This window comes from Stenotrophomonas maltophilia (assembly GCF_900186865.1).
GTDB classification, from domain to species: Bacteria; Pseudomonadota; Gammaproteobacteria; order Xanthomonadales; family Xanthomonadaceae; genus Stenotrophomonas; species Stenotrophomonas maltophilia.
The window spans coordinates 3,272,576-3,328,079 of the sequence record NZ_LT906480.1 but is presented as its reverse complement, the minus strand read 5'-3'; the positions used below and the strand labels follow the sequence as shown (position 1 = coordinate 3,328,079).

Here is a 55,504-nt window from a genome sequence, read left to right as displayed (position 1 = left end):
ACCTGCGCTTTGTCGGCCTTGGCAACTACATCGATCTGCTGCAGACACCGATGTTCTGGAAGTCGCTGTGGAATACCACTTACTTCGTGTTGATCGGTGTGCCCTTGTCGATCGGCGTGTCGCTGGGCGCGGCAATGCTGCTGAATGCGCCGGCCGCACGCTTCAAGGCGTTGTTCCGCACCGCGCTGTTCGCGCCGGTGGTGACCACGCTGGTGGCGGTGGCGGTGATCTGGCGCTACCTGTTCCATACCAGCTACGGCCTGGTGAACTACGGCCTGGGCCATCTGGGCATCAGCCCGATCGACTGGCTGGGCGATCCCAACTGGGCGATGCCGACCATCATGCTGTTCGCGGTGTGGAAGAACTTCGGCTACAACATGGTGATCTTCCTGGCCGGCCTGCAGGCGATCCCGCATGACCTGTACGAGGCCGCGCGCATCGACGGTGCCTCGCGCTGGAAGCAGTTCCTGCACATCACCCTGCCGATGCTCGGCCCGGTGCTGCTGGTGGTCGGCGTGATTACCGTGTCCGGCTACTTCCAGCTGTTCGCCGAACCCTACGTGATGACCCGCGGCGACCCACTGCAGAGCACCGTCAGCGTGCTGTATTTCATGTTCGAGGAAGGCTTCAAGTGGTGGAACCTGGGACGCGCCTCCGCCGTGGCGTTCCTGCTGTTCCTGATCATCCTGGCGGTGACCACCGTGATGCTGCGTTTCGGCCGCAAGAGGCAGTTGGTATGAGTCGTGAAATCGGCCAGTCGCGCTGGTACCCGTGGTTGATCAATGGTGCGTTGCTGGTGCTGGCCCTGGTCAGCCTGGCACCGCTGTTGTGGATGCTCTCGGTCTCGTTCATGCCGCAGGGCGAGGCCAGCCATTTCCCGCCGCCGCTGCTGCCTTCCAGCATCACCACGCACAACTACCATGAGCTGTTCGCGCGCACTGGCATGGGTGGCAACTTCGCCAACAGCCTGCTGGTGTCGCTCGGCATCACGGTCGGTTCGCTGCTGCTCAACACCATGGCCGGCTACGCCTTCGCCAAGCTCAACTTCGTCGGCCGCGAGCGCCTGTTCCAGGTACTGATGGCGGCGCTGGTGATTCCGGCGCAGGTGGCGATGCTGCCGCTGTTCCTGCTGATGAAGCAGCTGGGCCTGGTCAACAGCTTCGGTGGCGTGATCGTGCCAGCGCTGGCCAGCGTGTTCGGCATCTTCCTGGTACGCCAGTACGCGCGTTCCATCCCGGACGAACTGCTGGAAGCGGCGCGCATCGACGGGGCAGGGGAGCTGCGCATCTTCTTCCAGATCGTGCTGCCGATGCTCAAGCCGGTGCTGGTGACCTTGGCGATCTTCACCTTCATGGGCGCATGGAACGATTTCATGTGGCCATTGATCGTGCTGACCGACCAGGAGCACTACACTTTGCCGGTGGCACTGGCCACCCTCTCGCGCGAGCACATCATGGACGTGGAAATGATGATGGCTGGCGCGGTGGTCACCGTGGTCCCGGTGCTGGCGCTGTTCCTGGTGCTGCAGCGGTACTACATCCAAGGTCTGTTGCTGGGGAGCGTCAAGGGATGAAGCGAGCGATCGCCGTTGGACTGGGCCTGTTGTGGACTTCCCTGGCGATCGCCGCACCTCCGGCGCTGCCGGCACCGAAGGTGCTGGACGACTTCGACGACATCGCAGCCTGGACGCTGGTGCTGTCCGACCAGGTCAGCGGTTCGCTGCGCCCGGTCAGTGGTGCCGGTGGTGGCCGCGCGCTGTGCCTGGACTATGACTTCCACGATGTCTCCGGCTACGTCGGCATCCGCCGCGCGCTGAACATCGAATACCCGGTCAATTACCGCTTCGGATTCCAGCTGCGTGGCGAATCGCCGGGCAACGACCTGCAGTTCAAGTTGATCGATGCCAGCGGCGACAACGTCTGGTGGGTCAACCGGCCCGGCTACAGCTTCCCCAAGGCGTGGACGCCGGTCGAGTACCGCCGCCGCCAGATCGACAAGGCGTGGGGTCCGTCGCCCGAGAAGGAGATGGCACGAAGCGCCGCCGTCGAGTTCACGATCTACAGCAAGGTCGGTGGCCGCGGCACGGTGTGCTTCGACAAGCTGACCCTGCAGGGCCTGCCGCCGCAGGATGATTCGGCGTTGGTGCCATCAGTGATTGCCGATACGGCCACCGCGCTGCAGGACCGCATGATCGACGGCAAGAGCGACACGTTCTGGATCAGCGGTGGCGTCAAGCAGCAGACCATCAGCCTGGACCTGCACAAGAGCCGCGAGATCGGCGGTGTAGTGATCGATTGGCTGCCGAACCTGGAAGCCAATCGCTACACCGTGCGGACGTCCGAGGATGGCCGGGACTGGCGCACTGTGCGCGAGGTGACCGGCGGTGCGGGGGGGCGCGATTGGCTGGCGCTGCCGGATACCGACGCGCGCTACGTGCGTTTCGATCTGCGCGATGGCCCGAACTGGCGCTATGGCATCCGTGACATCGCACTCAAGCCGCTGGCCTTCGCCGCCACGCCCAATGCCTTCTTGTCCTCGGTGGCCGCCGATCTGCCGCGCGGCTCGTTGCCGCGTGCCTATGTGGGCGAACAGCCGTACTGGACCCTGCTCGGCCTCGATGGTGGCCAGGAGCAGGCGCTGATCAGCGAGGATGGCGCGCTGGAGCCGGCCAAGGGCAGCTTCAGCATCGAGCCGTTCATTCGCCTGGATGGCAAGCTGCTGGACTGGTCGAAGGTCGCCATCACCCAGTCGCTGCAGGATCACTACCTGCCGATCGCCACCGTCGACTGGGTGCATGAGAAGGCCGGGCTTTCGGTGACCAGTTTCGTGCAGGGCACGCCCGAGCGCGCGCAGCTGATCGGCCGCTACCGGCTGAGCAATCCGGACAAGGTCGCCCACGAGTACACCCTGGCGTTGGCAATCCGTCCGTGGCAGGTCAACCCGCCCACCCAGTTCCTCAACACCGTCGGTGGCTTCAGCCGCATCGATGCACTGGATGTGGGCGAACAGCTGGTTCGGGTCAACGGTGAGCCGCGCATCTATCCGCTGCAGGCGCCGGATGCGCGCTTTGCCAGTACGTTCGATGGCAAGCTCGATGCGATGCATCTGGAAAGCGGCAAGTACCCGGCCACGACCGCAGTGAAGGACAGCACCGGCATGGCGTCGGGTGCGCTGATGTACACGATCAAGCTCGAGCCCGGCCAGAGCCGCGAAGTGGCGGTGGTGCTGCCGCAGACCGGTGGCTGGGCGCCGCAGGCGCTGGACGTGGCCAAGGCGCAGGCGCAGGTGGCCGATCAATGGCGGCAGAAGCTGGGCGTGGTCTCGCTGCAGGTGCCGGCTGCGGGCCAGGCACTGGTCGATACCCTGCGCACGGCCGTCGCGCACATGCTGATCTCGCGGGTTGGCCCACGCCTTCAGCCGGGCACGCGCTCGTACGCGCGCAGCTGGATCCGCGATGGCGCGATGATTTCCGAGGGCCTGCTGCGCATGGGGCGCAGCGATGCCGTGCGTGACTACATCAACTGGTATGCGCCGTACCAGTTCGAGAACGGCAAGGTGCCGTGCTGCGTCGACGCGCGCGGCAGCGACCCGGTACCGGAGAACGACAGCCATGGCGAACTGATCTACAGCATTGCCGAGTATGGACGCTACACCGGCGACAGCACGTTCACCGAGCTGATGTGGCCGCACGTGCAGGGCGCCTACAACTACATGGAGCAGCTGCGCGCCAGCGAGCGCACCGAGGAGAACCGCGCACGCAATCCTGCCTTCTACGGGATGATGCCGGCCTCGATCAGCCACGAAGGCTATTCGGCCAAGCCGATGCATTCGTACTGGGATAATTTCTGGGCGTTGCGCGGCTACAAGGACGCGGCATCGCTGGCGGCCCAGCTGGGCAAGGTCGAGGCGATGCAGATCGCCGGATCGCGTGACCAGTTCCGTGATGACCTGCAGGCCTCGCTGCTGTCGGCGATGCAGCAGCACGACATCGACTACCTGCCGGGCTCGGCCGAGCTGGGCGATTTCGATGCGACCTCGACCACCATCGCGCTGGCGCCGGGCGGCGAGCAGGGCCGACTGCCGCAGCAGGCACTGGAGGCGACCTTCGAGCGCTACTGGAAGGAGTTCGTGGCCCGCCGTGACGGCAAGCGTGAGTGGAAGGACTACACCCCGTACGAGTGGCGCAACGTGGCGGCGTTCGTACGCCTGGGCTGGCGTGACCGTGCCTGGCAGGCCACCGAGTTCTTCTTCAGGGACCGTGCGCCGCAGGCCTGGAACCAGTGGGCCGAGGTGGTCTCGCGCACGCCGCGCAAGCCGTTCTTCGTCGGTGACCTGCCGCACGCCTGGGTAGCCTCGGACTTCGTGCGCTCGGCCTTGGACATGTTCGCGTACAGCCGTGACATGGACGATGCGCTGGTGCTGGCCGCCGGCATTCCGAGCGCCTGGCTGCAAGGCGAGGGCATCGCCGTGCAGGGCCTGCGCACGCCGCAGGGCCAGCTCAACTACCGCCTGCAGCGCAGCGACAAGCAGCTGGTGCTGGAGGTGCAGCCGGGCCTGGTGCCACCGCTCGGTGGCGTGGTGTTGCCGTGGCCGTACGCCGGTGATCCGGGCGAGGCGACCATCAACGGCGAAGCGGCCGAATGGGTCAACAAGGAACTGCACGTGCACCAGCTGCCGGCGCGGGTCGAGATCGATGTACCGATCGCGGTGCGCCGCGCCGAGCGCAAGGGGCAGTAACGATGAAGCAGCAGGGGGCAAGAGTGCGCACGATCGTGCGCGCCCTGGGGCTGGCCATTGCATTGGCACTGCCGGGCGCCGCGATGGCGGCCGATCCAGCCGCCGGGGCAGCGGCTGATGTCGCCACCGCGCCAGGCATGAGCATGGTCACCTTCAATCTGCATCATGACCGCGAGGACTGGCCACGCCGGCGCCGCACCATCCTGGCCGAACTCAAGCGCCTGCAGCCGGATGCGGTTGCCCTGCAGGAGGTGATCCAACGCCGCAACGTGCGAAACCAGGCGCAATGGCTGGCCAGCCAACTTGGCTACAAGTACGTGTTCGTGTCCACCGATGCGGTCGGCGCGCCCAAGCGCTACGGCAATGCGCTTCTGACCCGGCGGCCGATCCTTTCCCAGGGGGATCATCTGCTGCAGCCCTTGGACGACTACCGCACCGTGGCCCACCTGCGCATCGACGTCGATGGCACGCCGGTAAACGTCTACGCCACGCATCTGAACGAGCGCAGTGATGAGAGCGGACAACGCATCCGTCGCAGCCAGGTCGAGGACCTGCTGCGCTTCATCAGCGCGACGTCGGCGGGCGCGCCGGTGGTGATCGCAGGTGACTTCAATGCACTGGTGGATGCCGGCGATCTGAGCGAGCTGCGCAGCCACTACGGCGACAGTTACGGCAGCGTGCACGTCAACACCGATCTGTCCGGGGTCAGTACGCTCAACCGCCACTATTACCAGGCGCCGTCGCGGATCGACCACATCTTCTTCCAGCAGGACGAGATGGTCGCGCGCGAGGCGAAGATCCTGTTCGACCAGCCCGACGACAGCGGTCGCTGGGCCTCGGACCACTACGGCGTGTGGACCCGCCTGCAGTTCGCGCCGAAACCCTGACGGGACACGCTTGGGTAGGTGCCAACCTTGGTTGGCACGGGCGTGTCCGCGTGCACTCGATCAACGGCGCCAACCAAGGTTGGCCTCTACCAGTGCGCTGTGCGTGCATCAGGTGGGTGCCAACCTTGGTTGGCACGGTTCGGCCCGAAGCACAAACAAAAACGGCGGGGATCATTGATCCCCGCCGGTTCGTTTTCACGCTATCAAGGAGCGATCAGTTCGCCGGCGGCGTGCGCTTGGCGGCCTCGTCGTCTTCTTCATCAGCCTTGGCTTCTGCAGCCTGGGCTGCAGCGTCGGCATGGCCATCGGCGACCGGATCGATCGACGGCGTCACCACCGCATCAGCGCTCGGGGCGGCGGCTTCGATCGGTGCGGCTTCGACCGCCACCGGAGCGACCGGCTGTTCCACGATCGGCGCAGTCTCGACGATCGGCGTGGCTTCAACGGCCGGGGCGGCCTCCACCACCGGGGCACTCTCACTGGCCACCGGCTTGGTTTCAACCACCGGGGTTGCTTCAACCACCTGCGGCTTCGATTCCACGACCGGCGCGGCCTCGACTGCGACCGGCTTCGCTTCGATCACCGGAGCGGCTTCAACCACCGCGGCCGTTTCAGCCACAACCGACTTTGCTTCGATGGCCGGCGCAGCAGCGTCCACCACCGGAGTGGCGTTGGCGACCGGTGCGGCAGCGGCGACCGGCTGGACCGGGGTCGCGGCGTCGATGGCATCGAGCATGCTGGTCTGCACCGGCGAGGACACCGCTTCGGTCTTCGCAGCTTCGACCGGTGCCTGCACTTCAGCCACGACCGGGGCGGCGGCTTCGACCACAGCGCTGCTCACCACGGCAACCGGCGCGGCGACAACAGCGGCGGCAGCACGGGCTGGCTTCTCGGCTTCGACAGCGACCGGCTCGGCTTCGTCATCGAAGTCGAACTCCGGCTGCGAACGCGTGGGCTGCACAGCCGCGACCGGCGCAGTGCCGGCAGTGCTGTCGATGTTCGGCTCGGCGCCGTCGGCGTCATCACCGTCATCACCCTCGTCCTGGTCATCACCCAGGGCGTCGCTGCCGGCGGCGTTTTCGGCGCCACCGCGGCGACGACGACGGCCACCACGACGGCCACGGCGACGGCGGGTTGCGCCTTCGCCAGCCTGCTCGCCATTGGCGTCGGTTGCAGCCTCTTCACCGGCAACTGCAACCACGTCGGTCGCACTGGCCGCATTGGCAGCGGTGTCGACCGGTGCGGCCGCTTCCACCGGGGCGACCGGGGCGACAGGCGCGGTGGCTTCCTGCGCGTTCACCCCATTGGCGGCGACGGCCGTAGCGGCTACGGCTGCAGCTGCGGTCACGGCTTCGGCAGGTGCTTCGGCGGCATTGCGCTGCGGCTTCTCGGCCGGCTTGTCACCGTCCTGCTGCTGCGGGCGCGGCTGCTTGGGCTGCTTCAGCTTCGGTTGCTGGTTCTGGTTCTGGCCCTGCTGCTCGTTGCGCGGCTTGTTCTGCTGCTGCGGCGGCTGCTGGCCATCCTTGTGCTGCGGCTCCTTCTGCTTGCCCTGCTGCGGCTGCTGCTGCGCATTGCCATTGTTGCCGTTGCGGCCGTCCTTGCGCTGCTCGCCGCGGTCCTTGCGGTTGCCGCCGTCCTTCTGCTGCTGCGCGTTGCCATTGCCACGATTGTCGTCGCGACGGTCCTTGCGGTCCTTGTTGCGATCCTTGTTGCGGTCCTTGCGACCGCCGTCCTGCTGCTGGCGTGCAGCCGGGGCGGCCGGTGCCGGCGCGGGCGCCGGTTCGCCACCGAACACGCGCTTGAGCCAACCGATCACGCCGCCCGCCGGGGCCGGCGCAACAGGCGCTGCAGCGACCGGGGCCGGAGCGGCCGCGACCGGCTCCACTTCCTCGCGCACCGGGGCCGGGGAAGTGTGCTTGACCTGGGTCACCGCCGGCGGCGGGATGTTCAGCTGGCCCTTGGTCAGCGCGTGCACCGGCAGCTTGCGCGGGGTGCCGCGCTGGTAGCTGGGCTTGCTGCTTTCTTCACCCAGCTCGTTCTCGCGCAGGCGGGTCACGGTGTAGTGCGGGGTGTGCAGCTGCTCGTCGGCGACGATCACGATCGGCGCCTCGTGGCGCTGTTCGATCTCGCGCAGGGCGCTGCGCTTCTCGTTCAGCAGGTAATTGGCGATCTCCACCGGGGCCTGCACCAGCACCTGCCCGGTGTTATCCTTCATCGCATGCTCTTCAGCCACGCGGATGATCGACAGCGACAGCGACTCGACGCTGCGCATGCGGCCGTGGCCGTCACAACGCGGGCAGACGATCTGGCTGGATTCACCCAGGCTCGGGCGCAGGCGCTGGCGGCTCATTTCCAGCAGGCCGAAGCGCGAGATGCGGCCCACCTGCACGCGCGCGCGGTCGTACTTCAGCGCGTTGGCGAGGCGGTTCTCGACTTCGCGCTGGTGCTTGTTGGAGGCCATGTCGATGAAGTCGATCACCACCAGGCCGCCCAGGTCACGCAGGCGCAGCTGGCGGGCCACTTCCTCGGCCGCTTCCAGGTTGGTCTGGAACGCGGTGTCCTCGATGTCGCTGCCCTTGGTGGCGCGCGAGGAGTTCACGTCGACGGCGGTCAGCGCTTCAGTCTGGTCGACCACGATCGAGCCGCCCGACGGCAGGCGCACGTTGCGCTCGTAGGCGCCTTCGATCTGCGATTCGATCTGGAAGCGGTTGAACAGCGGAATGTCGTCCTTGTAGTGCTTGAGCTTGCGCAGGGTCTGCGGCATCACCTGCTGCATGAATTCGCGGGCGTGCTCGTACATCTCCTCGGTGTCCACCAGGATCTCGCCGATGTCGGCGCGCAGGTAGTCACGCAGGGCGCGCACGATCAGGCGCGATTCCTGGTAGATCAGGAACGGGGCGGGCTTGCTCAGTGCCGCTTCGGCAATGGCGCGCCAGACATTGAGCAGGTAGTCCAGGTCCCACTGCAGCTCTTCCGCATCGCGGCCGACGCCGGCGGTACGGATGATCACGCCCATGTCGTCGGGGATGTTCAGCTTGTCCAGGGCGTCCTTCAGCGCGGCCCGGTCTTCGCCCTCGATGCGGCGCGACACACCGCCGGCGCTGGGCGAGTTCGGCATCAGCACCATGTAGCGGCCGGCCAGCGAAATGAACGTGGTCAGGGCGGCGCCCTTGTTGCCACGCTCTTCCTTGTCGACCTGGACGACGATCTCCTGGCCTTCCTTCAGCAGCTCGCGGATGCCGGCCTTGTTGTGGTCGACACCGGCCTGGAAGTAGTCGCGGGAGATTTCCTTCAGCGGCAGGAAGCCATGGCGGCCACCGCCGTACTCGACGAAGGCCGCTTCCAGCGAGGGCTCGATGCGGAAGATCCGGCCCTTGTAGATGTTGGACTTCTTCTGTTCCTTCGACGGCTGTTCGATGTCGATGTCATACAACGACTGGCCATCCACGATGGCAACACGCAGCTCTTCAGCCTGCGTGGCGTTGATCAGCATTCGCTTCATTGTTGCGTTCCTCGCAAGCGGCTACCGCGCGGAACGCCATGGGGTTTCGCCTCTGGACACGGCTCGCCGCCCATTCGCGCAAGCGCGGGGAGGGCGGCTTGGGTTTCCAGCGCTACGACACCACGGCAGGCCGCGGGAGCGCTTCACTCTTATGGTTTTTGGGTGTTGCAGGGCCGCAGGCAGCTGTCAGCCAGGCTGGAGCGCCACGCGGGACATGTTCAGCACGGTTGCGTGTCAGGCATCCGGCGATGGCCGGGAAGGCCGGTGAGCCGCTAACATGGCCGCCCCGCGGGCGGTGGTCGCGCACTGTGCCGGATTCGTCGGAAGCTGGGCTTCTGGCCCTGAGTAACTTCCAACGAAATCAATCCCTTATCTCGCCCCCCGAGTGTAACAGAATAAACAGCCTGATGACCGCCCAAGACCCCACCAAGCCCGCTGGCGACAAGCCTTCCGTGCGCATGATCACCGTTCCCGCCGACCGCGCCGGCCAGCGCCTGGACAACTTCCTGCTCGGCCAGCTGAAGGGCGCCCCGCGCAGCCTGGTCTACAAGCTGGTGCGCAGTGGCCAGGTACGGGTGAACGGCGGCCGCGCCAAGGCCGAGCGCAAGCTGGAGGCGGGCGACGAAGTGCGCGTGCCGCCGGTTCGTCTCACCGAAGAGGGAGACAAGGTGGGTCCCCCGGAGGCATTCATGCGCCGGCTGGAGCAGGCCATCGTGTTCGAGGACGCGCGCCTGCTGGCCCTGAACAAGCCCACCGGCGTGGCCAGCCACGGCGGCAGCGGCATCAGCTTCGGCGCCATCGAGACCCTGCGCGCGCTGCGCCCGGGGCAGACCCTGGAGCTGGTCCACCGGCTGGATCGAGACACCTCGGGCCTGCTGATCGTGGCCAAGAAGCGCTCGGCGCTGAGCGAACTGCAGGCGCTGCTGCGTGAAGACCACGGTGCCGGCATCCGCAAGCGCTACCTGACCCTGCTGGCCGGACGCATGCCCGACGGGGTGATGACGGTCGATGCGCCGCTGCATGTCGGCCTGCGCCAGGGCGGCGAGCGCCATGTGCAGGTCAACGCGATCGGCAAGGAATCGATCAGCCACTTCCGGGTGCTGGAGCGCCGCGGCGGCCATTCCTATTGCGAAGTGCGCATCGAGACCGGCCGTACCCACCAGATCCGCGTGCATGCCCAGCACCTGGGTCATCCGGTGGCCGGCGACGACAAATACGGCGATCCGGCGGTCAACAAGCGGCTTCGTGAGCAGATCGGGCTGAAGCGTCTGTTCCTGCACGCGGCCTCGCTGGAGTTCGCGCTGGACGATGGCAAGAGCCCGTATGTGCTGAACGCGCCGCTGGCCGATGAGCTGGTCGAGGCGCTGGATCGCCTGCGCTGACGGCAGTTCGGCGGCGCCGGGCGCTTGGTCGGCGCCATTCGCAGCGCTCAGACACCCGCGCCTCTTCGCCCTCGCCGGACCTGCGGTGCTCGGCTCGCTACAAGGCGGACCCGGACATCCGCAGCGTAGGCCCATACCCGCACGCAGCCTTTGTAGACTCGAGTCGTACTCGACTCACGCACGCAGCGCGCGCTTCGCTCTTCAATCTTTTCATCGCGCGGCTGGCGTGCACGGAAGAATGACGGGGCACGGGCGGGGCCGGCTTGCAGGGGTGTCTGCGGCATGGATGCCGCGGACAAGCCCCCATGGACGGGTTCACGGCGTCCCTGCAAGCCGGCCCCGCCCGTGACCTCTCGATACTGCGGAACGTGCCAGCCGCGAGGGGGCTCAGCCCGTTGGCCGGGAACCCCTCACCACTTGAACAGCACCAGGCTGATCGCCAGGGTGCCCATGCCGGCCACCAGGCCATATACCGTCTCGTGGCCCTTGGCATAGCGCTTGGCTGCCGGCAGCAGCTCGTCCAGCGCCAGGAACACCATCACGCCGGCGATCAGTCCGAACACCCAGCCGAAGGTGGCGTGCGACAGTGATCCGGACAGCAGGCAGTAGCCAAGTGCCGCGCCGACCGGTTCGGCCAGTCCCGACAGCAGGCTGGCGCTGAACGCATAGAACTTGTTCTGGGTGGCGAAGTACACCGGCACCGCGATCGCGATGCCCTCGGGAATGTTGTGGATGGCGATGGCGAAGGCCAGCGGCATGCCCACCGACGGGCTTTCCAGCGTAGCGAAGAAGGTCGCCAGGCCTTCCGGGAAATTGTGCGCGGTGATCGCCACCGAGGTCAGCAGCGCGACCCGCTTCAGGTACTCGCGACTGTTTTCGCGGAACGCAGGGTCCTGCTTGTCCAGGCTGTCATGCGGATTGGGAATGAAGTGGTCGATCAGCACGATCACGATCACGCCGGCCAGGAAGGCCAACGTGCCGTAGGTGAAGCCGGTGCGCTCGCCATAGGCCAGGGCGAACGATGCGATGGACTTGTTGAGGATTTCCGATAGCGACACGTAGACCATCGCGCCGCCGGCGAAGGCCAGGCCGAACGCCAGCAGGCGCGGATTGGGGCGGCGCGAGAACAGCACCAGCAGGCTGCCGATGGCAGTGGCCAGGCCGGCCGCGAGGGTGACCGCCAGTGCGATCCAGACATTTTCGGGGGGAATCTGCAGCATGTACCGACGCGGTCCTGGTCAACAGACAGCCGCCCCGGATGAGCCCGGGGCGGGGAGGGCGAGGCGGGCGTCGGCTGGCCTCGTCGGGGCGCGCGCGATCAGCCGCCGCGGCGCAGGCGTTCTTCGATGGCGAAGCACTGATCGGGCTTCGGCTGCGGCGGGTTGAAGCTGACCGGCACCTGGATGGTGGCCGGCACGGCAGCGCCCTTGCGGGTGGCGGCCTTGAACTGCCAGCCCTGAACGGCCGTTTTGGCCAGTTCGTCCAGCTGCGGGTTGCCGGCGCCGGTCAACAGGGCGACCTCGCTTGGCTTGCCGTCGGTGCCGATGGTCACCTTGAAGGTGCTGGTGCCGCCTACGCCCATGCAGGCCAGTTCAAGCGGGTACTGCGGTGGCGGCGTCTTCACCGCGGCCACTTCGGTCGGCGGCGGCGGCGGTGGTGCCGGCGGTTCCGACGGGCCACAACCGGCCAGGCCGGTCGCAGCAATCAGGGACAGGCTCAGCAAGCGTACGTTCATGGCAGTTGCTCCGTCAGGGCCGAAGTCTTCGCAGCGCAGATGAAGTCGTTCTCGCTCAGGCCGCCCACGTCGTGGGTGGAAAAGCGCACCACAGCGCGGTCGTAGTGCACGCCCAGGTCCGGATGGTGGTCCTCGCGGTGGGCAATCCAGGCCAGCGCGTTCACGAAGGCCATGGTGGCGTAGTAATCCTTGAAGCGGAAGGTGCGCGTCAGGGCCTGTCCGCCCTCGCTCAGCTCCCAGCCGGGAATCTGCGGCAGCAGTTCGGCCAGGCGGGCTTCACCGAGCTTGTGGTCGCTGCCTTTGCGCGGCACGCAACGGGCCTGGGCCAGTGGAATCAGGTCGGCCATGGGAATCTCCACCTCGTGTTGACTGAACAATGCGCCGGACGGTGTATAAATCGAATGAGCGGCTGACGCTTACTTGGCTAGAATAGCCTGATGATCCAGATCTCCGACACTGCCCAGACCCATTTCCGCAAGCTGATCGAACGCGAGGGCGTGCCCGGCATGGGTGTGCGCTTGAGCGCGGTCGATCCCGGCACCCCGCGCGCCGACGCCCGGCTGGAGTTCGCCGAACCGACCGACCTGCTCGGCGACGAGTGGGCGGTGGACTGCGACGGTTTCACGCTCTATGTTGATGCTGGCAGCGTCGGTTGGCTCGATGGCGCCGAGATCGACATCGTCGCCGGCAGTGCCGGTACCCAGCAGCTGACCATCAAGGCACCGCGCATCAAGGGCGAAGCGCCCGGCGATGCCGCCTCGCTGGTCGAGCGCGTGCACTGGGTGGTGGAAAACGAAATCAATCCGCAGCTGGCCTCGCATGGCGGCAAGGTGGCCGTGCAGGAAGTTTCGGCCGAAGGCGTGGTGCTGCTGCGCTTCGGTGGCGGTTGCCAGGGTTGCGGCATGGCCGACGTGACCCTCAAGCAGGGCATTGAAAAGACCCTGATGGGCCGCGTGCCGGGCGTGACCGCCGTGCGCGACGCGACCGACCACGACAGTGGCCACGCGCCGTATATCCCTCGCGGCAACGCCGCCTGATCGCTGACGCGTGCCTCTGACCCGGGCCGAGCAGTTCATCGACCTGCTGCTGGCCCGCCAGCAGCCCAGGGCCGTCCTCGAGAAAACCACGCGCCTGCCGTATGGCTGGGCGCTGTGGCTGCGCTCGCTCGGTCCGTTGCCGAGGCCGCTGCACGCCAGCGAGTTGATCGCGGTGCTGCTGCCGCGTCCGCTGCCGGGGCCACCCGGGCAGTTGCCCCGGTTGTCACCCTTGCAAGCGTTGCGCCGTCTGTTCTGGCAGGACTGGGATGCTGCGCCGCGCGACCAGCGCTGGATGCGTTGGGTCTCGGCCTTGGCCAGTGCGCTGCTGCATCTGCTGTTCTTCGTGCTGCTGCTATGGGTGGCAGTGATCCGCACCTCGGCACCGGAAGAACAAGGCGCCGAGGGCGAGCGCGTGCAGGTGGAGTTCGTCGGTCGCGCTACCCAGGAGGGCGGTGGCGATCAGCCAGGTGCGGAAGCGGCGGCCGCTGCACCGCCGGGCCAGGTTGCAGCTGGCCAGAACGCAGGGGCCGCAACGGCGCCTGAGCCGCGTCCGGCGTCCGCGTCGGCAGCTGCGTCCGCACCCGCTCCGGCTGCAGTGGCCAGCGTGCCGCCGCCGCCCGCCGAATCCGAGCCGGCGCCGGTCGCGGCACCGCCGCCGTCTCCGGTGCAGGCCACCGAAGTAGCCGAGGCCAGTGCGGATTTCGTGGTGCCACCTGTCAGCGTGCCGCGCACGGAGATCAGCATCGTGCCGCGCGACACGGTACCGACGGTGCGCGAGCGCAGCGTGCAGCCGGTACAGGCGCCGCCGGCCCCGGCCGCACTGCGTGCGCCGGAGATCGCGGTGCGGACGCCGCAGCTGCGTGACATCCCGGTGCAGGAGCGTGAAATCAGTACGGTCGATGCACCGGCGATATCGCAGCCGCTGCGCACGGCCGATGTACAGGTCCGTGTGCCGCAGCGCGATGTGCAGGTGCGCGAGCGCGAAGTGCAGGCCGTGGTCGATCCGCAGGTACGGATGGCTGCTGTGGCCGGGCGCGAGCCGACCGTGCGTGCGCCGGCAGGCCGTGACCTGCAGGTGCGCGAGCGCGAAGTTGCGTCGGCACCCGCGGCGGCGCCTTCAACGTCCAGTGGCAGCGCGCCAACGGCAACGCCGGCGTCTGCGGCCAGTAGCACTGCAACCCAGGCCAACAGCAGCACGCCACGGCCATCCGCCTCCAGCACGACACCGGCCCAGGCCGGCGCGCGTCCGGCTCCCAACCCGGGCAACTGGGCTACGCCTGCCAAGGGCGACGACTGGGGCGCGTCGAGCCGCAACCACGACGGCGCCAGCAGGGGCGCAAGCCAGGCCAGTGCCGCAGGCAAGGACAATGGCCTGTTCAATGCCGACGGCAGCGTGCGCGTGCCGGGGCAGGAAGGTGGCGGTCACGCCGAACGTGGTGCCCCTGGTGGCGCCAACGATGGCTGGAGCAAGGAGCGCATCGCGCAGTCTGGCACCTGGTTGAAGCGACCGCCGTACGATTACACGCCGACCTCGTTCGACAAGTACTGGGTGCCGCAGGAATCACTGCTGGCCGACTGGGTGCGCAAGGGCATCAAGTCGATGGAGATTCCGTTGCCGGGCACCGGTACGAAGATCTCCTGCGTGATCTCGATCCTGCAGGCGGGTGGCGGCTGCGGCCTCACCAATCCGAACATGCAGGACCAGCCGGCGGTGGCACGGCCGCCGCCGGACATTCCGTTCAAGAAAGAGCTGCAGGAAGATAACGGGAGCCGGTAGGCGAGGGGCGCGCCACGCCCTGGCCGGCTCGCGTTTGGGTAGGTGCCAACCTTGGTTGGCACAGGAACGCCGACCAAGGTCGGCCTCTACCAGGGCATTGCCCTACGCGCTCTGCGACAGGAACACCCAGAACGGCACGTCGCGGCCGACCCAGTCGCGGCTGGCTTCGTCCATCACGTCCAGCAACGTGTCGAAATCCTTCTGTGTGGAGGCGCGCAACGTATCCACGTCGGCCAGGAACAGCGCGTAACCGTCGGCCGGCAGCCATTGCAGATCACGCAGGTTGTCCGACAGTGCATCCCAGTTGCCGCCGAAGCCAGCCGGGAAATCCAGCTGCGCCGCCAGCCGGGCGAGCAGGGTGCGTTTGTCGGCGACGCCTTCCAGGTCGATGCGGATCACCTTCAGGCCGGCATCGCGCATCGCTGCGGCCAGTGCGCCGATGTCGTCGCTGTCGATGGCGTAGACGCCGGCATTGTTGATGTCATGCAGGCCGAGGCCGAAATCGTCGTGGCTCATCACTGCGCTCCTTGGGCCGGTACGGTGAAGCTGCGGAACGATTCGTAGTGGTCGTCGGTGTAGTACCACGCCTCCGGCGGATCGCCGCCGGTGACGATGCGGCGCGTGCCACGGGTGCGCGCGCCGGGGGTGTCCACGGTGTATTCGCGGTAGTAACCGCGCGGACGCTGCGGCAGCTGCTGTTCGCGGTTACCGAAGGTGCTGCCATCCTGGCGGTGCGGGAACGGCCCGCCGCGCTGGATCAGCGCAATCGTCTGCAGGGCTTCGGCGGGCAGGAAGGCGGGCAGACCGTTGCCCTTGCCGGGCGTGGCCGTGGCCGGTGCGCGCGCGGCAGTCGCACCCTGCAGGTCCGGCGCGAACTGCGGCGCCGGCGGGCGCTGCATGAAATGGTTGACGACCAGGCCGAGCAGCAGCAGGGCGATGGCGGTGATCAGCAGCCGGGGGTTGCGCATGGGCAAGGAAGCGGGCGAGGGTGGTGCTCGCACTGTAGCGCCTGCGCGCTGCACGGTGCATGAGGACGGCGCCGCGTCACCGCTGCGTAACAATTGCCGTCGTGCTCACCGGCAGGACGCAATTTCCTTTACATCCCCCTTGGTAATCTGGTGGTCTGTCCCCATCATTCACCGCGCAACGCCCGACACCGTCGGGTGCCCTCGCAATCAGGAGATGCATCATGGCCTATACCCTGCCCAAGCTGTCCTACGCCTACGACGCGCTGGAACCGCATATCGATGCGGCGACGATGGAAATCCATCACACCAAGCATCACCAGACCTACATCAACAACGTCAACGCGGCGCTGGAAGGCACCGAGTACGCTGACCTGCCGGTCGAAGAACTGGTGAAGAAGCTCAAGTCGCTGCCGGAGAACCTGCAGGGTCCGGTGCGCAACAACGGTGGCGGCCATGCCAACCACTCGCTGTTCTGGACCGTGATGGCACCGAACGCGGGCGGCAACCCGGTGGGCGACGTGGCCAAGGCCATCGACAAGGACCTGGGCGGCTTCGACAAGTTCAAGGACGCCTTCACCAAGGCAGCGCTGACCCGTTTCGGCAGCGGCTGGGCCTGGCTGAGCGTGACTCCGGACAAGAAGGTGGTGGTCGAGAGCACCGGCAACCAGGACAGCCCGCTGATGGAAGGCAACACTCCCATCCTCGGCCTGGACGTGTGGGAACACGCGTACTACCTGAAGTACCAGAACCGCCGCCCGGAGTACATCGGCGCGTTCTTCAACGTCATCGACTGGAACGAAGTCGAGCGCCGTTACCAGGAAGCGATTGCCTGATCTCGTTGGCTGGATGAAATGAAAAGGCCGGGGGAGACCCCGGCCTTTTTGTTTTCCGCATTGGTAGTGCCGGCCGCTGGCCGGCAGCCCTGGAATGCCGGCCAGCGGCCGGCACTACCTATTCGGCCGTGGCCGTATCGCCCTGCAGGCGCAGGGTGGCCATTACGCCCAGACGCAGGCCCGGCAGGTCACCGTCGGCCGGCAGCAGGATCGGCTGCTGGCGGATGCCGCCGAAGTGCTTGACCTGGAACAGCACGTCCAGGCCATGACCACTGGCGCCACCGCCGCTGGCCGCCGGCGGCTCGGGGCGGCCGCCCGGATTGCGCCGGGCCGGCTGGAACCCCGGGGTACTGCGCACGAGCTCGACGGTGGTTGCCGAGAAATCACCTGCGATCAGGCTGGGCATGCCCTCGGCGGTGGCGCCGATCCAGGTCATCAGGTCGCTGGTCTGGTGCTGGCGGGCAGTGGCCTCGTCCGGGTCCGGGCGCAGCCGTGCCACATAGATGTTGACCAGCGCCTGGCCCAGCTTCAGCCGCATCATGCCGGCGGCGCTGAAGGTGCCGGGTGGGTGCAGCAGGGTCACGCCATCCTCGCTGACCGGCAGCCGGGTCAGCATCGCGTTGCCGTGCCGCAACGGCTGGCTGGGCGGATCGGCGGTAACGAAGTCGCAGCTGTAGCGCAGCCGGCTGGCCAGCCAGCAGGCCGGATTGCGGCCCCGCTGCTGCAGCACCTGCTGTACGGAGATCACGTCCGGCTGCAGCTCGGTGAGCAGGTGCGCCACCTGTTCGCGGCGCTGCTTCCACTGCGCATCATCGCGGCTGGGCAATTCCAGCGCGGCCACGGTCAGCTGCCGGGGCTCGGCCTCACCGCTGGCGGCGGCCGGTGCCTGCGGCCGCGCCTGTGCCTGCAACGCCAGCAGCAGCACGAGACAGCTGAGCAGGAGACGGGCGTGGGCGAGGGGGCGCATAACGATAAGTTTACGCTTTTGTCGTGCAGGTGCCGTGACTTCCGGCATGTAGTGACGTTGCCTGCCACGGATTGGCACCGTTGTCATGCAGCCCTGCAGCGTGCTTCGCAAGCCCCGCTTCCGGTAACCTTGCGCCTTTCGCTTTGCAGGATTGCCTTACAGGATGAGCCACGACGCAGTTGCCCCCATCGCCGGCCAGGGAAAGATGCCGCGCCAGATCCCGTACATCATCGGCAATGAGGCCTGCGAGCGGTTCAGTTTCTACGGGATGCGCAACATCCTGGTGCAGTTCCTGATCACCTCGCTGCTGCTGCAGGAAATCACTGCGGAAGGCCGTGCCGGTGAAGCCAAGGACATCATGCACAGCTTCATGATCGGCGTGTATTTCTTCCCGCTGCTCGGAGGCTGGCTGGCCGACAGGTTCTTCGGCAAGTACCACACCATTCTCTGGTTCAGCCTGGTCTACTGTGCCGGCCATCTGTGCCTGGCGCTGTTCGAGAACAGCCGCGAGGGCTTCTTCCTCGGCCTGGGCCTGATCGCGCTGGGTGCCGGTGGCATCAAGCCGCTGGTGGCCTCGTTCATGGGCGACCAGTTCGACCAGAGCAACAAGCACCTGGCCAAGATCGTTTTCGACGCCTTCTACTGGATCATCAACTTCGGCTCGCTGTTCGCCTCGCTGCTGATCCCGCTGGTGCTGAAGAACTGGGGCCCGCAGTGGGCGTTCGGCATCCCGGGCATCCTGATGTTCATCGCCACTTTCGTGTTCTGGCTGGGTCGCAAGCGCTACGTGCTGGTACCGCTGCCGCCGAAGGACCCGCATTCGTTCGCCAACGTGGTGCGTACCGCACTGACCACGCGCGTGGCCGGCCAGGGCCGTCCGGGCCTGGTGATCGCCGTGCTCGGCCTGGTGCTGGCAGTGGCCTCGTTCGGCCTGGTTGGCTCGCTGGGCATCGTCATCTGCCTGTGCCTGGCGCTGGTGTCGATCCTGGCCGGTATTGGCGGTGGCACCTGGCTGCAGCTCGATCGCGCCCGTGGCCTGCACCCGACCGAAGCCGTGGAAGGTGTGCGCTCCGTGCTGCGCGTGCTGGTGATCTTCGCGCTGACCACGCCGTTCTTCTCGCTGTTCGACCAGAAGGCCTCGACCTGGGTCCTGCAGGGCCAGCAGATGCAGATGCCGAGCTGGTTCACCGCCTCGCAGATGCAGGCGCTGAATCCGCTGCTGGTGATGATCCTGATTCCGTTCAACAACCTGGTGCTTTACCCGGCCCTGCGCCGCTTCGGCTTCGAGCCGACCGCACTGCGCCGCATGACCGCCGGCATCGCCTTCAGCGGCCTGGCCTGGATCGTGGTCGGCGGCATCCAGGTGGTGATGGATGGTGGCAATGCCATGTCGATTTTCTGGCAGATGCTGCCGTATGCGCTGCTGACCTTCGGTGAGGTGCTGGTCTCGGCCACCGGCCTGGAGTTCGCCTACAGCCAGGCGCCGCAGGCGATGAAGGGCGTGGTGATGAGCTTCTGGAACCTGACCACCACCATCGGCAACCTGTGGGTGCTGCTGTCCAACGCTGCCGTGCGCAACGATGCGGTGACCCACAAGATCGCCAGTACGGGCCTGAGCGAGGCGGCATTCCTGATGTTCTTCTTCGCCGGTTTCGCCTTCGTTGCGGCGTTGGCCTTCGGCTGGTACGCGAAACGCTATCGTATGGTCGACAACTACCGTAGCGCCTGAGCCTGACATGACCCCCGTCAATCTGCTGTTGATCGCCATCACCGCCCTCCTGTCGTGGATGGCGTTCAACAACCGCAAGCTGGCCGACCGCCTGATCCTGTGGCCGCCGGCCATCGACCGTCACCGCCAGTACGACCGGCTGGTGACCTATGGCTTCATCCACGCCGACTGGTCGCACCTGATCTTCAACATGATCACCCTGTTCTTCTTCGGGGGATTCATCGAGAGCGTGATGGTGCAGCTGACCGGCAGCTACCTGACCTACCCGGCGTTCTACATCGGTGCGCTGCTGGTCTCGATCCTGCCCAGCTACCTGAAGAACCAGAAGAACCCGAACTACCTCAGCCTGGGCGCGTCCGGAGCGGTGTCGGCGGTGTTGTTCGCCTTCATCCTGATCAAGCCGTGGTCGATCATCCTGGTGTTCTTCATCCCGGCACCGGCCATTGTCTATGCCGCGTTCTACGTGGGCTACAGCATCTGGATGGACAAGCGCGGTGGTGATCGCATCAACCACAGCGCCCACCTGGCGGGCGCGGCGTTCGGTGTGATCTTCATGCTGGCCATGCAGCCGAGCATCTTCACCCACTTCCTGCGCGAGCTTTCCAACCCGACCTTCCGCCTCGGCGGCGGTTGAGGGGCCGGGGTCGGATCCACTGGATCCGCCCCCTGGGGCAGGGACCCGCTCCTGGTCAGGCGCGGGTCTGCTGGCCGTAGGTGTCCAGCAGGCGGGCGAATACCTCTTCGCCGATGCGCTGGAAATCCTGATCTTCGGTCTGCCCTTCCACCGCCAGCTGCAGCAGGCCCTCCAGCAGGGCGCGGTCGGTGTCGGAATGGGAATCGCTGGGGTGCATCGGAGCCTCCGCGGTGGTGCGCATGATCAACGGTCGCAAGGGCCGTGCCAGCATGGCCGTACCCCTCCACAGGCGATAGCGGCCGTCCTCGCTCCAGCTTGAGGGTCGAAAACTGACGTGAATGGATTGGACTTGCCCCTGTTCAGGCTTCACGCGATCATGGCGCCCGGCTGCGCACCATCCACGCAGTCGCCGCAGGAGACAGTTCCATGGCTTCGGTCACGCCCCCCGGTCTGGCCTATGAGGTCGAACACGACCTGGCCAACCATCGCTTCACCGCCCGTGTGCGCGGACAGCTGGCGGTGCTCGATTACCAGATCAAACGCAGGCGCATGGTCATCACCCACACCGAGGTACCCGAGCCGATTGCCGGCCGTGGCATCGCAGGTGAGCTGACCCGCGTGGCACTGCGCTTTGCCCGCGAGCAGAAGTACAAGGTGGTGCCGGCATGTTCCTACGCCGAGGCCTTCCTGCAGCGGCACGAGGAGTACCACGACCTGCTCGCTGGCTGAATGCCAGCGGGCCACGCTTCAGCCATGGCAGGCGATGATGTACAAACATGAACAGGGGATCCCGATGAAGATTGGAAACAACCGGCCATTGCACGGCAGCGTGCTGGCCGGCGTGGTGGGCGTGCTGTTGCTGGCCGGTTGCCAGCGTGAAAGCGAGCAGGCACCGGCGACCGACGCGGCCCCCGCCGCCGAGGCCACTGCCGCAGGTGAAACGCCGGCCACGGAAGCGCCGCTGGACCTGCGCGACGTGATCGAGAACAACGAGCGCGAAGTGGTGGGCATCAGCTACCCGGCCGGCATCGATCGCTACCCGGGCCTGGCGCGCGCGCTGCAGAACTACGCAACCAGCGCACGCAGCGACCTGCAGCAGGCACTGGACGGGCTCGGCAATGACAAGCCGACCATGCCCTACGAACTGTCGCTGAGCTTCGAAAAGCTGCTGGAAACGCCGCAGCTGGTGGTGGTCAGTGCCGATGGCAGCCGCTATACCGGTGGCGCCCACGGCGAGCCGCTGGTGGCGCGTTTCGTATGGCTGCCGGCGCAGCAGCAGATGCTCAGTGCCGACAAGCTGGTGGCCGATGCCAAGGGCTGGAAGGCGATCAGTGATTTCGTCGCCGACCAGCTGCGCGAACGCGTGGCCACCCGCCTCAGTGGCGAGGACATGGACCCGGCCCAGCTGCAGGAATCGCTGCGTAACGCATCGCGCATGATCGCCGACGGTACTGGCCCCCAGGCCGACAATTTCAGCCAGTTCCAGCCGCTGACCAACGACAAGGGGCAGATCACCGCGCTGCGCTTTGTTTTCCCGCCGTACCAGGTGGGTCCATACTCGGACGGCACCCAGACCGCCGACGTACCGGCGGCGGTGCTGTTGCCGCACGTGGCCAAGGACTACGTGGAGCTGTTCGCACGCGGTTGACCGCAGTCGAGGAGGTGGCGTGGATACAGGGTTGCAGGAGCGGGTCGCCGGCCTGCTGCAGGAAGCCGGGGTCCGCATCGGCGGCACCCAGCCACAGGACATCCAGGTGCATGACCCGCGTTTCTTCGCGCGGGTCATGGCGCACGGCTCGCTCGGCCTCGGCGAGAGCTACATGGACGGTTGGTGGGATGCCAACGTCCTCGATGAATTCCTCGTCCACCTGATGCAGGCACACCTGGATGAACGGGTGCACGGTTGGCGCGAAGTGGCCGATGCGCTGAAGGCGCGCCTGTTCAACCTGCAGGTCGGGCAGGGCAGCTACGAAGTGGGCCGCCGCCACTACGATCTTGGCAACGACCTCTACCAGGCCATGCTCGGCCAACGCCTGGTGTACAGCTGCGGCTACTGGCGCAATGCCGGTGATCTCGATGCCGCGCAGGAGGCCAAGCTGGACCTGGTCTGCCGCAAGCTGGGGCTGCGCCCCGGGCAGCGTGTGCTGGACATCGGCTGTGGCTGGGGTGAAGCCCTGAAGTTCGCAGCAGAGCGCTACGGCGTCACCGGCGTCGGCGTGACCATTTCGCAGGAACAGGCCGGGTTCGCACGCGAACTGTGCGCCGGCCTGCCGATCGAGATCCGCCTGCAGGACTATCGCGAACTGGATGAGCCGTTCGATGCGATCTTCTCGATCGGCATGTTCGAGCATGTCGGCGACAAGAACTACGCCAGTTTCTTCGAGGTGGCCAGGCGCTGCCTGTCTTCGCGCGGGTTGCTGCTGCTGCACACCATCGGCACCAACATCTCGCGGCATCGCACCGATCCGTGGATCGCGCGCTACATCTTCCCCAATTCAATGCTGCCGTCGGCGGTGCAGATCAGCAAGGCGTTCGAAGGGCGCTTCGTGCTGGAGGACTGGCACAACTTCGGCACCGACTACGACCTCACCCTGCAGGCTTGGCGACGCAACGTGGAAGCGGCGTGGCCGCAGCTGGACGCGCGCTACGACGAGCATTTCCGCCGCATGTGGCGGTTCTACCTGGCCGGATCGATGGCCACCTTCCGCTGCCGGCACGCGCAGCTGTGGCAGCTGGTGCTGTCGCCGGAAGGCGTACCGGGTGGGTACGTGGCGCCACGCTGAGGGTGCGCAGGGGTAGATCAGGCCGGATGCGATACTTACTGACGCCAAATCCGTGTGTTGCACGGTCAGCTCCGCGCGTGGGCGTCGTCGACGCTACGCTGTTGGGTCGGCGGGGTTACCGCATTCCTGAAGGCGTTGCAGCATGGGTTGGGACATCACCTACCATCCAGTCGCGGATTCGGAGATCCGTGACATCTATTTCCGTGCTCTGGAGGACGTGACGCTGGTCGAGGCGCTGCAACAGCGGTTCCGGATCGAGCCGTTCTACATGGAGCAGTTGCAGGAACGCATCGACGAGGCTCGCTCGATCAGCGCCGACGTGCCTTTCGAGAAGGGGCACGCTTTGTACCTGGCGATCGTGGCCGGCCACCTTCGGCGGTATCACTATCTCCGCGGGAGCGCCCTTTCGTTTTTCATCGACGATCCGGCGGTCGCCCGGTATTTCGCGGACTGGCGGCAACTGGTGCCGTTGCAGTGGGCGGATGCTGCCGCCGGCAACCATCTACGTGAAAACTATGGTGGTGGCGTGTTCATCACGCATGCCCGGCTGAAGCAATTACGCGCTGATTATGCAGTGGACAGCGCACTTGCTGCGCGCCTGGAGGAGCTGTTCTCCGATGGACGCCTGGTCGTTTTCTGGCGTGTTGTCGATGAAGCGATCGCCAGCGGATGCGGATTGCTGGAGGCCAGCGAGGTGGTCGAGCCGAACCCGATGGATCTCAATGCATCGACCAGCTTGAGCAATCTGCTGAACTGCGCGCCGGACGGCGCGATCCTTTATGCGGAAGCCGCGGCGGCCCAGCTGGCGGAGTTCGTGGCAGCGCACCCGGATGTCGCATCGACTGCCGCTGCCGCGCCCGGTGCGCCGAAACGACGGTGGTGGGAGCGACTGTTTCGGCGCTGATCTGGAAGCGCATCCACGCATGGCGCGGATCTACTGGAGTGCGTCATGTGTGGATCGATGATGCCGGGGTTCGTGGCGCGAATGGATCGTGCCGACCAACGGTCGGCACCCACCAGTAGATCCACGCCATGCGTGGATGTCCCAACAAAAAAACCGCCCGGTTTCCCGGGCGGTTTTTCGTTTCAGGCTACTGCGCGGGCGATCAGTTGCCGGCGCCGGTCAGGCCACGCTTTTCCAGCAGCGGTTCGATCTGCGGCTCGTGGCCGGCGAAATCGCGGAACAGCTGCATCGCGTCGACGCTGCCGCCCTTGGACAGCAGGGTGGCGCGGAAGTGGTCGCCGTTCTTGCGGCTCAGGCCGCCGTTGTCCTTGAACCACTTCTGGGTGTTGGCGTCGAGCACTTCCGACCAGATGTAGGCGTAGTAACCGGCCGAGTAGCCGCCCATGATGTGGCTGAAGTACGGGGTCTTGTAGCGCGGCGGCACCGGCGCGTAGTAGATGCCGTCCTTCTCCAGCGCGGCGCGCTCGAAGGCCATCACGTCCTTGGCGGCCGGCACCTGGTCGGCGCCGATCTGGTGCCAGCGCTGGTCCAGCATGGCCGCACCCAGGTACTCGGTGGTAGCGAAGCCTTGGTTGAACTTGGCTGCCGCCAGCACCTTGTCCAGCAGTGCCTGCGGCATCGCCGAACCATTCTGGTAGTGCTTGGCGTAGTTCTTCAGGATGACCGGGTTGTCGGCCCACATCTCGTTGACCTGCGAGGGGAACTCGACGAAGTCACGCGGCACCGAGGTGCCCGAGAAGTACGGGTACTTCACGTTGGAGAACATGCCGTGCAGGGCGTGGCCGAACTCGTGGAACGTGGTGTTCACCTCGTCCCAGGTCAGCAGGGTCGGCTGGCCGGCCGGCGGCTTCGGAATGTTCAGGTGATTGGCGACCACCGGCTTGAAGCCGGTCAGCTTGGACTGCGAGACGTAGGAGTTCATCCACGCGCCACCGCGCTTGGAGGCGCGTGCATACGGGTCGAAGATGAAGATCGCCAGCTGGCTGCCGTCGGCGTCGAACACGTCGTAGACGGTGACGTCATCGTGGTAGACCGGCAGGTCGGTGCGCTGCTTGAAGGTCAGGCCGAATTCCTGGCCCGCGGCGTAGAACACGCCGTTCTCCAGCACGTTCTTCATTTCGAAGTACGGCTTCAGCTGCGACTCGTCGAAGTTGTACTTGGCCTGGCGCACCTTCTCGCTGTAGAAGGCCCAGTCCCACGGTTCCAGCTTGAACGTCGGCTTGCCAGCGGCCTTCTGTTCCTGGTCGATCATCGCCTGCAGGTCGGCGGCTTCACGCTTGGCGTTGGCCACCGCGGCCGGGGCCAGCTTGCCCAGCATCGCGTTGACCGCTTCGGGGGTCTTGGCGGTCTGGTTGGTCAGGTTGTAGGCGGCGAAGTTCGGGAAGCCCATCAGCTTGGCCTTGTCGGCGCGCAGCTGCATGATGCGGGAGACCAGAGCGGTGTTGTCGAACTCACCGCCGCGGCTGCCGCGGCTCACCGATGCTTCGTAGATCTTCTGGCGCAGGGCGCGGTTGGCCAGGTTGGTCAGCGGCGGCTGGCCGGTGGTGTTGAGCAGGGTGATCACGTACTTGCCGTCCTGGCCGCGGGCCTTGGCGGCTTCGGCGGCGGCGGCGATCTGCTCCTTGGACAGGCCGTCCAGTTGCTTGACGTCGTCGACGGTGATCGCCGAAGCGTTCACCTCCGACTGCACGTTCTGGCTGAACTTGGTACCCAGGTTGGCCAGCTCGGCGTTCATCTCCTTCAGCTTGGCCTTGTCGGCGTCGGACAGCTTGGCGCCTGCGCGCACGTAGTTGTCGTAGTACTTCTCGACCAGGCGCACGCCTTCGGCGTCCAGGCTCAGCTGGCTGCGGGTGTCATACAGCGCCTGGATGCGGGCGAACAGCTTGCCGTTCAGCGCGATCGCATCGCTGTGCGCGGCGAACTTCGCCGAGTAGTCGGCCTGCAGCTTCTTGCGGGTGTCGTTGGTGTCGGCACCGACCAGGCTGAAGAACACGGTGGTCGCGCGGTCGAGGACATCACCGCTCTTTTCCAGGGCGATGATGGTGTTGTCGAAGGTCGGCTTGGCCTTGTTGTTGGCGATGGCCTCCACTTCCTTCAGCTGCTGCGCCATGCCGGCGTCGAAGGCCGGGGCGAAGTCGCTGTCCTTGATCTTGTCGAACTGCGGGAAGTGCAGCGGCAGCGGGCTTTCGGCGAAGAAGGGATTGGCCTGCTGGGCGGTGCTGCTGGCGGCCGGGGTGGCGGCGCCGGCCGAGAAGGCGGGCAGGGCAAGGCCGAGGGACATGGCCACGGCAAGGGCAAGGCGGGTGGTCAAGGCAGGAACTCCGGTAAGGCAAACAAGGGCCCGAGGGTAACCCGGCCGGCGGCGCCCGCACTTGTGTCAAAAGGCATGTTGCCGCGGCCGGGCGCGGGTACCATGCATTCACCGCCCACGGTTCACCGCCATGACCACTGCCTACGATTTCAGCTTCCGCGACCTCGACGGCCAGCCACAGGCCCTCGCCGGGTACCGGGGTCACCCGCTGTTGCTGGTCAATGTCGCCAGCCGCTGTGGCTTCACCCCGCAGTACACCGGGCTGGAACAGCTGTGGCAGGAGTATCGCGAGCGTGGCCTGGTGGTGATCGGCTTCCCATGCAACCAGTTCGGCGCGCAGGAGCCGGGGGACGCCGCGCAGATCCGCCAGTTCTGTTCGCTGGATTATCCGGTCAGCTTCCCGCTTTCGGAGAAGATCGAGGTCAACGGCGAGGGGGCTGATCCGTTGTGGGCATGGCTGTCACGCGAGAAGCGCGGCCTGCTGGGTAGCGCCCGCATCAAGTGGAATTTCAGCAAGTTCCTGGTCGATCGCCAGGGGCGGGTGGCTGCGCGCTTTGCGCCAACCACCAGGCCGGAACAGCTGCGCAGCGCGATCGAAGCGCTGCTGTGAAGGGGGTAGTGCCGGCCGCTGGCCGGCAATCCCGGAGCGCACGGAGAGCCGGCCGGCGGCCGGCTGCCGTTGCAGATCATTTCTCGACGAACGCGCGCTCGAACACGTAGTGGCCCGGCTGGCCGATGCGCGGCGAGACCTGGAAGCCGCGGGCATCGAGCACGCTGCGCAGATCAGCCAGCATCTGCGGGCTGCCGCAGATCATCGCGCGGTCGTTTTCCGGGCTCAGCTCCGGCAGGCCGAGGGTGCGCTGCATCTGGCCGCTTTCCATCAGCTGGGTCAGGCGGCCCTGGTTGGCGAACGGCTCGCGGGTGACCGCGGGGTAGTACAGCAGCTTGTCGCCGATCATCTCTCCCAGGAACTCGTGCTCACGCAGTTCCTTCTCGAAGTAATCGCGGTAGGCCAGATCCTTCTCGTAGCGCACGCCGTGGCAGAGGATCACCTTCTCGAAGCGCTCGTAGGTCTCCGGGTCCTTGATGACCGACAGCCACGGCGCCATGCCGGTGCCCGTGCCCAGCAGGTACAGGTTCCTGCCCGGGTGCAGGTCGCTGATCAGCAGGGTGCCGGTGGGCTTCTTGCCGACCAGCACCTTGTCGCCCGGCTTGATGTGCTGCAGGCGCGAGGTCAGCGGGCCGTCCTGCACCTTGATGCTGAAGAACTCCAGGTGCTCTTCCCAGTTGGCGCTGGCGATGGAATAGGCGCGCAGCAGCGGCCGTGCCTCGGTTTCCAGGCCGATCATCACGAACTGGCCGTTCTCGAAGCGGAAGCCGCTGTCGCGGGTAGTGGTGAAACTGAAGTAGGCATCGGTCCAGTGACGGACCTCAAGCACCGTTTCGGCGCCGAAAGCGGAGGACATGGGCGTATCTATCGAAAGTCGTCGGGGTTGATTCTATCTCAAATGAGATGGGTTCTCATTGGGCGGAACGAGAGGCGTTCTCAGCGGTAACCCGCCGCCTGCAGCTCGAACAGCTCGGCGTACCGTCCTCCCTGGGCCATCAGCTGCGCATGGGTGCCGCTGGCCTCGATGCGGCCATCGGCCAGCACCAGGATGCGATCGGCCATGCGTACCGAAGAGAAACGGTGGGAAATCAGCACTGCCGTACGATTATCCGCCAGCTCCCTGAACCGCTGGAACACTTCGAACTCACTGCGCGCGTCCAGCGCTGCCGTTGGCTCATCCAGGATCATCACCTGCGCATTGCGCATCCACGCGCGGGCAATGGCGATCTTCTGCCACTGGCCACCGGACAGGTCCACGCCCTGCTTGAAGCGGCGCCCGATCAGCTGGTCGTAGCCGCCGGGCAGGTCGTCGATCACTTCCTCGGCCATGCCTCGCCGCGCGGCATCGGCGATGCGTGCCTGGTCGTCCATCGCCTCGACCTGGCCGACGCCGATGTTCTCGCCGGCGCTGAGGTTGTAGCGCACGAAGTCCTGGAAGATCACCCCGAGGTTGGCGCGCAGGTCGTCCAGGTCGTAGTCGCGCAGGTCGCGGCCGTCGAGCAGGATGCGGCCTTCGTCCGGCTCGTACAGCCGTGCCAGCAGTTTCACCAGCGTGGTCTTGCCCGCGCCGTTCTCGCCGACCAGGGCCAGCACTTCGCCGGCCTGCAGCTGGAAATCGAGGTGGCGCACCGCCCACTGTTCGGCATCGGGATAGCGGAAGCCGACGTTCTCGAACACGAAGCCCTGGCGGATCGGCTGCGGCACGCGTATGGCGCCTTCACGCGAGTGGATTTCCGGCTCGATCTGGAAGAACGAGAACAGGTCGTCCAGGTACAGCGCCTGGCTGGCCACCTGCGAGAAGCCGATCAGCAGGCCTTCCAGCAGCTGGCGCAGGCGCAGGAAGCTGCCGGCAAGGAAGGTCAGGTCGCCAATCGAGAAATCGCCGCGTACCGTGCGCCAAGCGATGTAGGCGTAGGCGGTGTAGTAGCCCAGCGTGCCCAGCGCAGCCAGCAGCGTGCCCCAGAACGCGCGGCGCCGGGCCAGTGCACGGTTGGCCTGGAACAGCGCCACCGACAGCCGCCGGTAACGTTCCACCAGGAAGCGGTGCAGGTTGTAGATCTTCACTTCCTTGGCCGTTTCCACGCTGGCACCGAGCTGGCGCAGGTAGTCGAGCTGGCGGCGCTCGGGCGTCCACTGGAAGTTGAGGCTGTAACCGGCCGCATTGAAGTGCGATTCACCGATGAAGGCCGGCACCAGTGCCAGCACCAGCAGCAGGATCAGCCACGGTGCGTAGACCAGCAGGCCAACGGCGAGGCTGGCCACGGTGATCGCGTCCTGGACCTGGCCGAACAGCTGGCTCATCAGGTTCATCCGGCCCATGGTCTGGCGCCGCGCACGGTCCAGCTTGTCCTGCAGGTCCGGGTCCTCGAAGTCCTCCAGATCCAGCGTTGCCGCGTGTTCCATCAGCCGGATGCTGGTGACGTTGGCGAACAGCTCGGAGAGCAGGGCATCGGCGTAGCTGACCAGCCGGCCGAGCAGGTCCGAGGCGATGGCCAGGCCGAATTCCAGCGCCAGCAGGCCCAGCAGCGGATTCAGCACGCCGCTGGACAGCGCTTCGCCCAGCGGCGGGAAGCCGGCGTCGTGCTGGCTCAGGTGCAGGGCGCTGTCGATGATCAGCTTGCCGACGTACAGCATCGCCACCGGCAGCAGCGCGCGGATCAGGCGCAGCCCGAGGCTGGCCAGGGTGAGCGCGGGACTGGTCTTCCAGACCATGCGCAGGAACGGCGGCAGGTTGCGCATCGCCCTGAAGCGCTGGCGCAGGCTGGGCTTCTTCGCGGCGGCAGCGCCAGCGGTGGGGGTAGCAGGCATGCGCGTATTGTGCGCGCCTGATACGTGCAGAGGGGGTCAGTGCAGGCGTGTGGCCGGCACTGGGGTCAGATCCCTTTGCGCGGCAAAGGGCTCTGACCCCAGCGACCCACAGCGGGTCAGGGCCCTTCGCGAAGCGAAGGGATCCGACTCTCCGGCATCCACGCATGGCGTGGATCCACCGTGTCGACCAAGGTCGACACCTACCAGCAGCACCGATGAACTGTCGAAGGCCGGGTGGGTCAGGCCGGCAGCGGCGGCAGCAACCCCGCACCGAGGCGGTTCCAGGCATTGATCACCGCGATGCCCATGCTCAGGTCACTGATGCCCTTCTCATCGAAGTGCGGCGCCAATGCATCGAACGCCGCCTGCGACGGCGCGCCGTCGGTCAGCCGGGTCAGTGCCTCGGCCCAGCCCAGCGCCGCGCGCTCGCGTTCGTCGAAGAAGCGGCTCTCGTGCCATGCCGGCAGTGTGTCCAGCTTGCGCGGCTCGATGCCGCCCTTGCGCAGCGCCGTGCCGTGCATGTCCATGCAGTAGCCGCAGCCGTTGAGCTGCGACACGCGCAGGAACACCAGTTCCATCAGGGTCGGATCGATCGAGCTGTCATGCACCGCCTGGCTGGTGGCCAGCAGGCCCTTGAAGGCCTCGGCGGCCAGGCGGGTGTAGGGGACGCGGGGAGAAGTGTGATTGGACATCGGGGGCTCCACGGCGGCCACGATGGCCGCCTTTCATTACAAAGACGCCGTGCCGTCCCTGTTCGTGACATCGAATGGTCAAAAGCGAAATGCCGACGGGCCAAGTGCGACTCCAGATACGCGTGCCGACCTCCTCAAAGACTGCTGTAGTGTCATCGAGCCGTGGTGCATCCCGCTCAAGTGAGAATCTGGAACTCGGCTGCTGACGTGAGAATCAACGCTTTCAATTGGTCAGTATCGGCTTTGATGAGCACGGGTAGAGTGTCCCATTCGCCATATTTTTCAGCAGGAACAAAGTTGCCCTTGACTACCACGAGCCTGACATCCGGACGGATCGTTGATAGTTGCCTTCTTGGTGGTGCCCAAGTTGATTCTTCGTTCGGAAAAGGAAAAGAGGCGATTCTGGTCCAATCACCTCTTTCAATTCCGGTGCGAATAGTCAGTACATCCATGAAGCTCTTCAACGTGGGAAGTTCGCAGTCACGGAGCATTCTGCCCTTTGAAATGAATGGAAGGATCGCTACGTCCGGATCTTGGTAAGTGCGCAAATAGCCAAAAACGAGCTCGACTTCATTGAGCGGTACGGCAAATACATCGCCGACGTTCACTTTGATCCTCTTTCTTGGCTTCTTGGGATTCATTGCCGTCAATTTCCTATCCATTGCGCTGACAGATTGCCCAAGCCCAAGTCCGTATGTCTAATCGGAGAGTGCGCCTTGAATAGTCGGCAACTTTTCCGGATTCAACACGCTGTACACGTTGGCGATGCGGCCATCGACCACCTCGATGGTGGTGACCGAGTGCAAGCGATCACCGACAAAGCGCAAGATCGCCGGCTCGCCGTTGACATAGCCCAGCTGCGCCGGATGCACCGCGCCACGGCGGGCGATGGCCCAGAACAGGCGGCCGATGCGCTCGGCGCCCAGCAGCGGGCGGATCGCTGCGGTAACCACGCCGCCGCCGTCGGACACCAGCAACGCGTTGGTGTGCAGCAGAGCCTGGATCGCCTCGCTGTCGCCGCGCTGCGAGGCATCCATGAAGCGCGCCAGCAGCTGCCGGTGCTGGCTGGCATCGGCGTTGAAGCGCGGCCGTCCGGCCTGCAGGCGCTGCCGGGCACGGTGCACCAGCTGCCGGCAGTTGGCCTCGCTATGGCCGATCAGCTCGGCGATCTCGCGGTAGTCGTGGTCGAAGGCCTCCTTCAGCAGGAAGGCGGCGCGTTCCTCGGGGCCGAGCTGTTCAAGCAGGGTCAGGAAGGCGACCGAAACGTTGTCGGCCAGCGCATGCAGCTGGGCCGGGCCGGGCGCCGGGTCGGGCTCCAGGGTGACCGCCAGCGGCTCGGCCAGCCATGGGCCGACGTAGTGCACGCGCTCGCGCTTGGCCGCGCGCAGCCGGTCCAGGCCGAGCCGGGTGGTGGTGGTGACCAGCCAGGCTTCGGGGTCGCGGACGGCCGCCGGGTCGGCGCCGGACCAGCGCAGCCAGGCATCCTGGACCACGTCTTCGGCGTCGGCGCGGCTGCCAAGCAGGCGGTAGGCCAGGGCCATCAGGCGCGGGCGGTGGGTCTGGAAAGCGGTTTCGGCGTTCATGTGGGCAAGGACGCCGCAGTGGCGCGTGGCGTGACAGAGCGTCGGGGGGATCTTGCCGGTCAGCGGCCGGCACTACCACCCCGGGGCCGGGGGAGGGGGTAAAATGGGCGGATTACCCCCGCCAGCCTCGAGCAAGCGAGCAAGACGTGACATCGATCAAGCAGGAAGACCTCATCCAGTCCATCGCCGACGCGCTGCAGTACATCTCGTACTACCACCCGGTCGACTACATCAAGAACCTCGCCGCCGCTTACGAGCGCGAGAAGTCGCCGGCCGCGAAGGAAGCGATGGCCCAGATCCTGATCAATTCGCGGATGTGTGCCGAAGGCCACCGTCCGATCTGCCAGGACACCGGCATCGTCACCGTGTTCCTGGAAATCGGCATGGACGTGCGCTGGGACGATGCCACCATGGGCGTGGAAGACATGGCCAATGAAGGCGTCCGCCGTGCCTACATGCACCCGGACAACAAGCTGCGCGCTTCGGTGCTGGCTGATCCGGCCGGCAAGCGCATCAACACCAAGGACAACACCCCGGGCGTGGTCAACGTCAAGGTGGTGCCGGGCAACAAGGTCGACGTGATCGTCGCCGCCAAGGGCGGTGGTTCGGAAGCGAAGACCAAGTTCGCCATGCTCAACCCGTCCGACTCGATCGTCGACTGGGTGCTGAAGACCGTGCCGACCATGGGCGCCGGCTGGTGCCCGCCGGGCATGCTCGGCATCGGCATCGGTGGCACCGCCGAGAAGGCGATGCTGCTGGCCAAGGAAGCACTGATGGAGCCGATCGACATCACCGAGCTGCAGGCCCGTGGTGCGTCCAACCGCATCGAAGAGCTGCGCCTGGAGCTGTACGAGAAGGTCAACGCGCTGGGCATCGGTGCGCAGGGCCTGGGTGGCCTGACCACCGTGCTCGACATCAAGATCAACGACTACCCGACCCACGCGGCCAACCTGCCGGTGGCGATGATCCCGAACTGCGCGGCCACCCGCCATGCGCACTTCACCCTCGATGGCAGCGGCCCGGTGATGCTGGACCCGCCGTCGCTGGAAGACTGGCCGAAGCTGACCTACGACGCGTCCAAGGGCACCCGCGTGGACCTGGACACGATCACGCCGGAAGACGTGGCCAGCTGGAAGCCGGGCCAGACCCTGCTGCTCAACGGCAAGCTGCTGACCGGCCGCGATGCCGCGCACAAGCGCATGGTCGACATGCTCAACAAGGGCGAGCAACTGCCGGTCGATCTGAAGGGCCGCTTCATCTACTACGTCGGCCCGGTAGATCCGGTGCGCGACGAAGTGGTGGGCCCGGCCGGCCCGACCACCGCCACCCGCATGGACAAGTTCACCGAGCAGGTGCTGGCCCAGACCGGCCTGCTGGGCATGGTCGGCAAGGCCGAGCGCGGCCCGGCCGCGATCGAGGCGATCAAGAAGCACAAGTCGGCCTACTTGATGGCCGTGGGTGGCTCGGCCTACCTGGTGTCCAAGGCGATCAAGGCCGCCAAGGTGGTTGGTTTCGCTGACCTGGGCATGGAGGCGATCTACGAGTTCACCGTGCAGGACATGCCGGTGACCGTGGCAGTCGACTCCACCGGTGAATCGGTGCACAAGACCGGCCCGCGCGAATGGCAGGCCCGCATCGGCAAGATTCCGGTGGTGGTGGAGTAACTCCCCGCACGCTTCGGTCCAGACAACGGCGCCCGTGTGGCGCCGTTGTTGTATCCGGGGGGAGGATTAACGCGCCTGTAGCCCTTGCTCTGCTACGGTCGGCACACCCTCGCACAGGACGTGTCCATGGCCCTGCATCGATTCATCGTGGTAGGCATGCTGCTGGCGCTGGCCGGCTGCAACACCCCAGCGTCGTACGAAGGCGCGGATTTCCCTGCATCGGCGCAGTGCCGCGTGCAGTGCCAGGCCGGCTATCGCAGCTGCATGGCGCAGAATGACTCTCTCGGCAGCCGCCAGAGCAATTGCGAGCAGCGGATGGTGCCGGCGCCGGACAAGCGCTGCAAGGACGTGGACAACCCGGACCTGCGCCATGCCTGCGAACTGAAGACGCATGACTGTACGATGCGCGCGCCGATGATGTCCTGTGGCGAACGCCGGGATTCCTGCATGAGCAGCTGCGGCTGAGCAACGATCGTGCGCGCGGGCGCATAATCGGCTGATCCACCTGTACAGGATCTTCTGCATGAGCACCACGCTGTATGGTTCGACCAGTACCGCCGCGCTGGTGGTGCACTGGCTGCTGATCGAGCTGGGCATCGAGCATGAACTGGTGCTGCTGGATTTCGACGCGCGCGAGCACAAGTCGGCGCAGTACCTGGCGCTGAATCCGGCCGGTGTGGTGCCGACAATGCTGATCGATGGCCTGGTACTGACCGAAGCGGCGGCCATTGCGTTGTACCTGGCGGATCGCCATCCGGACGCCAACCTGCTGCCCGCGCTGGGCACGCCGCAGCGCGCCGATGCCTACCGCTGGATGTTCTGGTGTGCCAATACGCTGCAGCCGGCCTATCGAGCCTGGTTCTATCCACACGAAATGGCGGGCGAGGCGAACATCGAGGCCAGCCGCGGGATGGCACGGCAGCGCCTGGAAGCGGCCTGGCAGCATGTGGCCGCGCACCTGCATGCACATGGCCCCTACCTGCTGGGCGCCACGCCCTGCGTGGTCGACTACATGCTGGTGATGCTGATGCGCTGGTCGCGCAACATGCCCAGGCCCAGCGACACCTGGCCGGTACTGAAGGCGCACGCCACGTTGATGAAGGCGCGCCCCGCGTTCGCCGAGGTGTACCGCCGCGAAGGCATCACCGACTGGCTGTAAGCCAGCCGGGGAGGAGGGCATCCGGGTAGAAGAGGGCGCTGGGGTAGAGTCGACTGTCAGTCGACTATCGCACGCAGTGCGGGCTTTTCCGCGGAGGCATATGAAGGGTGAGGAGGAAGTCGACTAACAGTCGACTCTACCAACAGTCGACTCTACCAACACGCTCCGCTACGCGGCGGCGAGGCGGGTTACAGGATCTCCAGCACTGTTTCCGGTGGACGGCACAGGCGTGTGCCCTTGTCCGTGCGCACCACGGGGCGGTTGATCAGTCGCGGGTGTTCGGCCATCGCGGCCAGCAGCGTGGCCTCGTCCGCACCTTCCAGGCCCAGTTCGGCGAACTGCGCTTCCTTGCTGCGCACCAGATCACGTGCGCTCAATCCTGATTCGGCCAGCACCTGGCGCAGTGTGGCCACATCGGGTGGATTGCCGAGATACTCGATCACCACTGGCTCGAAGCCGGCATCACGTATCAGCTTCAATGCGCCGCGCGAGTTGCTGCAGGCCGGGTTGTGCCAGATCGTCACGGGCATCAGAACCACTCCAGCAGCGACACGCCCACGCCCACGTAGGTGGCCTTGTGGTTGTAGTCGATCAGGCTTTCGCCGTAACCGTCGAACACCTGCACATGCCCGCGCAGCAGGTTGCTGATCGGGAAGCCGTAATCCAGCTGCAGGGCACCGTGCGAGCGGCTGCCGGTGCGCAGCGAATGGCGCGCCATCAGCGAGACTTCGTGGCCGTTGCGGTTCCAGGTCAGGGTCGCATCACCGCGGCCCATGTAATCCTCGATGTCCGGATTGTTGTCGTCGCTGCGGGTCTCGGGAATGCGGTACCAGGGGCGCAGCACCAGCGCCCAGTTCTCGCGGTCAAGGCCGATGTTGAGCATCACCCGGTTCCAGCTGCGCGAAAGCGGGTCGGCGCGGCCGTTGGATTGGTGGTTCAGCGCGATGCCGGTCATGCGCCCGCGCCAGCCACCGATCGAGTAGCCGTTGCGGAACACCATCATCACTTCCGGCTCGTAATTGGTTTCGCGGAACGGGCGCGAATCCTCGCCGTTGTAGGCCTGCCAGCGCGAGCTCTGGGTGTAGCCGGCCCATATGTCGCCATTGTCGCCGAACAGGTTCTCGGCGATCTTGGTCTTGAAACTGATCTGGAACTTCAGCTCGGCACTGTCCAGCACCTGCGGCGTGGTGACCGTGTTGGCCGGGTTCGGCGAATGCGGCGTGGTGTTGCGATCGCTGGTCCAGAACGCCGGCAGCAGGTACACCGGCTTGTAGGCGCGCAGCTGGAACGGGCCCAGCTTGGAGTCCTCGGCCAGTTCCCAGCGGCTGTCCAGCAGCGAACCGCGGCCAGCATTGGCCAGTGCGCTGTCAGGGGCTGCTGGACGGAACAGATCGCTGACCCGCTCGCGCAGCTTCTCTTCGCCCTGGCTCACGCGTGCAGTCTGGCGTTCTTCGCGACGGGCCTGCGCGGCCGCCTCGGCCGCAGCGTCGGCCTCGGCAGTGGCCTGCGGGGTACGGCCGAACTGGCGGTCATAACAGGCCAGGCGGGCAGCATCGGTGGTAATCGCCGCGCACGCGGCCGGCGAGGCTTCGGCGCTGGGCGCGAACTCCTGCGCGGCCAGCGGCGCACTGGCCAGGGCCAGCGCCAGCGGCGCGAGACGGGGAAGCAGCGGAGACAGGGTCATTGCAGCAGGCCCTTAGGTGAATACGGGAATCGCACAGTGTGGCGGCTGCACCGGTTCACGGCCAGCCCCCACGGTTTATGCACGGGCACCGCGTGCGCGCGGCGTGAAGGCAGTGCGGGTTACAGGAACCAGGCGAAGGCGAACAGGCCGAGCATCGCGATCACCACGGCCAGTTTCAGCGCCAGGCCGAGCAGGATACCGAGCCAGGTGGCCAGGCCTACCTTGGTCGAGCGCGCCAGTTCGCGGGTGTGCCAGTACTCGCCGGCCAGGGCGCCGATCAGGGGGCCTGCAAAGAGGCCGATCGGCATGAAGAACAGGCCGACGATGCTGCCGACGAACGTACCCCACAGCGCCTTGCGGCTGGCACCGACCCGCTGCGCACCCACCACCGTGGCCAGCACGTCCACCAGCAGCGAGAGGACGGTCAGTACGCCCAGCGCGACCAGGGTCGGCCAGCCGACGTGGGTGAAGCCGTCCGCCCAGGCCGCCAGCAGCAGTCCGATGAACACCAGCGGGATGCCGGGCAGGGCTGGCAGGATGATTCCGGCGATGCCGACAAGGACAAAAATGACCGCTAGCAGATATAAGATGAATGAGAGTCCCATGCTGTCCCGTATGGTCGCCGTTTTGGGGTTGACAGTGAAAGATTTTGCCAGTTGCTTTTTCGTTTTGGGCGGGTTAAGTTGCAGTCGCTGAGCTTGGCAAGGTCACCGTGGATCGTGGCCTGATGAAGCAAGATCTTCCCGATCCGCTGCATCGATGCACCTCGCTTCCCCCTTGCTTGTCAGCCGCCCACCAGGCGTTTCCAACAACAAGAGAGAGTCACCAGGGAGTTAGTGAGATGTCTGATCGCGAGACCGGTACCGTCAAGTGGTTCAACGATGCAAAGGGCTTCGGCTTCATCAGCCGTGAAAACGGCGAAGACGTGTTCGTGCACTTCCGTGCCATCCAGACCCAGGGCTTCAAGAGCCTGAAGGAAGGCCAGAAGGTCACCTTCACCGTCGTGCAGGGCCAGAAGGGCCTGCAGGCCGACGCCGTGCAGCCGACCTGATCGCGCTGCAAGCCGTCACATGAAAAAGGCCCGCGCAAGCGGGCCTTTTTCTTTGCCGCCGGCCCGGCGCAGGTCAGCGCAGGATGACCTTGCCGTTGACCACGCGCACGTAGGTGTTTTCGCGGATGCCGCCGAGGTCGCGCTGGTTGACCACGATGGTGCGGCCATCGTCCATGCGCACGCTGATGTCGTAGGTATCACTGGTCACGTTCTTCTGGATCTGGTTGCCGGCCAGCGCGCCACCGACCGCGCCTGCGGCCGCAGCGATGTTCTTGTTGCCACGGCTGCCACCGGTGTGATCGGAGATCTCATGGCCGGCCACGGCACCGACGATGCCGCCGAGGATGGCGCCGGTCGCGCTGGGCGCGGTGCGGCCCGACGGCACGGTGTTGATGCGGGTGACGATGCCACAGTCAGCGCAACGGCCCTGGTTGTAACCGCCGTTGTTGCCGTAGCCACCATTGTTGTAGCCGTTGTTGTAACCACCGCCACCGTAGCCGGGCGAGGTGGCACAGCCAGCCAGGGCGAGGGTAGCGATGGCGCTGGCGGCAATGAGCTGGATCTTCATGGAGCGTCTCCTGGCCGTGAAGGCGGGTGTGTTGGGTGGTACTGCGTCATGCAGCAGGGTGGACGAATCCTCTCCTTTCGAACGTGAACAAGGTGCCAACCAGGCGTGCCTTGCCCGGCTACAGGATGAATGCGCGTCAGCGGAAGTCCTGGTGGCAGGCGCGGCAGTCGGCCTGCACGGTTTCCACGACCTTGGCCAGGGCGGTGCAGTCACTGGGCGGAGCCGCCAATGCGGCGTTGAGGTTGCCGCGCAGCTGGCTGACGTGCTGCTGGAACCGGCCGTTGTCCTTCAGCCCGGGAAAGGCCAGGTCGAGGTCGTTGGACAGAAGGCGCAGCGCCTGCAGCCGCGGCACGCTGTCGGCCAGGCTGCAGCGGTTCTGCTGCTGGGCCTGCTGCAGCAGCTGCGCTTGCCGCTGCATCACCTGCATCAGGCTGTCCGGGAACGGGTCGCGGCGGGCCTGCAGGGCGCGGCCGACCATGACCGTGGCGACCAGGCCGATCAGCAGGCCCAGGCACAGCACGAACAGGTACCGCTGGGCAGTGGACGGGCGGCGGGGCGGGCTGGCGTTCATGGCGGGCTCTCCTGGCGTGCAACGGTGGGTTCGATGCCGGCGCGCTGTAGGCGCTGGCGCCTGCACGTTAAAATAGCCGCATGAACGAACAGGTCAAACAACGCTTCGCCGGCATCGAACGGCTGTATGGCGTAGGTGCGCTCGAGCGCCTGCAGGGCAGCCGCGTGGCGGTGGTGGGCATGGGCGGGGTCGGCTCGTGGGTGGTGGAAGCGCTGGCGCGTTCGGCGGTCGGCCACCTGACCCTGATCGACGCCGATGACATCTGCGTGTCCAACACCAACCGGCAGCTGCCGGCGATGGAAGGCAACTACGGCCGCAACAAGGCCGAGGCGATGGCCGAGCGCTGCCGTGCGATCAACCCGGACATCGAGGTCGATGCCGTGCAGGCATTCCTGACCGTGTCGAACATGGCCGAGTTGCTGGACCATGGCTTCGACCTGGTGATCGATGCCTGCGACAGCTTCCGGGTGAAGGTCGAGACGATCGCCTGGTGCCGTCGCCGCAAGCTGCCGCTGCTGACCGTGGGGGCTGCCGGTGGTCGCACCGATCCGACCCTGGTGCGCATCCGCGATGTCTCGCGCACCGAGCATGACGCCATGCTGGCGCTGATCCGCAAGAAGCTGCGGAGCGAGTTCAATTTCCCGAAGAATGCCAAGCGCTATTTTGGCGTACCGGCGGTGTACTCGCTGGAAAACGTGAAGTATCCGCAGGCCGATGGCAGCGTCTGCGGCATCCGCCCGAACCTCGGTGCGGATGCTGCATTGAAACTGGACTGTGGCGCAGGCCTCGGTGCGGCAACCCACATCACCGGTGCCTTCGCCTTCGCGGCGGTCGGCAAGGCGCTTGAAATGCTGCTGGAGCCGAAGAAGGTGAAGGCCGAAGTGGTCGAGTCCAGCGAGGTGTGATGGATCGTGCCGGCCAGCGGCCGGCACCTGCCCGTTACATTGCCGGCAGCGCGAACAGGCGCCGCGCATTCTCCGTCGTGGCCTGGGCCACCGCGTCCAGCTCCATCCCGCGCAGTGCGGCCACGTGGCGGGCGATGACTGCCAGTCGCGCTGGTTCGTTGCGCTGGCCGCGGATGCCGGCGTCAGGCTGGTCGGGCGCGTCGGTCTCCAGCAGCAGCTGTTCCAGCGGCATCCCGCGCACCAGGCGCTGCAGCCGTTGCGCGCGTTCGTAGGTCAGCGGACCACCGAGACCGAGCAGGAAGCCTTGCCGATGCAGTTGCGCGGCCTGTTCCGGGCTGCCGGAAAAGCTGTGCACCACGCCGCGCAGGCCGCCGACGCGACGGATCGCGGCAATGACCGCATCCACCGCGCGTCGCGCATGCACGATCACCGGCAGCTCGAACTCGCGGGCCAGTTGCAGCTGGCCGATGAAGTACGCCAGTTGCGCCTCTGCATCCAGTCCCTCGACGAAGAAGTCCAGCCCGCATTCGCCGATCGCGCACGGGCGTTCGCGATCGATCCATTCGCGCAGCAGCGGCAGATGGTCGGGCCGGTGCTCGGCCAGGAACATCGGATGCAGGCCGTAGGCCGGGTACAGCCCCGGTGCCTGCCGGCAGACCTCGCGCAGCTTCGGCCAGCTGGCGGCCGTGACGGCCGGTACCACCTGCTCGCGCACGCCCGCGGCGCCCGCGCGCTCGATCACCGCCGTGCGGTCAGCATCGAATTCACTGGCATCCAGATGGCAATGGCTGTCGACCAGCGGAATCAACGCTGTTCCAGCGGCGGCGGGGCCGGGACTGTATTGCGGCTCTTCCAGTTGGCCAGCAGCAGGGTGCCGAAGCCCAGTACCAGCTCGTCGACGAACGGAATCGGGTCGGGAATGAACAGGGTCAGCACGAACAGGCCGGCGGTCAGCTTGAACAGGGTGGGGTAGCGCAGCCGGCGGGCCCATTGCAGTACCGGCAGCAGCATCGGGTTGGCCATGGCGTGGATCCTCGTGGGGAATATGCAAACGCTACCACGGGCCCAGCATTTCCCGATGCTGAATGGGTTACAGGAATGAGCAGGAAATGTGGAGATTCCGTTCAGGCAGTGCATGCTGCAATCTGGGCCGAGAACGTTGCGGATGGTCCGCAAGGAGCAGGTCATGAAAAGCACAACTACAACTGTCCTGGTCGCAGCGGGCGCGCTGCTGGTCGGTGGCATCGCCACCGCCGCCTTCATGAAGAGCGGCGACAAGTCGCCTGATTCCATCAGCGCCGGAACCCCCAACGGTGAATCACGGCTGGTTGACGGCAATGCCGTTGACGATGGCGCGCGTGGCGACAAGCTCGACCCGTCTGCACCGCGCGGGCTGGAATACGCCGACGTGCTGAAGGTCGACCCGATCACCGAGAAGCAGAAGGCCTACGCCACCGTGATCGGCACCGATCCCGTGCGCGAGACCTCCACCACCCAGACCCCGCACGAGGTCTGCCAGGACGTGACCGTGCAGGAGCGCCTGCCGGAGCGTGACGGCAACGTCGGCGGCACCGTGGTCGGCGCGGTGGTCGGCGGCCTGCTCGGCAACCAGGTCGGCGGTGGCAACGGCAAGAAGGCCGCGACCGCAGCCGGTGCCGTGGCCGGTGGCTTCATCGGCAACCAGATCGACAAGCGCCATGTGGGTGGCCGCGTGGTCAACCGCACCGAGCGCCAGTGCCACACCGAGACCGCCACCTCCGAGTCGAGCCGTGTTACCGGCTACAACGTGACCTACCGCAACGAGGACGGCACCACCGGCACCATGCGCATGGCCAGCAAGCCGGGCAACCGCATCGCCATGGGCACCAATGACGTGGTGAAGGGCTACAACGTGACCTACCGCTACGACGGCGCCGAGAAGACTGTGCGCATGGACAACAAGCCGGCCAGCGATCGCCTGCCGGTGGTCGATGGCCAGCTGGTCACGCAGACCGCTGCTGCCGGCGCCACTGCGGCCACGCGCCAGTAATCCAGAATACGTGCTGTACCCGACGGGCCGGCGCATGCCGGCCCGTTTCGTTGTGAGCGCGGGCATTCATCCGTGTGGAGGCGGAATCCACCATCATGGTGGCCCCTTCGACATGGAGTCGGCATGAGCATCTTCGACCTGCGCCTGGAAACCGAGCGCCTGATCCTGCGTCCGCTGCTGCGCGAGGACTACGAACCCTATCTGGCGTTCTGCGCCGACGAGGAAACGATGCGCACCCTCGGTGGCGTGCAGCCGCCTTCGGTAGCCTGGCGCGGCTTCTGCAGCCTGGCTGGCGCCTGGCAGCTGTTCGGCTTTTCGATGTTCAGCGTGATCGAAAAATCCAGCGGGGACTGGATCGGGCGGATGGGCCCCTGGCAACCGCAGGACTGGCCGGGTACCGAGGTCGGCTGGGGCATCCGCCGCGCCAGCTGGGGCCGGGGCTATGCGCCGGAAGCGGCGGTCGCGGCGATCGACTGGGCCTTCGACACGCTGGGTTGGCACGAGGTGATCCATACCATCGCCGAGAACAACGACAACTCGCGGGCGGTCGCGCGCAAGCTGGGCAGCACGTTGCTGCGGATGGGCGAACTGCCGCCGCCGTACAACGACAAACCGATGCAGATCTGGGGCCAGTCGCGCGAACAGTGGCGGCAGCGTGCACGCTGAACGTGGCCCGGTAGTGCCGGCCGCTGGCCGGCAATCGCTTGGATCCAGCTGCATCGAGGATGCCGGCCAGCGGCAGGCACTACCGGGGTGCCATGCTGCATCCGCGCTTGGCATTCCCTGGCGCACTTGCCAGACTGCACGCAGCCGGCCGCCGGCCGGATCCGATGGAGCAGGCAATGGTGGAAGAGCGCGTCCCGCTGACGGTGCATGGCATGTCGGTCTCGGGCAATTGCCACAAGGTCCGGCTGCTGCTTGAGCAGCTCGGCAGCCGTTACCGCTGGGTGGAAGTGGACAGTGCCCATGGCCAGACCCACACGCCCGAATTCCTGGCGCTCAACCCGAATGCCAAGGTGCCGCTGATCGTCCGCGACGACGGCCGCGTGCTGACCGAGTCCAACGCGATCCTGTTCTGGCTGGCAGAAGGCACGCCCTACCTGCCCAGCGATGGCTGGGAGCGTGCGCAGGCGTTGAGCTGGATGTTCTTCGAGCAGTACACGCACGAGCCGTGCGTGGCGGTAGCGCGCTTCATCCGGGGCTGGACGGCGCCCGACTCGCCACGCCGTGCCGAACTGCCACGCCTGCACGAGCGTGCCGCCACTGCGTTGGCGGTGATGGAGCAGCACCTGCGCGAAGCGCAGTGGTTCACCGGCAGCGGATACGGCATTGCCGATATCGCCCTGTTTGCCTATACCGATGTGGCGGGCGAGGGCGGCATCAGCCTGGAGCCGTTCCCGGAAGTTCGCGCCTGGCTGCAGCGCGTGCGTGCGCAGCCGCGCTTCCTGCCGATGCCGGCGGTGACCGCCGAGGTGCGCTCGCGTTTCGAGGCGGCTTGATGCCCACAGGGTAGCGCCCGGTATTGCCGGGCGGAACGCAACAACGACACGGAGGGTGTTCGATGTTCGCTGTGGTTCCGGATCCGATTCCCGCGCGCATGCGGGGGCTCAACCGCGCCGAGGTGTGCGACGTCAATTTCCTTGAGGCGGTGCGCGGGTGGCGCGGGACGCCGCGCCCGCGACCCGCGGCAGATGCTCCGATCCTGCCGGGCAGTACGCTCACCGCTGCCGCCTTCGATGAACTGTTCGACTCGCAGCTGGCCAGTCGCCAGCTGGACCTGATGGCGCGCGTGCTGCGCGTGCAGAACAAGGTCTTCTACACCATCGGTTCGTCCGGCCATGAAGGCAACGCGCTGCTGGCGCGGGCCTGCCGGCACACCGATCCTGCCTTCCTGCACTATCGTTCCGGCGCCTTCATGGCCGAGCGTTCGCGGCAGGTGCCGGGCATCGACCCGCTGCGCGATGCGGCACTGTCCTTCGCCGCCAGCGCGGATGATCCGGCCAGCGGTGGCCGCCACAAAGTGTGGGGCAGCAAGCCATTGTGGGTGCTGCCGCAGACCTCGACGATTGCGTCGCACCTGCCCAAAGCGCTGGGCACCGCACTGGCCATCGAGAGTGGCAAGCGGCTGGGGCAGGCGCTGCCCATTCCCACTGACAGCATCGTGCTGTGCTCGTTCGGTGATGCGTCGGCCAACCACGCCACCGCGCAGACCGCCTTCAATACCGCGATGTGGTCGGCCTACCAGAAACTACCGGCACCGATCCTGTTCGTCTGCGAGGACAACGGCCTGGGCATCTCGGTGAAGACCCCCGATGGCTGGATCGCCGAGCGCTTCAGCCACCAGCCGGGGCTGGACTATTTCTTTGCCGATGGTCTCGACCTGGCCACCGGGCACGCCCAGGTGCAGGCGGCGGTGGAACACTGCCGGCGCACGCGGCGGCCGACCTTCCTGCATCTGCGCACCACGCGCCTGATGGGCCATGCCGGCACCGACTTTGAAGTGGAATGGCGCGCGCTGCCGGAACTGTGCGCGGCCGAGGCGCAGGATCCGCTGCTGCGCTCGGCGCAGATCGCGCTGGAATCAGGCTGGATGGATGCGGCCGCCATCGAAGTGGCCTACGAAACGATGCGCGCGCGCTGCATGGCCGCTGCCGCCGATGCCGAAGGCAGTGCGAAGCTGCAGTCGCTGCGGGAGGTGATGGCGCCGCTGGCACCGTACACCCCTGCAGCGGTGCAGGCCGAAGCGCAGCGCGAGGTCGCTGCCGAAGCACGCGAGGCACTCTATGGCGGTGCCGAGGCATTGCCGGAACGACAGGCGCCGCGGCATCTCGCAATCCAGATCAATCATGGTCTGCAGGAGCTGCTGGCCAAGTATCCGCAGAGCCTGCTGTTCGGCGAGGACGTGGCGCAGAAGGGCGGTGTCTACACCGTCACCAAGGATCTGCTGCGCCGCTTCGGGCCGCGCCGGGTCTTCAACACCCTGCTGGACGAGACCATGATCCTGGGCATGGCGCAGGGCCTGGCCAACATGGGCATGCTGCCGATCCCGGAGATCCAGTACCTGGCCTATCTGCACAACGCCATCGACCAGCTGCGTGGCGAAGCCTGTTCGCTGCAGTTCTTCTCCAACGACCAGTACCGCAACCCGATGCTGGTGCGGGTGGCCGGGCTGGGCTACCAGAAGGGTTTCGGCGGCCATTTCCACAACGACAACTCGGTCACCGCCCTGCGCGACATCCCCGGGCTGGTGGTCGGCTGCCCATCGCGCGGCGACGACGCGGTGATGATGCTGCGCACGCTGGCGGCGCTGGCCCGGGTGGATGGGCGCGTGGCGGTGTTCCTGGAGCCGATCGCGCTGTACATGAGCAAGGACCTGCATGAGCCGGGCGATGGCCAGTGGCTGTTCGACTACCCGGCCCAGGGCCGGGCACTGGTGCCGGGCGAAGGCCGTGTTTACGGGCCGGAGGCTGGCGACCTGGTGGTCTACACCTACGGCAATGGCGTGCCGATGGCGCTGCGCGCAGCGCGGGCCATCGAACAGCAACTGGGCTGGCAGGTACGGGTGGTCGACCTGCGCTGGCTGGTGCCGCTGGATGCCGGCTTCATCGCCAGCCAGGCCGCCAGCGCACGGCGCGTGCTGGTGCTGGACGAGGGCCGCCACAGTGGAGGGGTGGGCGAGGGTGTGGTCACCGCACTGGTCGAGGCCGGTTTCGGCCACCTGCCGCTGCGCCGGGTCTGCGGCGCCGATACCTATACCCCGCTGGCAGGGGCAGCAATGTTCGGGCTTCCAAGCGACAATGCGGTGATTGGCGCCGCCCTTGAACTGGCGCAGGAACCTTGATGCATGTGTGGATTGGCGGGAATGTTGTTGCCGGCGCCGGTGGCGTCGGCCGAGGTGCTGCAGGCGCAGGTCCTGGCCATGGGCGAGGCGCTGCACCACCGCGGGCCGGATGATGGCGGCAGCTGGGTCGATGCCGGGGCAGGCATCGCGCTGGCGCACCGTCGGCTGAGCATTCTCGATCTGTCGCCGCTGGGCCACCAGCCGATGGCCTCGTCCGATGGCCGCTACGTGATGGCCTACAACGGCGAGGTCTACAACTTCGCCGCCCTGCGTGCCGAACTGGAGCCGCTGGGGCATGCTTTCCGTGGCCATTCCGACACCGAAGTGCTGCTCGCGGCGATCCTGCAGTGGGGCATGGAAGAAACCCTGCAGCGTTGCAACGGCATGTTCGCCATCGCGCTGTGGGACCGCCAGGCGCAGTGCCTGTGGCTGGCACGCGACCGCGTTGGCAAGAAGCCGCTGTACTACGGCTGGGCCGGTGACACCCTGGTGTTCGGTTCCGAACTGAAAGCGCTGTGGCAGCACCCGGCGTTCGACAACGACATCGACCGCGACGCGCTGACCCTGTTGCTGCGGTTGGATTACATTCCGGCCCCGCACAGCATCCACCAGCGCTGCTACAAGCTGATGCCCGGCCGCATGCTGCGCCTGGACGCCGAAGCCGTAGCGGCGGGTGCATCGGCGCATCGCCCGGAGCAGGCGCAGCGCCCGTACTGGGATGCGCGTGCACGCATGCAGGCGGCACTGGCTGCGCCGTTCCAGGGCCGCATCGAGGAAGCAGAGGAGCAGCTGGACGGGCTGCTGCGCGACGCGGTGGCGCTGCGCATGGTGGCCGACGTGCCGGTGGGCGTGTTCCTGTCCGGCGGTACCGATTCGTCGCTGGTGGCGGCGCTGATGCAGGCGCAGAGCGGGCAGCCGGTGCACAGCTTCAGCATCGGCTTCACCGATTCGGGCCACGACGAGGCACCGCTGGCCAGGGAACTGGCCACGCATCTGGGCTGCGACCACACCGAGCTCTACGTCAGCGGCGCGGATGCACTGGCAGTCGTGCCGCAGCTGCCGGCAATGTTCGACGAACCCTTTGCCGATGCCTCGCAGGTGCCGACCGCGCTGGTCGCCCGGCTGGCGCGGCAGGGCGTGACCGTGGCGTTGTCTGGCGACGGCGGTGATGAGCTGTTCTTCGGCTATACCCGCTACGTGCGCGCGCTGCGCAACTGGCAGATGCTGGGCCGCGTGCCGGGCCCGCTGCGACGCTGGATGGGCGCGCGCGCGCAGCACCAGGGCGAGGCCTCGCGGACCGGCGGACTGGCCGCGCTGTTGGCCGAGTCCGGCGCGCGTGGCATTGGCGACGTGTACCGCAACCGCATCTCGCGCTGGCGCGACCCCGCCGCGGCAGTGCCCGGCGCACAGGCCGCCGGCAGCTTCTACGACCTGGCCGATCCGCTGCACGGTGCCGGCACGCCGGCCGACGCGATGATGCTGGCCGATTACGTGACCTACCTGCCGGATGACCTGCTCTGCAAGGTCGACCGCACCTCGATGGCGGTCAGCCTGGAGGCACGCGCGCCGCTGCTGGACTGGCGCGTGGCCGAGTTCGCCTGGTCGCTGCCGCTGGGCTTCAAGCGCAGCGAAACCACCAGCAAGGTGCTGCTCAAGCGCGTGCTTGGCCGCTACGTGCCGCAGTCGATGGTGCACCGGCCCAAGCGCGGGTTCGGCGCGCCGGTCAGCGACTGGTTGAAGGGCGACCTGCGGCCGTGGGCCGAGGATCTGTTGCAGCCGGCGCGCCTGGAGCGCGAAGGCGTGCTGTCAGCGGCGGCGGTGCAGCCGCTGTGGCAGCAGTTCCTGGGCGGCCAGCGCAAGTGGCATACCCACCTGTGGAACGTGCTGATGTTCCAGGCCTGGCAGGCGCATTGGCGGCAGGTGCGGGCCCGCGTGACCGGGGGCTGATCTTCACCGGACGGCACGGGCCCGGCGTCTAGGCTGGGCCTCCCGCACCGTGAGGAGTATGTCCCTATGTCCGTCCCCACCATCGCTGTGTTCGTCGGCAGCCTGCGCAAGGATTCCTGCAACCGCAAGCTGGCCCATGCGCTGGAGAAGATCGCTGGCGACCGCGCGCGCTTCCAGTACGTGCAGATTGGTGATCTACCGCTGTACGACCAGGATTTCGATGGCCAGTACCCGCCTCAGGGCACCCGGCTGAAGGATCAGGTGCGCGCCGCCGACGCGGTGCTGTTCGTGACCCCCGAATACAACCGGTCGGTGCCGGGCGTGCTGAAGAACGCCATCGACGTCGGCTCGCGCCCCTACGGTGACAGTGCGTTTGCCGGCAAGCCGGCGGCGGTGATCGGCGCCTCCATCGGCCAGATCGGCACCGCCGTGGCCCAGCAGCACCTGCGCAACAGCCTGGCCTTCCTGGACATGCACGTGCTCGGCCAGCCCGAGGCGTTCATCCATTTCAAGGACGGCCTGATCGACGCCGACGGCACGATCCACAACGAGGGCACGCAGAAATTCCTGCAGGGGTACGTGGACCGGTTCCTGGCACTGATCGCGGTGCACGTGAAGGGCGACTGAGACCGATGGGGTAGCAGCAGCCAGGCCGCGGGTCGGATCCCGGCGCGCAGCGGCGGGCCCTGGCCCTACGTTCCGCTGAGCACCGGAGTCCGTGCGCTGCACGGAATCCGACCCTGGCCGCCTGATCTGCGATAATGACCCACCCGGGCGCCGCAACGGCGCCCGTCGCAGGCACTGCGACGCCCCCGCGCCAGAGTGGCCAGGCACTGGCGGATATCCCCCGTTTCTCCACGGCTTATCCACAGGCTTGTCCATGGCTGCCGGGGTCGGCGCATGCCTACACTCGTCCGGCCCACTTTTGCAGGAAACACCGCAGCATGTCCGCTCGTTCCGGCTTCCGTTCCAACCGCAGAGAGCGCGGTGATGGCTTTGATCGTGATCGCGATGAATCGCGTATCGACCAGTTGCGCGTTCCGCCGCATTCGGTGGAAGCCGAGCAGGCGGTGCTGGGTGGCCTGATGCTGGCGCCGGAGGCCTACGACCGGGTCAACGACCAGCTGACCGAGGGCGATTTCTACCGCCGCGATCACCAGATGATCTACCGCGCGATCCGTGAGCTGTCCGAGCGCGAGCGGCCGTTCGACGCGGTGACCCTGGGCGAGTGGTTCGAATCACAGGGCAAGCTGGAACTGGTGGGCGATGGTGCCTACCTGATCGAGCTGGCGAGCACCACGCCGTCGGCGGCCAACATCGTGGCCTATGCCGAGATCGTGCGTGACAAGGCCGTGCTGCGGCAGCTGATCCAGGTCGGCACCGACATCGTCAACGATGGCTTCCAGCCTGAGGGCCGTGACAGCAGTGAGCTGCTGGCCTCTGCGGAGAAGAGCGTGTTCGCCATCGCTGAACAGGGTGCACGCGGCCGTACCGACTTCGTGGCGATGCCTGGCGCGCTGAAGGATGCCTTCGAGGAACTGCGCAACCGCTTCGAGAACGGCGGCAACATCACCGGCCTGCCGACCGGCTACAACGACTTCGATGCGATGACCGCCGGCCTGCAGCCGACCGACCTGATCATCCTCGCCGCGCGCCCGGCCATGGGCAAGACGACTTTTGCACTGAACATCGCCGAGTACGCGGCGATCAAGTCGAAGAAGGGCGTGGCGGTGTTCTCGATGGAAATGTCGGCCTCGCAGCTGGCGATGCGCCTGATCTCCTCCAACGGCCGCATCAACGCGCAGCGCCTGCGTACCGGCCAGCTGGAAGATGAAGACTGGAGCCGCGTCACCAGCGCAATCAAGATGCTGAAGGAAACCAAGATCTTCATCGACGATACGCCGGGCGTGTCGCCGGAAGTGCTGCGTTCCAAGTGCCGCCGCCTCAAGCGCGAGCACGACCTGGGCCTGGTGGTGATCGACTACCTGCAGCTGATGAGCGTGCCGGGCAACAGCGAAAACCGCGCCACCGAAATCTCGGAGATCTCGCGTTCGCTGAAGGGCCTGGCCAAGGAACTGCACGTGCCGGTGATCGCGCTGTCGCAGCTCAACCGCTCGCTGGAAACACGTACCGACAAGCGCCCGGTGATGGCCGACCTTCGCGAATCGGGCGCAATCGAGCAGGACGCGGACATGATCGTGTTCATCTACCGCGACGATTACTACAACAAGGAAAATTCGCCGGACAAGGGCCTGGCCGAGATCATCATCGGCAAGCACCGTGGTGGCCCGACCGGATCGTGCAAGCTGAAGTTCTTCGGTGAGTACACCCGCTTCGACAACCTGGCCCACGACTCGGTCGGCTCATTCGAATAACCGTAGTGCCGGCCGCTGGCCGGCAACCACCCCACGGCTTGCAAACCATTCAGAACGCCAATCTTCCGTACGTGGCGTGTAAATGACATGTAACGCGAGGCTTCTACGATTCCGCCGCTGCTGCTCTTCGACGCCGCCCTTCGGCGTCCAGCGTGCCCAAGGAATCCGCCTCCATGCCGTCCCACGCTCCGCTTCGCCGCAATCTGCTGGCCCTGCTGGTCTGTGCTTCGCTGCCGTCGCTGGCTGTCGCTGAAACCGCCCCGGCGACCGACGCGCAGTCGGCCACGACTCTCGATTCGATCTCGGTGATCGGCCGCGGCGAAGCCCGCCAGGTGCAGCGCGTGACCGCCGAGGACATGAAGGTCCTGCCGCCCGGTGCCAACCCGCTGAAGCTGCTGGCGGCCAAGCCGGGCGTGCATTTCGAATCGGCCGATGCCACCGGCGCCTACGAATGGTCCACCAGCATCAGCCTGCGTGGCTTCAACCAGAATCGCCTGGGCTACACCCTCGATGGCATCCCGCTGGGCAACATGGCCTACGGCAACAGCAACGGCCTGCACATCAGCCGCGCGGTGATCAGCGAGAACCTGGGCGGTGCGGAGGTCTCCACCGGCATTGGTGCGCTGGGTACGCCGTCCACCAGCAACCTCGGCGGCGTGTTCCAGTTCTACTCGATCGATCCGTCCACCGAATATGGGGTCGTGCTGGCACAGAGCTTCGGCAGCGACAATGCGCGCCGCAGCTATGCGCGCCTCGATACCGGCGACCACCAGGGCTTTGCCGCTTACCTGTCCGGCGTGTATTCCGAAGGCGACAAGTGGAAGGGCAAGGGCTCGCAGGAACTGAAGCAGTTCAACGGCAAGGCCACCTACAACTTCGGCACGGACAGCAGGATCACCGCGCTGTTCAACGCTTCGCGCCGTGTCGAGGCCGACTACCAGGACCTGTCGCTGGAGATGATCGATCGCCTCGGCTGGGACTGGGACAACTACGCGCCGGACTGGGATCGCGCGGTGGCTGCTGCACGCGGAAAGTACAGTGGTGGCGTCAACAGCCCGTGGGACGCCTATTACTCCGGCCACGGCCTGCGCAATGACGATGTGTCCAGCATTGCCGGTGATTTCGGCCTGAACGAGTCGATGCGCCTGAAGGTCAACGTCTACAACCACAGCAACCGTGGCCAGGGCCACTGGTTCAGCCCGTCCAATCCGTCCAACCCGGGCACCAGCCGCGAGATCCCGATCTCGATCCGCACCACCGAGTATGCGATCGACCGCACCGGCGTAACCTCGGCGTTCACCTGGAACGTGGCGGGCCACGAACTGGAGGCGGGCCTGTGGTACGAAGACAACGGCCACAGCGTGCAGCGCAACTTCTACTACATCGACGGCCCGATCACTGACGACTTCTTCCTGCGCAATCCGGACCAGCGCGTGTGGCACCAGCGCTACACCACCATCACCCGCCAGTTCTACGTGCTGGACCGCTTCCGCCTGTTCGATGACCGCCTGACCATCGACATCGGCGCGAAGTCGCCGCACACCCGCACCCGCGTGCGCACGCCGCTGGGCAGCTATGCCAACAACAGCAGCCTGACCTCGAAGAAGGGCCTGCTCCCGCAGGCGGGCTTCAACTTCAAGCTCAACGAGGGCAACGAGATCTTCGGCTCGTTCGCCAAGAACGTGGCCGCCTACGCGCTGGGCGTGGGCAGCCCGTTCAACGTGCCGCAGGCCGCCTTCGATGCCAGCGCGAAGAACCTGAAGCCGGAACAGTCGCGCACCATCGAGCTGGGCTGGCGCGGCTACGGCCAGGGCTATGAAGCCTCGGTAGCGGTGTACGACGTCAAGTTCGACAACCGTCTGCTGGCCATCGCGCAGTGCGTGGGCATCCTCGGTTGCCCGGCGCTGTTCTCCAACGTCGGTTCGGTAACCAGCCGCGGCGCCGAGGCGACCCTGCAGCTGAAGCCGATGCAGGACCTGGCCTGGTCCAACGCGCTGTCGTGGAATGACAGCACCTACGACAACGACTACGTCAACAACGGCGTGGTGCCGACCCGCGGCAAGAAGACCGTCGACACCCCGGAATGGATGTTCGCCAGCACCCTGGCCTGGACCCCGGGCCCGTGGGACCTGCGCCTGGCCGCCAACCATGTCGGCAAGCGTTACGTGACCTATACCAACGACGTGTCGGTGCCCAGCTACTGGCTGGTCAACGCTTCGGTGGCCTATGACTTCGGCACGCTCGGCCCGGCGCAGAACCTGACCGTGGCGCTGAACCTGACCAACCTGACCGACAAGCGCTACCTGTCCTCGATCAACACCAACGGCACCTACGCCGCCGACCCGACCCGCAGCCTGGCGACCATGCAGGTTGGCGCGCCGCGGCAGGTGATGGCCACCGCCACCGTGCACTTCTGATGCGCGGCCCCGTCGATCCGGAAAGCCGTCGTCGCCTGTTGCGCATGGCGTGGCAGGGCACGGGGGCGGCGATCGCACTGGCGGCGATGCCGGGGCTGGCCACGGCCGGCCCGCGCCCGCGGTTGGGGCGTGATCCGTTCACCCTGGGCGTCGCCGCCGGCGATCCGGATCCGCAGGGAGCCGTACTGTGGACGCGTCTGGCGCCGGACCCGCTCAACGGCGGCGGCATGCCATCGCGGGCGGTGCCGGTGCGCTGGTTCGTGGCCGAAGACCCGGGCATGCGCCGGCTGGTGCAGCGTGGCGTCGCCGCGGCGGTGCCCGAGCTGGCGCATTCGGTGCACGTGGAGGTCAATGGCCTGCGCCCAGGCCGCGACTACTACTACCGTTTTGCCTGCGACGGTGACGAGGAAAGCGCGGTCGGCCACTTCCGCACCGCGCCGCTGCCCGACACGCAGCTGCAGCAGCTGCGGCTGGCCCTGTGCACCTGCCAGGCCTGGAACAGTGGCTACTACCCGGTGCTGCGCGATATCGCGAAGAATGATGTCGACCTGGTGCTGCATGCCGGTGACTACCTGTACGAGTACAGCCCACTGCAGAACGCGCGTGGTCTCACGCTGGATGCGGAACGCTTCAGTGGCGAGACCGTCGGCCTGGAGCGCTACCGCGACCAGTACGCGCTGTACAAGCTCGATCCCGATCTGCAGGCCGCGCACGCCGCCCACGCGTTCGCGGTGATCTGGGACGACCACGAAGTGCAGAACGATTACTCCGGCATCCATCCGGAGAAGCCCGGCGTCTCGACGGAGGACTTCATCGTTCGCCGCGCGGCGGCCTACCGCGCGTTCTACGAACACCTGCCGATGCGTAGTACGCCTGCGGGCAACGGTGGCCTGCGCGTGCATCGGCGCCTGCGTTACGGCGATCTGGCACAGCTTGCGCTGCTCGACTGCCGCCAGTTCCGTCCGGCCAATCCCTGCGGGGTGGGCGAGTCGCCGCGCTGCGACGCTGCGCTGGATCCACGCATTAGCATGCTGGGCGTGGGCCAGGAAGCCTGGTTCGCGCAGTCGATGGCGGCCGCACGGGGCACGCGCTGGAACGTGGTGGTGCAGCAGCTGCTGATGGCGCAGCTGCGGCTGGACGGCGGCACGGCGCGAGAGCGCTTCTGGAACGATGCCTGGGACGGCTATCCCGCCGCACGCAAGCGGTTGCTGCAGGCGATGCAGGCAGGCGGGCAGGGCAATGCCATCGTGCTCGGTGGTGACTGGCATTCCACCTTCGTCAACGACCTGAAGCTGGATTTCGACGCGGCCAGCGCGCCGGTCGTCGCCACCGAATTCATCGCTCCGGCGATCAGCAGCGGCGGCGACGATACGCCTTATGGCCCGTACTACGGTTCGTCGATTCCGCAGAACCCGCATATCCGCTATTTCGACGGTGACCGCCGTGGTTGGTGGAAGCTGCAGCTGAACCGGCAGACCGTGGATGCGGAGCTGCGCTTCGCCGACAGCGTGCTGCACGCGGATGCGCCGGTGCGCACTGCGGCGCGCTTCCAGGTCACCCACGGCCGCCCGGGCGCAGTGCCGGTGTGAATCCGTTCGGTCGTGCCGGCCGCTGGCCGGCAACCTGATCAATCTTCGGTTTCCCCACCACCGGATTCATCGCCCCGAGCCGGGTTTCGTCGCAAACCGTTTGCGGGCGGCCAGAGCGGGGCGCCAAGGTGTCCGCAGGCGGCAAGGTGCCGCCACAAGGAGACCGTGATGAAGACCCTGTTCGCGCTCGGTGTGTGGTGCCTGCTGTTCGTGCTGTGCTGGCCGCTGGCGATCCTTGCCCTGATCGCCTGGCCGTTCGTGTGGCTGCTGAGCCTGCCGTTCCGCCTGGTCGGCATCACCTTCTCGGCGCTGTTTGCGTTCCTGCGCGCGCTGTTCATGCTGCCCGCGCGGTTGCTGGGTGGCCGGGCGGTGGCCGCATGAGGGCCGTGTTGCTGATGGGGCTGGTCCTGCTGGCGGGCCCGGTACTGGCTGCACCTCCAGCACCGCCTTCGGTGTGGCTGGAACGCCAGCAGACCGCTGCGGCTGACGAGGCCAATGCTGCGGCGGTCTCTGCGCCGAAAGCCAAGGAGCGCTGCAGGGTCGCGAAGGAATCGAAGGTCGGCGATACGGTTGTGCAGCACAGGGTCTGCGAGGATCCACCGAAGAAGCCGGCTGGAAAGGTGTAGCGCCGAGCCCATGCTCGGCGCTACAGGGAAACGGGCAACAAAAAAACCCCGCCGAAGCGAGGTTTTTCGTATCCGGGTGATGCCGGCCAGCGGCCGGCACTACCAGCGAACGATCAGTTCGCCTTGTGGATGGCGCGCTTGCTGACTGCCATCGCCGCGTCGTGGATAACTTCCGACAGCGACGGGTGGGCGTGGCAGATGCGGGCCAGGTCATCGGCCGAACCGCTGAACTCCATGGTCAGCACGCCTTCGTGCACCAGTTCGGAGACGTTGGCGCCGACCAGGTGCATGCCGAGGATGCGATCGGTTTCGGCATGGGCCAGGATCTTCACAAAGCCCGCCGGCTCGATCATCGCCACGGCACGGCCGTTGGCGGCGAACGGGAAGCTGCCGGCCTTGTACGGGATGCCTTCGGCCTTCAGCTGGGCTTCGGTCTTGCCGACCCACGCCAGTTCCGGCTCGGTGTAGATGACCCACGGGATGGTGTCGAAGTTGACGTGGCCCGGCAGGCCGGCGATCAGCTCAGCCACCGCGATGCCTTCCTCGAAGCCCTTGTGCGCCAGCATCGGGCCGCGCACGCAGTCGCCGACCGCCCACACGCCGTTGACGCCGGTGTGGCAGTGCGCGTCGACTTCGATCTGGCCGCGCTCGTTGATCTTGACGCCGGTGCCTTCGGCCAGCAGGCCCTTGGTGGCGGCGCGACGGCCAACGGCCACCAGCAGCTTGTCCACGGTCAGGGTCTTTTCGCCTTCAGCGTCGGTGTAGGTGACGATGACTTCCTTCTTCTTGCCCTTGCCGGTGATCTCGGTCTTGGAAACCTTGGCATTGAGCTTGATGTCCAGGCCCTGCTTCTTGAATTCCTTGGCAGCGGTCTTGGCCACTTCGGCGTCGGCAGCCGCCAGGAACTCCGGCATGGCTTCGAGGATGGTGACTTCCGCGCCCAGGCGCTTCCACACGCTGCCCAGTTCCAGGCCGATGACGCCGGCGCCGATCACCGCCAGGCGGTTCGGCACTTCGGTGAAGTCCAGGCCGCCGACGTTGTCGACGATGGTCTCGCCGTCGAACTTGGCGAACGGCAGTTCGATCGAATCCGAACCGGCCGCGATGATGACGTTGGTGCCCTTCAGCTCGACGATGGA

The 55,504-nt window shown here is 66.4% G+C and carries 53 protein-coding genes (2 of these 53 cut by a window edge); 31 read left to right on the top strand and 22 right to left on the bottom strand.

Annotation, left to right across the window (positions count from 1 at the left end; all coding sequences use genetic code 11):
• The 4 genes in view from CKW06_RS15845 to CKW06_RS15830 are tightly spaced (at most 2 nt apart) and all read left to right on the top strand, a layout consistent with a single transcriptional unit that may run on beyond the window.
• Positions 1–740: the 3' portion of a carbohydrate ABC transporter permease gene (locus tag CKW06_RS15845; RefSeq protein WP_005410323.1), read on the top strand. 142 nt of this gene lie to the left of the window's left edge; only the last 740 of its 882 coding nucleotides appear in the window; its start codon lies off the left edge, out of view; the stop codon is at positions 738–740.
• On the top strand, positions 737–1,573 hold the full coding sequence (locus CKW06_RS15840) for a carbohydrate ABC transporter permease (protein WP_005410322.1): 837 nt from the start codon (positions 737–739) through the stop codon (positions 1,571–1,573). Before CKW06_RS15845 ends, CKW06_RS15840 begins: the two co-directional genes overlap by 4 nt.
• A complete protein-coding gene (locus CKW06_RS15835) occupies positions 1,570–4,737 on the top strand; it encodes a discoidin domain-containing protein (RefSeq protein ID WP_024956631.1) in 3,168 nt (1,055 codons plus the stop codon). The genes CKW06_RS15840 and CKW06_RS15835 overlap by 4 nt, the downstream gene beginning before the upstream one ends.
• A 2-nt stretch (positions 4,738–4,739) precedes the next feature.
• The gene (locus CKW06_RS15830) at positions 4,740–5,624 is read left to right on the top strand and encodes an endonuclease/exonuclease/phosphatase family protein (RefSeq protein WP_024956632.1); all 885 of its coding nucleotides are present in this window, start codon (positions 4,740–4,742) and stop codon (positions 5,622–5,624) included.
• Positions 5,625–5,838: 214 nt separating this feature from the next.
• Here the strand turns inward: CKW06_RS15830 and CKW06_RS15825 are convergent, their stop codons facing one another.
• Positions 5,839–9,126 (bottom strand): Rne/Rng family ribonuclease, encoded by a 3,288-nt coding sequence (locus tag CKW06_RS15825; RefSeq protein WP_024956633.1) that lies wholly within the window; start codon positions 9,124–9,126, stop codon positions 5,839–5,841.
• A 407-nt stretch (positions 9,127–9,533) separates the two neighbouring features.
• Between CKW06_RS15825 and CKW06_RS15820 the strand changes: the two genes are divergently transcribed.
• Positions 9,534–10,508: an RluA family pseudouridine synthase gene (locus CKW06_RS15820; RefSeq protein ID WP_012480803.1), complete on the top strand. Its 975-nt coding sequence runs from the start codon at positions 9,534–9,536 to the stop codon at positions 10,506–10,508.
• A 410-nt stretch (positions 10,509–10,918) separates the two neighbouring features.
• Here CKW06_RS15820 and zupT read toward each other — a convergent pair whose 3' ends face one another.
• The 3 genes from zupT to CKW06_RS15805 form a co-directional block, all read right to left on the bottom strand.
• Complete coding sequence (zupT, locus tag CKW06_RS15815; protein ID WP_024956634.1) at positions 10,919–11,728, bottom strand: zinc transporter ZupT; 810 nt, start codon at positions 11,726–11,728, stop codon at positions 10,919–10,921.
• Positions 11,729–11,826: 98 nt separating this feature from the next.
• Positions 11,827–12,243 carry an energy transducer TonB gene (locus CKW06_RS15810; RefSeq protein WP_024956635.1) on the bottom strand — a complete coding sequence of 139 codons (417 nt, stop codon included), beginning with the start codon at positions 12,241–12,243 and terminating at the stop codon, positions 11,827–11,829.
• A complete protein-coding gene (locus tag CKW06_RS15805) occupies positions 12,240–12,590 on the bottom strand; it encodes a 4a-hydroxytetrahydrobiopterin dehydratase (RefSeq protein WP_005410315.1) in 351 nt (116 codons plus the stop codon). The genes CKW06_RS15810 and CKW06_RS15805 overlap by 4 nt, the downstream gene beginning before the upstream one ends.
• A 90-nt stretch (positions 12,591–12,680) precedes the next feature.
• Between CKW06_RS15805 and CKW06_RS15800 the strand changes: the two genes are divergently transcribed.
• Both CKW06_RS15800 and CKW06_RS15795 read left to right on the top strand, forming a co-directional pair.
• Positions 12,681–13,280 (top strand): NfuA family Fe-S biogenesis protein, encoded by a 600-nt coding sequence (locus tag CKW06_RS15800; protein ID WP_005410314.1) that lies wholly within the window; start codon positions 12,681–12,683, stop codon positions 13,278–13,280.
• A gap of 10 nt (positions 13,281–13,290) precedes the next feature.
• The gene (locus CKW06_RS15795) at positions 13,291–15,057 is read left to right on the top strand and encodes a hypothetical protein (protein ID WP_024956636.1); all 1,767 of its coding nucleotides are present in this window, start codon (positions 13,291–13,293) and stop codon (positions 15,055–15,057) included.
• A gap of 102 nt (positions 15,058–15,159) precedes the next feature.
• Here CKW06_RS15795 and CKW06_RS15790 read toward each other — a convergent pair whose 3' ends face one another.
• Entirely contained in the window at positions 15,160–15,573 is a 414-nt protein-coding gene (locus CKW06_RS15790) for a barstar family protein (RefSeq protein WP_005410312.1), read from the bottom strand.
• Positions 15,573–16,025 (bottom strand): guanyl-specific ribonuclease, encoded by a 453-nt coding sequence (locus CKW06_RS15785; RefSeq protein WP_005410311.1) that lies wholly within the window; start codon positions 16,023–16,025, stop codon positions 15,573–15,575. The genes CKW06_RS15790 and CKW06_RS15785 overlap by 1 nt, the downstream gene beginning before the upstream one ends.
• A gap of 221 nt (positions 16,026–16,246) precedes the next feature.
• Between CKW06_RS15785 and CKW06_RS15780 the strand changes: the two genes are divergently transcribed.
• Complete coding sequence (locus CKW06_RS15780; RefSeq protein WP_005410310.1) at positions 16,247–16,858, top strand: superoxide dismutase; 612 nt, start codon at positions 16,247–16,249, stop codon at positions 16,856–16,858.
• A gap of 118 nt (positions 16,859–16,976) precedes the next feature.
• Here the strand turns inward: CKW06_RS15780 and CKW06_RS15775 are convergent, their stop codons facing one another.
• A complete protein-coding gene (locus tag CKW06_RS15775) occupies positions 16,977–17,825 on the bottom strand; it encodes an endonuclease/exonuclease/phosphatase family protein (protein ID WP_024956637.1) in 849 nt (282 codons plus the stop codon).
• Positions 17,826–17,988: 163 nt separating this feature from the next.
• On the opposite strand from CKW06_RS15775, the gene CKW06_RS15770 reads away from it, so the two are divergent.
• Positions 17,989–19,554 (top strand): POT-type proton-dependent oligopeptide transporter, encoded by a 1,566-nt coding sequence (locus tag CKW06_RS15770; protein ID WP_024956638.1) that lies wholly within the window; start codon positions 17,989–17,991, stop codon positions 19,552–19,554.
• Between the two features lie 7 nt (positions 19,555–19,561).
• Positions 19,562–20,188: a rhomboid family intramembrane serine protease gene (locus tag CKW06_RS15765; RefSeq protein WP_005410307.1), complete on the top strand. Its 627-nt coding sequence runs from the start codon at positions 19,562–19,564 to the stop codon at positions 20,186–20,188.
• A 55-nt stretch (positions 20,189–20,243) separates the two neighbouring features.
• Here the strand turns inward: CKW06_RS15765 and CKW06_RS23745 are convergent, their stop codons facing one another.
• The gene (locus CKW06_RS23745) at positions 20,244–20,405 is read right to left on the bottom strand and encodes a hypothetical protein (protein WP_005413966.1); all 162 of its coding nucleotides are present in this window, start codon (positions 20,403–20,405) and stop codon (positions 20,244–20,246) included.
• Positions 20,406–20,614: 209 nt separating this feature from the next.
• On the opposite strand from CKW06_RS23745, the gene CKW06_RS15755 reads away from it, so the two are divergent.
• The 4 genes from CKW06_RS15755 (at position 20,615) to CKW06_RS15740 (ending at position 23,875) form a co-directional block, all read left to right on the top strand.
• Entirely contained in the window at positions 20,615–20,917 is a 303-nt protein-coding gene (locus CKW06_RS15755; RefSeq protein WP_005410305.1) for a GNAT family N-acetyltransferase, read from the top strand.
• A 37-nt stretch (positions 20,918–20,954) separates the two neighbouring features.
• Positions 20,955–21,836: a DUF3298 and DUF4163 domain-containing protein gene (locus CKW06_RS15750; protein ID WP_024956639.1), complete on the top strand. Its 882-nt coding sequence runs from the start codon at positions 20,955–20,957 to the stop codon at positions 21,834–21,836.
• A gap of 19 nt (positions 21,837–21,855) precedes the next feature.
• Entirely contained in the window at positions 21,856–22,971 is a 1,116-nt protein-coding gene (gene cfa, locus CKW06_RS15745) for a cyclopropane fatty acyl phospholipid synthase (protein WP_012480799.1), read from the top strand.
• A 142-nt stretch (positions 22,972–23,113) separates the two neighbouring features.
• Positions 23,114–23,875 carry a hypothetical protein gene (locus CKW06_RS15740; protein WP_024956640.1) on the top strand — a complete coding sequence of 254 codons (762 nt, stop codon included), beginning with the start codon at positions 23,114–23,116 and terminating at the stop codon, positions 23,873–23,875.
• 202 nt (positions 23,876–24,077) lie between these two features.
• On the opposite strand, the gene CKW06_RS15735 is transcribed toward CKW06_RS15740, so the two are convergent.
• Positions 24,078–26,246, bottom strand: a complete 2,169-nt coding sequence (locus CKW06_RS15735; protein ID WP_024956641.1) for a M3 family metallopeptidase — start codon at positions 26,244–26,246, stop codon at positions 24,078–24,080.
• A gap of 130 nt (positions 26,247–26,376) precedes the next feature.
• Here CKW06_RS15735 and CKW06_RS15730 point away from each other — a divergent pair, with 130 nt between their 5' ends.
• On the top strand, positions 26,377–26,856 hold the full coding sequence (locus CKW06_RS15730; protein ID WP_005413962.1) for a glutathione peroxidase: 480 nt from the start codon (positions 26,377–26,379) through the stop codon (positions 26,854–26,856).
• 76 nt (positions 26,857–26,932) lie between these two features.
• Here CKW06_RS15730 and CKW06_RS15725 read toward each other — a convergent pair whose 3' ends face one another.
• From CKW06_RS15725 to CKW06_RS15710, 5 genes are all read right to left on the bottom strand, one after another.
• Positions 26,933–27,712: a ferredoxin--NADP reductase gene (locus CKW06_RS15725; RefSeq protein WP_005410300.1), complete on the bottom strand. Its 780-nt coding sequence runs from the start codon at positions 27,710–27,712 to the stop codon at positions 26,933–26,935.
• An 80-nt stretch (positions 27,713–27,792) separates the two neighbouring features.
• Entirely contained in the window at positions 27,793–29,664 is a 1,872-nt protein-coding gene (locus CKW06_RS15720) for an ABC transporter ATP-binding protein (protein ID WP_024956642.1), read from the bottom strand.
• 239 nt (positions 29,665–29,903) lie between these two features.
• A complete protein-coding gene (locus CKW06_RS15715) occupies positions 29,904–30,356 on the bottom strand; it encodes a carboxymuconolactone decarboxylase family protein (RefSeq protein ID WP_005413960.1) in 453 nt (150 codons plus the stop codon).
• A gap of 176 nt (positions 30,357–30,532) precedes the next feature.
• Entirely contained in the window at positions 30,533–30,997 is a 465-nt protein-coding gene (locus tag CKW06_RS23630; protein ID WP_143568573.1) for a hypothetical protein, read from the bottom strand.
• 57 nt (positions 30,998–31,054) lie between these two features.
• Positions 31,055–31,939, bottom strand: coding sequence for an RNA polymerase sigma-70 factor (locus CKW06_RS15710; RefSeq protein WP_024956643.1), 885 nt, complete (start codon positions 31,937–31,939; stop codon positions 31,055–31,057).
• A gap of 146 nt (positions 31,940–32,085) precedes the next feature.
• On the opposite strand from CKW06_RS15710, the gene CKW06_RS15705 reads away from it, so the two are divergent.
• The 3 genes from CKW06_RS15705 (at position 32,086) to CKW06_RS15695 (ending at position 34,762) form a co-directional block, all read left to right on the top strand.
• The gene (locus tag CKW06_RS15705; RefSeq protein WP_024956644.1) at positions 32,086–33,603 is read left to right on the top strand and encodes a fumarate hydratase; all 1,518 of its coding nucleotides are present in this window, start codon (positions 32,086–32,088) and stop codon (positions 33,601–33,603) included.
• Between the two features lie 126 nt (positions 33,604–33,729).
• Positions 33,730–34,068, top strand: a complete 339-nt coding sequence (locus CKW06_RS15700; RefSeq protein ID WP_005410295.1) for a hypothetical protein — start codon at positions 33,730–33,732, stop codon at positions 34,066–34,068.
• Positions 34,069–34,126: 58 nt separating this feature from the next.
• On the top strand, positions 34,127–34,762 hold the full coding sequence (locus tag CKW06_RS15695; RefSeq protein ID WP_024956645.1) for a glutathione S-transferase family protein: 636 nt from the start codon (positions 34,127–34,129) through the stop codon (positions 34,760–34,762).
• A gap of 188 nt (positions 34,763–34,950) precedes the next feature.
• Here CKW06_RS15695 and arsC read toward each other — a convergent pair whose 3' ends face one another.
• From arsC to CKW06_RS15680, 3 genes are all read right to left on the bottom strand, one after another.
• Positions 34,951–35,292, bottom strand: a complete 342-nt coding sequence (gene arsC, locus CKW06_RS15690) for an arsenate reductase (glutaredoxin) (RefSeq protein ID WP_024956646.1) — start codon at positions 35,290–35,292, stop codon at positions 34,951–34,953.
• Positions 35,292–36,446, bottom strand: a complete 1,155-nt coding sequence (locus tag CKW06_RS15685) for a phospholipase A (RefSeq protein WP_005413953.1) — start codon at positions 36,444–36,446, stop codon at positions 35,292–35,294. Before CKW06_RS15685 ends, arsC begins: the two co-directional genes overlap by 1 nt.
• A gap of 119 nt (positions 36,447–36,565) precedes the next feature.
• Positions 36,566–37,051, bottom strand: coding sequence for a DUF456 domain-containing protein (locus tag CKW06_RS15680; protein WP_005410291.1), 486 nt, complete (start codon positions 37,049–37,051; stop codon positions 36,566–36,568).
• Positions 37,052–37,287: 236 nt separating this feature from the next.
• Here CKW06_RS15680 and CKW06_RS15675 point away from each other — a divergent pair, with 236 nt between their 5' ends.
• A complete protein-coding gene (locus CKW06_RS15675; RefSeq protein WP_005410290.1) occupies positions 37,288–37,497 on the top strand; it encodes a cold-shock protein in 210 nt (69 codons plus the stop codon).
• Positions 37,498–37,570: 73 nt separating this feature from the next.
• Here CKW06_RS15675 and CKW06_RS15670 read toward each other — a convergent pair whose 3' ends face one another.
• The gene (locus CKW06_RS15670; protein ID WP_005410289.1) at positions 37,571–38,065 is read right to left on the bottom strand and encodes a glycine zipper 2TM domain-containing protein; all 495 of its coding nucleotides are present in this window, start codon (positions 38,063–38,065) and stop codon (positions 37,571–37,573) included.
• A gap of 136 nt (positions 38,066–38,201) precedes the next feature.
• Positions 38,202–38,636, bottom strand: a complete 435-nt coding sequence (locus CKW06_RS15665; RefSeq protein ID WP_024956648.1) for a hypothetical protein — start codon at positions 38,634–38,636, stop codon at positions 38,202–38,204.
• Positions 38,637–38,716: 80 nt separating this feature from the next.
• On the opposite strand from CKW06_RS15665, the gene CKW06_RS15660 reads away from it, so the two are divergent.
• Positions 38,717–39,541, top strand: coding sequence for a tRNA threonylcarbamoyladenosine dehydratase (locus tag CKW06_RS15660; protein WP_024956649.1), 825 nt, complete (start codon positions 38,717–38,719; stop codon positions 39,539–39,541).
• A gap of 34 nt (positions 39,542–39,575) precedes the next feature.
• Here the strand turns inward: CKW06_RS15660 and CKW06_RS15655 are convergent, their stop codons facing one another.
• Positions 39,576–40,349, bottom strand: a complete 774-nt coding sequence (locus CKW06_RS15655) for a TatD family hydrolase (protein WP_024956650.1) — start codon at positions 40,347–40,349, stop codon at positions 39,576–39,578.
• Positions 40,346–40,564 (bottom strand): DUF6116 family protein, encoded by a 219-nt coding sequence (locus CKW06_RS15650; protein ID WP_005410285.1) that lies wholly within the window; start codon positions 40,562–40,564, stop codon positions 40,346–40,348. The genes CKW06_RS15655 and CKW06_RS15650 overlap by 4 nt, the downstream gene beginning before the upstream one ends.
• 163 nt (positions 40,565–40,727) lie before the next feature.
• Between CKW06_RS15650 and CKW06_RS15645 the strand changes: the two genes are divergently transcribed.
• From CKW06_RS15645 to CKW06_RS15595, 11 genes are all read left to right on the top strand, one after another.
• Positions 40,728–41,570, top strand: coding sequence for a glycine zipper 2TM domain-containing protein (locus CKW06_RS15645; protein WP_005410284.1), 843 nt, complete (start codon positions 40,728–40,730; stop codon positions 41,568–41,570).
• A 123-nt stretch (positions 41,571–41,693) separates the two neighbouring features.
• Positions 41,694–42,236, top strand: a complete 543-nt coding sequence (locus CKW06_RS15640) for a GNAT family N-acetyltransferase (RefSeq protein ID WP_005410283.1) — start codon at positions 41,694–41,696, stop codon at positions 42,234–42,236.
• Between the two features lie 176 nt (positions 42,237–42,412).
• Complete coding sequence (locus CKW06_RS15635; protein WP_005410282.1) at positions 42,413–43,069, top strand: glutathione S-transferase family protein; 657 nt, start codon at positions 42,413–42,415, stop codon at positions 43,067–43,069.
• A gap of 62 nt (positions 43,070–43,131) precedes the next feature.
• A complete protein-coding gene (locus tag CKW06_RS15630; RefSeq protein ID WP_012480788.1) occupies positions 43,132–45,411 on the top strand; it encodes a transketolase C-terminal domain-containing protein in 2,280 nt (759 codons plus the stop codon).
• A gap of 3 nt (positions 45,412–45,414) precedes the next feature.
• Positions 45,415–47,358, top strand: a complete 1,944-nt coding sequence (gene asnB, locus CKW06_RS15625) for an asparagine synthase (glutamine-hydrolyzing) (protein WP_024956651.1) — start codon at positions 45,415–45,417, stop codon at positions 47,356–47,358.
• Between the two features lie 66 nt (positions 47,359–47,424).
• Complete coding sequence (locus CKW06_RS15620) at positions 47,425–47,985, top strand: NADPH-dependent FMN reductase (RefSeq protein ID WP_024956652.1); 561 nt, start codon at positions 47,425–47,427, stop codon at positions 47,983–47,985.
• 317 nt (positions 47,986–48,302) lie between these two features.
• Positions 48,303–49,733, top strand: coding sequence for a replicative DNA helicase (locus CKW06_RS15615; protein WP_005410278.1), 1,431 nt, complete (start codon positions 48,303–48,305; stop codon positions 49,731–49,733).
• Positions 49,734–49,906: 173 nt separating this feature from the next.
• The gene (locus CKW06_RS15610; RefSeq protein ID WP_024956653.1) at positions 49,907–52,150 is read left to right on the top strand and encodes a TonB-dependent receptor family protein; all 2,244 of its coding nucleotides are present in this window, start codon (positions 49,907–49,909) and stop codon (positions 52,148–52,150) included.
• A complete protein-coding gene (locus tag CKW06_RS15605; protein WP_012480785.1) occupies positions 52,150–53,739 on the top strand; it encodes an alkaline phosphatase D family protein in 1,590 nt (529 codons plus the stop codon). The genes CKW06_RS15610 and CKW06_RS15605 overlap by 1 nt, the downstream gene beginning before the upstream one ends.
• A 168-nt stretch (positions 53,740–53,907) precedes the next feature.
• Entirely contained in the window at positions 53,908–54,120 is a 213-nt protein-coding gene (locus tag CKW06_RS15600; RefSeq protein WP_010486834.1) for a hypothetical protein, read from the top strand.
• Positions 54,117–54,365 (top strand): hypothetical protein, encoded by a 249-nt coding sequence (locus tag CKW06_RS15595; RefSeq protein WP_032963312.1) that lies wholly within the window; start codon positions 54,117–54,119, stop codon positions 54,363–54,365. Before CKW06_RS15600 ends, CKW06_RS15595 begins: the two co-directional genes overlap by 4 nt.
• Before the next feature lie 113 nt (positions 54,366–54,478).
• Here the strand turns inward: CKW06_RS15595 and lpdA are convergent, their stop codons facing one another.
• Positions 54,479–55,504 carry the 3' portion of a dihydrolipoyl dehydrogenase gene (gene lpdA, locus CKW06_RS15590; RefSeq protein ID WP_005410273.1) on the bottom strand. It continues 411 nt past the right edge of the window, so 1,026 of the gene's 1,437 nt are visible here — the last part of the coding sequence; its start codon lies beyond the right edge, outside the window — the gene reads right to left on this strand; its stop codon occupies positions 54,479–54,481.

Bases quoted from the DNA above. Each gene is read 5' to 3' on its own strand.
- CKW06_RS23745 (WP_005413966.1), bottom strand. From the start codon at position 20,405: ATGCACCCCAGCGATTCCCATTCCGACACCGACCGCGCCCTGCTGGAG.
- zupT (WP_024956634.1), bottom strand. From the start codon at position 11,728: ATGCTGCAGATTCCCCCCGAAAATGTCTGGATCGCACTGGCGGTCACC.
- CKW06_RS15595 (WP_032963312.1), top strand. From the start codon at position 54,117: ATGAGGGCCGTGTTGCTGATGGGGCTGGTCCTGCTGGCGGGCCCGGTA.
- arsC (WP_024956646.1), bottom strand. From the start codon at position 35,292: ATGCCCGTGACGATCTGGCACAACCCGGCCTGCAGCAACTCGCGCGGC.
- CKW06_RS15670 (WP_005410289.1), bottom strand. From the start codon at position 38,065: ATGAAGATCCAGCTCATTGCCGCCAGCGCCATCGCTACCCTCGCCCTG.
- CKW06_RS15810 (WP_024956635.1), bottom strand. From the start codon at position 12,243: ATGAACGTACGCTTGCTGAGCCTGTCCCTGATTGCTGCGACCGGCCTG.
- CKW06_RS15660 (WP_024956649.1), top strand. From the start codon at position 38,717: ATGAACGAACAGGTCAAACAACGCTTCGCCGGCATCGAACGGCTGTAT.
- CKW06_RS15835 (WP_024956631.1), top strand. From the start codon at position 1,570: ATGAAGCGAGCGATCGCCGTTGGACTGGGCCTGTTGTGGACTTCCCTG.
- CKW06_RS15725 (WP_005410300.1), bottom strand. From the start codon at position 27,712: ATGTCCTCCGCTTTCGGCGCCGAAACGGTGCTTGAGGTCCGTCACTGG.
- CKW06_RS15665 (WP_024956648.1), bottom strand. From the start codon at position 38,636: ATGAACGCCAGCCCGCCCCGCCGCCCGTCCACTGCCCAGCGGTACCTG.
- CKW06_RS15610 (WP_024956653.1), top strand. From the start codon at position 49,907: ATGCCGTCCCACGCTCCGCTTCGCCGCAATCTGCTGGCCCTGCTGGTC.
- CKW06_RS15765 (WP_005410307.1), top strand. From the start codon at position 19,562: ATGACCCCCGTCAATCTGCTGTTGATCGCCATCACCGCCCTCCTGTCG.
- CKW06_RS15805 (WP_005410315.1), bottom strand. From the start codon at position 12,590: ATGGCCGACCTGATTCCACTGGCCCAGGCCCGTTGCGTGCCGCGCAAA.
- CKW06_RS15600 (WP_010486834.1), top strand. From the start codon at position 53,908: ATGAAGACCCTGTTCGCGCTCGGTGTGTGGTGCCTGCTGTTCGTGCTG.
- CKW06_RS15740 (WP_024956640.1), top strand. From the start codon at position 23,114: ATGGGTTGGGACATCACCTACCATCCAGTCGCGGATTCGGAGATCCGT.
- CKW06_RS15710 (WP_024956643.1), bottom strand. From the start codon at position 31,939: ATGAACGCCGAAACCGCTTTCCAGACCCACCGCCCGCGCCTGATGGCC.
- CKW06_RS15630 (WP_012480788.1), top strand. From the start codon at position 43,132: ATGTTCGCTGTGGTTCCGGATCCGATTCCCGCGCGCATGCGGGGGCTC.
- CKW06_RS15770 (WP_024956638.1), top strand. From the start codon at position 17,989: ATGAGCCACGACGCAGTTGCCCCCATCGCCGGCCAGGGAAAGATGCCG.
- CKW06_RS15635 (WP_005410282.1), top strand. From the start codon at position 42,413: ATGGTGGAAGAGCGCGTCCCGCTGACGGTGCATGGCATGTCGGTCTCG.
- CKW06_RS15605 (WP_012480785.1), top strand. From the start codon at position 52,150: ATGCGCGGCCCCGTCGATCCGGAAAGCCGTCGTCGCCTGTTGCGCATG.
- CKW06_RS15800 (WP_005410314.1), top strand. From the start codon at position 12,681: ATGATCCAGATCTCCGACACTGCCCAGACCCATTTCCGCAAGCTGATC.
- CKW06_RS15680 (WP_005410291.1), bottom strand. From the start codon at position 37,051: ATGGGACTCTCATTCATCTTATATCTGCTAGCGGTCATTTTTGTCCTT.
- CKW06_RS15715 (WP_005413960.1), bottom strand. From the start codon at position 30,356: ATGTCCAATCACACTTCTCCCCGCGTCCCCTACACCCGCCTGGCCGCC.
- CKW06_RS15755 (WP_005410305.1), top strand. From the start codon at position 20,615: ATGGCTTCGGTCACGCCCCCCGGTCTGGCCTATGAGGTCGAACACGAC.
- CKW06_RS15785 (WP_005410311.1), bottom strand. From the start codon at position 16,025: ATGCGCAACCCCCGGCTGCTGATCACCGCCATCGCCCTGCTGCTGCTC.
- CKW06_RS15640 (WP_005410283.1), top strand. From the start codon at position 41,694: ATGAGCATCTTCGACCTGCGCCTGGAAACCGAGCGCCTGATCCTGCGT.
- CKW06_RS15730 (WP_005413962.1), top strand. From the start codon at position 26,377: ATGACCACTGCCTACGATTTCAGCTTCCGCGACCTCGACGGCCAGCCA.
- CKW06_RS15840 (WP_005410322.1), top strand. From the start codon at position 737: ATGAGTCGTGAAATCGGCCAGTCGCGCTGGTACCCGTGGTTGATCAAT.
- asnB (WP_024956651.1), top strand. From the start codon at position 45,415: ATGTGTGGATTGGCGGGAATGTTGTTGCCGGCGCCGGTGGCGTCGGCC.
- CKW06_RS23630 (WP_143568573.1), bottom strand. From the start codon at position 30,997: ATGAATCCCAAGAAGCCAAGAAAGAGGATCAAAGTGAACGTCGGCGAT.
- CKW06_RS15820 (WP_012480803.1), top strand. From the start codon at position 9,534: ATGACCGCCCAAGACCCCACCAAGCCCGCTGGCGACAAGCCTTCCGTG.
- CKW06_RS15830 (WP_024956632.1), top strand. From the start codon at position 4,740: ATGAAGCAGCAGGGGGCAAGAGTGCGCACGATCGTGCGCGCCCTGGGG.
- CKW06_RS15790 (WP_005410312.1), bottom strand. From the start codon at position 15,573: ATGAGCCACGACGATTTCGGCCTCGGCCTGCATGACATCAACAATGCC.
- CKW06_RS15645 (WP_005410284.1), top strand. From the start codon at position 40,728: ATGAAAAGCACAACTACAACTGTCCTGGTCGCAGCGGGCGCGCTGCTG.
- CKW06_RS15650 (WP_005410285.1), bottom strand. From the start codon at position 40,564: ATGGCCAACCCGATGCTGCTGCCGGTACTGCAATGGGCCCGCCGGCTG.
- CKW06_RS15695 (WP_024956645.1), top strand. From the start codon at position 34,127: ATGAGCACCACGCTGTATGGTTCGACCAGTACCGCCGCGCTGGTGGTG.
- CKW06_RS15675 (WP_005410290.1), top strand. From the start codon at position 37,288: ATGTCTGATCGCGAGACCGGTACCGTCAAGTGGTTCAACGATGCAAAG.
- CKW06_RS15775 (WP_024956637.1), bottom strand. From the start codon at position 17,825: ATGCGCCCCCTCGCCCACGCCCGTCTCCTGCTCAGCTGTCTCGTGCTG.
- CKW06_RS15685 (WP_005413953.1), bottom strand. From the start codon at position 36,446: ATGACCCTGTCTCCGCTGCTTCCCCGTCTCGCGCCGCTGGCGCTGGCC.
- CKW06_RS15700 (WP_005410295.1), top strand. From the start codon at position 33,730: ATGGCCCTGCATCGATTCATCGTGGTAGGCATGCTGCTGGCGCTGGCC.
- CKW06_RS15620 (WP_024956652.1), top strand. From the start codon at position 47,425: ATGTCCGTCCCCACCATCGCTGTGTTCGTCGGCAGCCTGCGCAAGGAT.
- CKW06_RS15720 (WP_024956642.1), bottom strand. From the start codon at position 29,664: ATGCCTGCTACCCCCACCGCTGGCGCTGCCGCCGCGAAGAAGCCCAGC.
- CKW06_RS15825 (WP_024956633.1), bottom strand. From the start codon at position 9,126: ATGAAGCGAATGCTGATCAACGCCACGCAGGCTGAAGAGCTGCGTGTT.
- CKW06_RS15750 (WP_024956639.1), top strand. From the start codon at position 20,955: ATGTACAAACATGAACAGGGGATCCCGATGAAGATTGGAAACAACCGG.
- CKW06_RS15780 (WP_005410310.1), top strand. From the start codon at position 16,247: ATGGCCTATACCCTGCCCAAGCTGTCCTACGCCTACGACGCGCTGGAA.
- CKW06_RS15615 (WP_005410278.1), top strand. From the start codon at position 48,303: ATGTCCGCTCGTTCCGGCTTCCGTTCCAACCGCAGAGAGCGCGGTGAT.